Source organism: Streptomyces sp. NPDC053560 (assembly GCF_044544605.1).
Taxonomy (GTDB): Bacteria; Actinomycetota; Actinomycetes; order Streptomycetales; family Streptomycetaceae; genus Streptomyces.
On the sequence record NZ_JBITXI010000008.1, the window covers coordinates 321,493 to 377,186 of the forward strand.

At 72.3% G+C, this 55,694-nt stretch carries 53 protein-coding genes and 3 pseudogenes (2 of these 56 only partly in view); 34 read left to right on the forward strand and 22 right to left on the reverse strand.

Features of this window, described 5'->3' with window-relative positions; genetic code table 11:
* Together ACIGQF_RS21245 and ACIGQF_RS21250 are read left to right on the forward strand one after the other, a co-directional pair.
* Positions 1-1,477 carry the 3' portion of an ABC transporter permease subunit gene (locus ACIGQF_RS21245; protein ID WP_399712272.1) on the forward strand. 443 nt of this gene lie to the left of the window's left edge, so the window shows 1,477 of its 1,920 coding nt (coding positions 444-1,920); the start codon falls outside the window, past its left edge; its stop codon occupies positions 1,475-1,477.
* Between the two features lie 29 nt (positions 1,478-1,506).
* Complete coding sequence (locus tag ACIGQF_RS21250; protein ID WP_399712637.1) at positions 1,507-2,748, forward strand: MDR family MFS transporter; 1,242 nt, start codon at positions 1,507-1,509, stop codon at positions 2,746-2,748.
* A gap of 24 nt (positions 2,749-2,772) precedes the next feature.
* On the opposite strand, the gene ACIGQF_RS21255 is transcribed toward ACIGQF_RS21250, so the two are convergent.
* Complete coding sequence (locus tag ACIGQF_RS21255) at positions 2,773-3,381, reverse strand: TetR/AcrR family transcriptional regulator (RefSeq protein ID WP_399712275.1); 609 nt, start codon at positions 3,379-3,381, stop codon at positions 2,773-2,775.
* 171 nt (positions 3,382-3,552) lie between these two features.
* Here ACIGQF_RS21255 and ACIGQF_RS21260 point away from each other — a divergent pair, with 171 nt between their 5' ends.
* The 4 genes from ACIGQF_RS21260 (at position 3,553) to ACIGQF_RS21275 (ending at position 8,610) form a co-directional block, all read left to right on the forward strand.
* Positions 3,553-4,827, forward strand: coding sequence for an MFS transporter (locus ACIGQF_RS21260; protein ID WP_399712278.1), 1,275 nt, complete (start codon positions 3,553-3,555; stop codon positions 4,825-4,827).
* Positions 4,828-4,895: 68 nt separating this feature from the next.
* Entirely contained in the window at positions 4,896-7,355 is a 2,460-nt protein-coding gene (locus tag ACIGQF_RS21265) for a beta-glucosidase (RefSeq protein WP_399712281.1), read from the forward strand.
* 108 nt (positions 7,356-7,463) lie between these two features.
* Positions 7,464-8,273 (forward strand): thioesterase family protein, encoded by an 810-nt coding sequence (locus ACIGQF_RS21270; RefSeq protein ID WP_399712284.1) that lies wholly within the window; start codon positions 7,464-7,466, stop codon positions 8,271-8,273.
* A gap of 4 nt (positions 8,274-8,277) precedes the next feature.
* Complete coding sequence (locus ACIGQF_RS21275) at positions 8,278-8,610, forward strand: glyoxalase superfamily protein (RefSeq protein ID WP_399712287.1); 333 nt, start codon at positions 8,278-8,280, stop codon at positions 8,608-8,610.
* Between the two features lie 30 nt (positions 8,611-8,640).
* On the opposite strand, the gene ACIGQF_RS21280 is transcribed toward ACIGQF_RS21275, so the two are convergent.
* Entirely contained in the window at positions 8,641-9,246 is a 606-nt protein-coding gene (locus tag ACIGQF_RS21280) for a helix-turn-helix domain-containing protein (RefSeq protein ID WP_399712291.1), read from the reverse strand.
* Positions 9,247-9,285: 39 nt separating this feature from the next.
* Here ACIGQF_RS21280 and ACIGQF_RS21285 point away from each other — a divergent pair, with 39 nt between their 5' ends.
* The 5 genes and pseudogenes from ACIGQF_RS21285 (at position 9,286) to ACIGQF_RS21305 (ending at position 12,223) form a co-directional block, all read left to right on the forward strand.
* Positions 9,286-10,350, forward strand: coding sequence for an NAD(P)/FAD-dependent oxidoreductase (locus ACIGQF_RS21285; RefSeq protein WP_399712294.1), 1,065 nt, complete (start codon positions 9,286-9,288; stop codon positions 10,348-10,350).
* 23 nt (positions 10,351-10,373) lie between these two features.
* Positions 10,374-11,003 (forward strand): class I SAM-dependent methyltransferase, encoded by a 630-nt coding sequence (locus ACIGQF_RS21290; RefSeq protein WP_399712297.1) that lies wholly within the window; start codon positions 10,374-10,376, stop codon positions 11,001-11,003.
* Positions 11,004-11,038: 35 nt separating this feature from the next.
* A pseudogene (locus ACIGQF_RS21295) lies at positions 11,039-11,400 on the forward strand (iron chelate uptake ABC transporter family permease subunit); the annotation flags it as partial.
* Positions 11,397-11,875 (forward strand): annotated as a pseudogene (locus ACIGQF_RS21300) (ABC transporter ATP-binding protein); the annotation flags it as partial. The pseudogenes ACIGQF_RS21295 and ACIGQF_RS21300, both read left to right, overlap by 4 nt.
* A gap of 189 nt (positions 11,876-12,064) precedes the next feature.
* Positions 12,065-12,223, forward strand: a complete 159-nt coding sequence (locus ACIGQF_RS21305) for a hypothetical protein (protein WP_399712670.1) — start codon at positions 12,065-12,067, stop codon at positions 12,221-12,223.
* On the opposite strand, the pseudogene ACIGQF_RS21310 reads toward ACIGQF_RS21305, so the two are convergent.
* Positions 12,206-12,867: pseudogene (locus ACIGQF_RS21310) on the reverse strand (TetR/AcrR family transcriptional regulator). The gene ACIGQF_RS21305 and the pseudogene ACIGQF_RS21310 sit on opposite strands and share 18 nt — an antisense overlap.
* Positions 12,868-13,735: 868 nt before the next feature.
* On the opposite strand from ACIGQF_RS21310, the gene ACIGQF_RS21315 reads away from it, so the two are divergent.
* The 5 genes from ACIGQF_RS21315 to ACIGQF_RS21335 are packed head-to-tail and all read left to right on the forward strand — an operon-like array spanning position 13,736 to position 17,837.
* The gene (locus ACIGQF_RS21315; protein ID WP_399712300.1) at positions 13,736-14,608 is read left to right on the forward strand and encodes an STAS domain-containing protein; all 873 of its coding nucleotides are present in this window, start codon (positions 13,736-13,738) and stop codon (positions 14,606-14,608) included.
* The gene (locus ACIGQF_RS21320; RefSeq protein WP_399712303.1) at positions 14,605-15,015 is read left to right on the forward strand and encodes an STAS domain-containing protein; all 411 of its coding nucleotides are present in this window, start codon (positions 14,605-14,607) and stop codon (positions 15,013-15,015) included. The genes ACIGQF_RS21315 and ACIGQF_RS21320 overlap by 4 nt, the downstream gene beginning before the upstream one ends.
* 46 nt (positions 15,016-15,061) lie before the next feature.
* Positions 15,062-15,481, forward strand: coding sequence for an ATP-binding protein (locus tag ACIGQF_RS21325; RefSeq protein WP_399712641.1), 420 nt, complete (start codon positions 15,062-15,064; stop codon positions 15,479-15,481).
* Positions 15,478-16,494, forward strand: coding sequence for a SpoIIE family protein phosphatase (locus tag ACIGQF_RS21330; protein WP_399712307.1), 1,017 nt, complete (start codon positions 15,478-15,480; stop codon positions 16,492-16,494). Before ACIGQF_RS21325 ends, ACIGQF_RS21330 begins: the two co-directional genes overlap by 4 nt.
* Complete coding sequence (locus ACIGQF_RS21335) at positions 16,491-17,837, forward strand: PP2C family protein-serine/threonine phosphatase (protein WP_399712310.1); 1,347 nt, start codon at positions 16,491-16,493, stop codon at positions 17,835-17,837. Before ACIGQF_RS21330 ends, ACIGQF_RS21335 begins: the two co-directional genes overlap by 4 nt.
* 54 nt (positions 17,838-17,891) lie before the next feature.
* Here the strand turns inward: ACIGQF_RS21335 and ACIGQF_RS21340 are convergent, their stop codons facing one another.
* Positions 17,892-18,281: an STAS domain-containing protein gene (locus tag ACIGQF_RS21340; RefSeq protein ID WP_399712314.1), complete on the reverse strand. Its 390-nt coding sequence runs from the start codon at positions 18,279-18,281 to the stop codon at positions 17,892-17,894.
* A gap of 376 nt (positions 18,282-18,657) precedes the next feature.
* Here ACIGQF_RS21340 and ACIGQF_RS21345 point away from each other — a divergent pair, with 376 nt between their 5' ends.
* Positions 18,658-19,032, forward strand: coding sequence for an ATP-binding protein (locus ACIGQF_RS21345; protein WP_399712316.1), 375 nt, complete (start codon positions 18,658-18,660; stop codon positions 19,030-19,032).
* A gap of 149 nt (positions 19,033-19,181) precedes the next feature.
* Here the strand turns inward: ACIGQF_RS21345 and ACIGQF_RS21350 are convergent, their stop codons facing one another.
* Positions 19,182-19,820: a CGNR zinc finger domain-containing protein gene (locus ACIGQF_RS21350; RefSeq protein WP_399712319.1), complete on the reverse strand. Its 639-nt coding sequence runs from the start codon at positions 19,818-19,820 to the stop codon at positions 19,182-19,184.
* Between the two features lie 144 nt (positions 19,821-19,964).
* Between ACIGQF_RS21350 and ACIGQF_RS21355 the strand changes: the two genes are divergently transcribed.
* The gene (locus ACIGQF_RS21355) at positions 19,965-20,951 is read left to right on the forward strand and encodes an alpha/beta fold hydrolase (protein ID WP_399712322.1); all 987 of its coding nucleotides are present in this window, start codon (positions 19,965-19,967) and stop codon (positions 20,949-20,951) included.
* Positions 20,952-21,022: 71 nt separating this feature from the next.
* On the opposite strand, the gene ACIGQF_RS21360 is transcribed toward ACIGQF_RS21355, so the two are convergent.
* The 4 genes from ACIGQF_RS21360 to ACIGQF_RS21375 are packed head-to-tail and all read right to left on the reverse strand — an operon-like array spanning position 21,023 to position 26,839.
* Positions 21,023-21,790, reverse strand: coding sequence for an SDR family NAD(P)-dependent oxidoreductase (locus ACIGQF_RS21360; protein ID WP_399712325.1), 768 nt, complete (start codon positions 21,788-21,790; stop codon positions 21,023-21,025).
* Positions 21,787-23,481 carry a PQQ-binding-like beta-propeller repeat protein gene (locus ACIGQF_RS21365; RefSeq protein ID WP_399712328.1) on the reverse strand — a complete coding sequence of 565 codons (1,695 nt, stop codon included), beginning with the start codon at positions 23,479-23,481 and terminating at the stop codon, positions 21,787-21,789. The genes ACIGQF_RS21360 and ACIGQF_RS21365 overlap by 4 nt, the downstream gene beginning before the upstream one ends.
* Before the next feature lie 14 nt (positions 23,482-23,495).
* On the reverse strand, positions 23,496-25,331 hold the full coding sequence (locus ACIGQF_RS21370) for a flavin-containing monooxygenase (protein WP_399712332.1): 1,836 nt from the start codon (positions 25,329-25,331) through the stop codon (positions 23,496-23,498).
* 44 nt (positions 25,332-25,375) lie between these two features.
* The gene (locus tag ACIGQF_RS21375) at positions 25,376-26,839 is read right to left on the reverse strand and encodes an MFS transporter (protein ID WP_399712335.1); all 1,464 of its coding nucleotides are present in this window, start codon (positions 26,837-26,839) and stop codon (positions 25,376-25,378) included.
* A 188-nt stretch (positions 26,840-27,027) separates the two neighbouring features.
* Here ACIGQF_RS21375 and ACIGQF_RS21380 point away from each other — a divergent pair, with 188 nt between their 5' ends.
* From ACIGQF_RS21380 to ACIGQF_RS21395, 4 genes are all read left to right on the forward strand, one after another.
* Positions 27,028-27,483 carry a MarR family winged helix-turn-helix transcriptional regulator gene (locus tag ACIGQF_RS21380; RefSeq protein WP_399712338.1) on the forward strand — a complete coding sequence of 152 codons (456 nt, stop codon included), beginning with the start codon at positions 27,028-27,030 and terminating at the stop codon, positions 27,481-27,483.
* A 141-nt stretch (positions 27,484-27,624) separates the two neighbouring features.
* Positions 27,625-27,858 carry a hypothetical protein gene (locus ACIGQF_RS21385; RefSeq protein ID WP_399712341.1) on the forward strand — a complete coding sequence of 78 codons (234 nt, stop codon included), beginning with the start codon at positions 27,625-27,627 and terminating at the stop codon, positions 27,856-27,858.
* 88 nt (positions 27,859-27,946) lie between these two features.
* Complete coding sequence (locus ACIGQF_RS21390) at positions 27,947-28,894, forward strand: zinc-binding alcohol dehydrogenase family protein (RefSeq protein ID WP_399712344.1); 948 nt, start codon at positions 27,947-27,949, stop codon at positions 28,892-28,894.
* Positions 28,895-29,072: 178 nt separating this feature from the next.
* Positions 29,073-30,524 (forward strand): purine-cytosine permease family protein, encoded by a 1,452-nt coding sequence (locus ACIGQF_RS21395; RefSeq protein ID WP_399712347.1) that lies wholly within the window; start codon positions 29,073-29,075, stop codon positions 30,522-30,524.
* A 21-nt stretch (positions 30,525-30,545) separates the two neighbouring features.
* Here the strand turns inward: ACIGQF_RS21395 and ACIGQF_RS21400 are convergent, their stop codons facing one another.
* The 6 genes from ACIGQF_RS21400 to ACIGQF_RS21425 are packed head-to-tail and all read right to left on the reverse strand — an operon-like array spanning position 30,546 to position 36,615.
* The gene (locus tag ACIGQF_RS21400) at positions 30,546-31,481 is read right to left on the reverse strand and encodes a fumarylacetoacetate hydrolase family protein (RefSeq protein WP_399712350.1); all 936 of its coding nucleotides are present in this window, start codon (positions 31,479-31,481) and stop codon (positions 30,546-30,548) included.
* Between the two features lie 25 nt (positions 31,482-31,506).
* A complete protein-coding gene (locus ACIGQF_RS21405) occupies positions 31,507-32,439 on the reverse strand; it encodes a VOC family protein (protein WP_399712353.1) in 933 nt (310 codons plus the stop codon).
* A 3-nt stretch (positions 32,440-32,442) separates the two neighbouring features.
* The gene (locus ACIGQF_RS21410) at positions 32,443-33,474 is read right to left on the reverse strand and encodes an amidohydrolase family protein (RefSeq protein ID WP_399712357.1); all 1,032 of its coding nucleotides are present in this window, start codon (positions 33,472-33,474) and stop codon (positions 32,443-32,445) included.
* On the reverse strand, positions 33,471-34,601 hold the full coding sequence (locus tag ACIGQF_RS21415; RefSeq protein WP_399712360.1) for an FAD-dependent oxidoreductase: 1,131 nt from the start codon (positions 34,599-34,601) through the stop codon (positions 33,471-33,473). The genes ACIGQF_RS21410 and ACIGQF_RS21415 overlap by 4 nt, the downstream gene beginning before the upstream one ends.
* A 23-nt stretch (positions 34,602-34,624) precedes the next feature.
* Positions 34,625-35,587 (reverse strand): cyclase family protein, encoded by a 963-nt coding sequence (locus ACIGQF_RS21420; protein ID WP_399712363.1) that lies wholly within the window; start codon positions 35,585-35,587, stop codon positions 34,625-34,627.
* Positions 35,584-36,615: a fumarylacetoacetate hydrolase family protein gene (locus tag ACIGQF_RS21425; protein WP_399712366.1), complete on the reverse strand. Its 1,032-nt coding sequence runs from the start codon at positions 36,613-36,615 to the stop codon at positions 35,584-35,586. Before ACIGQF_RS21425 ends, ACIGQF_RS21420 begins: the two co-directional genes overlap by 4 nt.
* A gap of 158 nt (positions 36,616-36,773) precedes the next feature.
* Between ACIGQF_RS21425 and ACIGQF_RS21430 the strand changes: the two genes are divergently transcribed.
* From ACIGQF_RS21430 to ACIGQF_RS21460, 7 genes are all read left to right on the forward strand, one after another.
* Positions 36,774-37,685 (forward strand): LysR family transcriptional regulator, encoded by a 912-nt coding sequence (locus ACIGQF_RS21430; protein WP_399712369.1) that lies wholly within the window; start codon positions 36,774-36,776, stop codon positions 37,683-37,685.
* A 152-nt stretch (positions 37,686-37,837) separates the two neighbouring features.
* On the forward strand, positions 37,838-39,445 hold the full coding sequence (locus ACIGQF_RS21435) for an ABC transporter substrate-binding protein (protein ID WP_399712372.1): 1,608 nt from the start codon (positions 37,838-37,840) through the stop codon (positions 39,443-39,445).
* Between the two features lie 26 nt (positions 39,446-39,471).
* Positions 39,472-40,521, forward strand: coding sequence for an ABC transporter permease (locus ACIGQF_RS21440; RefSeq protein WP_399712375.1), 1,050 nt, complete (start codon positions 39,472-39,474; stop codon positions 40,519-40,521).
* A gap of 11 nt (positions 40,522-40,532) precedes the next feature.
* The gene (locus ACIGQF_RS21445; protein WP_399712378.1) at positions 40,533-41,378 is read left to right on the forward strand and encodes an ABC transporter permease; all 846 of its coding nucleotides are present in this window, start codon (positions 40,533-40,535) and stop codon (positions 41,376-41,378) included.
* On the forward strand, positions 41,375-42,250 hold the full coding sequence (locus ACIGQF_RS21450) for an ATP-binding cassette domain-containing protein (protein WP_399712381.1): 876 nt from the start codon (positions 41,375-41,377) through the stop codon (positions 42,248-42,250). Before ACIGQF_RS21445 ends, ACIGQF_RS21450 begins: the two co-directional genes overlap by 4 nt.
* A gap of 36 nt (positions 42,251-42,286) precedes the next feature.
* Positions 42,287-43,090 carry an ABC transporter ATP-binding protein gene (locus tag ACIGQF_RS21455; RefSeq protein WP_399712384.1) on the forward strand — a complete coding sequence of 268 codons (804 nt, stop codon included), beginning with the start codon at positions 42,287-42,289 and terminating at the stop codon, positions 43,088-43,090.
* A 22-nt stretch (positions 43,091-43,112) separates the two neighbouring features.
* A complete protein-coding gene (locus ACIGQF_RS21460; RefSeq protein ID WP_399712387.1) occupies positions 43,113-43,544 on the forward strand; it encodes a hypothetical protein in 432 nt (143 codons plus the stop codon).
* A 9-nt stretch (positions 43,545-43,553) separates the two neighbouring features.
* Here ACIGQF_RS21460 and ACIGQF_RS21465 read toward each other — a convergent pair whose 3' ends face one another.
* Entirely contained in the window at positions 43,554-45,275 is a 1,722-nt protein-coding gene (locus tag ACIGQF_RS21465) for an MFS transporter (RefSeq protein ID WP_399712390.1), read from the reverse strand.
* Between the two features lie 53 nt (positions 45,276-45,328).
* Complete coding sequence (locus tag ACIGQF_RS21470; protein WP_399712393.1) at positions 45,329-45,778, reverse strand: MarR family winged helix-turn-helix transcriptional regulator; 450 nt, start codon at positions 45,776-45,778, stop codon at positions 45,329-45,331.
* A gap of 224 nt (positions 45,779-46,002) precedes the next feature.
* On the opposite strand from ACIGQF_RS21470, the gene ACIGQF_RS21475 reads away from it, so the two are divergent.
* From ACIGQF_RS21475 to ACIGQF_RS21495, 5 genes are all read left to right on the forward strand, one after another.
* On the forward strand, positions 46,003-47,163 hold the full coding sequence (locus tag ACIGQF_RS21475; protein WP_399712396.1) for a PASTA domain-containing protein: 1,161 nt from the start codon (positions 46,003-46,005) through the stop codon (positions 47,161-47,163).
* A 369-nt stretch (positions 47,164-47,532) separates the two neighbouring features.
* Positions 47,533-48,294 carry a DeoR/GlpR family DNA-binding transcription regulator gene (locus ACIGQF_RS21480; RefSeq protein WP_399712400.1) on the forward strand — a complete coding sequence of 254 codons (762 nt, stop codon included), beginning with the start codon at positions 47,533-47,535 and terminating at the stop codon, positions 48,292-48,294.
* A gap of 103 nt (positions 48,295-48,397) precedes the next feature.
* Positions 48,398-49,762: an ABC transporter substrate-binding protein gene (locus tag ACIGQF_RS21485; protein WP_399712403.1), complete on the forward strand. Its 1,365-nt coding sequence runs from the start codon at positions 48,398-48,400 to the stop codon at positions 49,760-49,762.
* Positions 49,759-50,721, forward strand: a complete 963-nt coding sequence (locus ACIGQF_RS21490) for a carbohydrate ABC transporter permease (protein ID WP_399712406.1) — start codon at positions 49,759-49,761, stop codon at positions 50,719-50,721. Before ACIGQF_RS21485 ends, ACIGQF_RS21490 begins: the two co-directional genes overlap by 4 nt.
* Positions 50,718-51,605 (forward strand): carbohydrate ABC transporter permease, encoded by an 888-nt coding sequence (locus ACIGQF_RS21495; protein WP_399712410.1) that lies wholly within the window; start codon positions 50,718-50,720, stop codon positions 51,603-51,605. Before ACIGQF_RS21490 ends, ACIGQF_RS21495 begins: the two co-directional genes overlap by 4 nt.
* Before the next feature lie 87 nt (positions 51,606-51,692).
* Here the strand turns inward: ACIGQF_RS21495 and ACIGQF_RS21500 are convergent, their stop codons facing one another.
* From ACIGQF_RS21500 to ACIGQF_RS21520, 5 genes are all read right to left on the reverse strand, one after another.
* Positions 51,693-52,208, reverse strand: coding sequence for a lytic polysaccharide monooxygenase auxiliary activity family 9 protein (locus ACIGQF_RS21500; RefSeq protein WP_399712413.1), 516 nt, complete (start codon positions 52,206-52,208; stop codon positions 51,693-51,695).
* A gap of 153 nt (positions 52,209-52,361) precedes the next feature.
* Complete coding sequence (locus tag ACIGQF_RS21505) at positions 52,362-53,243, reverse strand: Gfo/Idh/MocA family protein (protein WP_399712416.1); 882 nt, start codon at positions 53,241-53,243, stop codon at positions 52,362-52,364.
* 45 nt (positions 53,244-53,288) lie between these two features.
* Positions 53,289-54,494, reverse strand: coding sequence for an ROK family protein (locus ACIGQF_RS21510; RefSeq protein ID WP_399712420.1), 1,206 nt, complete (start codon positions 54,492-54,494; stop codon positions 53,289-53,291).
* A gap of 16 nt (positions 54,495-54,510) precedes the next feature.
* On the reverse strand, positions 54,511-55,377 hold the full coding sequence (locus ACIGQF_RS21515; protein WP_399712644.1) for a carbohydrate ABC transporter permease: 867 nt from the start codon (positions 55,375-55,377) through the stop codon (positions 54,511-54,513).
* A gap of 80 nt (positions 55,378-55,457) precedes the next feature.
* Positions 55,458-55,694: the 3' portion of a carbohydrate ABC transporter permease gene (locus ACIGQF_RS21520; RefSeq protein ID WP_399712423.1), read on the reverse strand. 756 nt of this gene lie beyond the right edge of the window; only the last 237 of its 993 coding nucleotides appear in the window; its start codon lies off the right edge, out of view; it ends in the stop codon at positions 55,458-55,460.

Here is a 55,694-nt window from a genome sequence, read left to right on the forward strand (position 1 = left end):
GGTGTGCGCCCGGACCCTCCGGCTCGGCGCGGCCCGTCGGACGGGCGGCCGGCGGTCCGGGGGCAGCGGCACGGCGATGCTGGCCGCGCTGCCGGAGTTCCTGACCGGGTCGGTGCTGGCCACGGTGGTCGGCGTACAGCTCGGCTGGCTGCCCGCGCTCGGCTGGTACGGGCCGCAGTGGATGGTGCTGCCCGCGCTCGCGCTGGGGCTGCCGGCGGGCGGCCTGCTCGGCCGGGTGCTGGACGACCTGCTGCCCGGCGCCTTCGCCGAGCCCTGGGCGCTGGCCGCCACCGCGCGCGGCCTGCCCGCCCGGCGCGTCGCCCGGCACGCCCTGCGCCGCTGCGTCCCCGGACTGCTGCCCAACCTCGGGCTGTTCGTCGTCGGGCTGACCGGCGGCGCGGTCGCCGTGGAGCAGATCTTCGACATTCCCGGGCTCGGCCGCCTCACCCTCCAGGCCGCAACCGCCCAGGACCTGCCCGTCCTCCAGGCCGGCACGCTGGCCCTCGTCCTGCTCGCGGCGGTCGCCGGGGCCGTGACCCGCGGCGCCGCCCGGCTGCTGCTCGGTCCCGCGCTGCGCGACGGCGCGCTGCCGACGCTCCACCGGCCCGTCCCGCCCACCCGCCGGACCCTGCCGGTCCTCTACGGCGTGGCGCTGCTGGGCGTGATCGCGGCCGGACTGCCCCGCGACCCGCTGGCCCTGGACACCACCGCCAAGCTCCGGGCGCCCTCCCCGGCACATCCCTTCGGCACCGACTCCCTCGGCCGGGACATGCTGGCGCGCGTCGCCCATGGCGCGCTCGACACCCTGACGCTCGCCCTCGCGCTGAGCGCCGCGGCGCTCGTGGCGGGCGTCCTGCTTGGCCTGCTGCCGCGGCTCTCCGGACCCCTGGTCGACACCGTCAACGCCGTACCGCCCGTCCTCGCCGGCCTGCTCGTCGCGGGCGTCGCCGGCAGCGGCCCGTCGACGCCCGCGCTCGCCGTGGCCGCCGTCGCGTGGGCACCGCTGGCCGCGCACACCTCGGCCCTGCTCCAGCAGGAACGGGCCACCACCCACCTCTCCTCGACCCGTGCGCTGGGCGCGGGCCGCATGTACGTGCTCCGGCACGAGCTGCTGCCGGCCGTCCTGCCGCCCGTCACCCGCCACGCGCTGGTCCGGCTGCCCGGAATCGCCCTGGCCCTGGCCGCGCTCGGCTTCCTGGGGCTGGGCGCGCAGCCGCCGTCGCCGGAGTGGGGGCTGCTGCTCGCCGAGAACCAGCCGTACGTGGAACGCGCCCCCTGGACGGTGCTCGCACCGGCCGCCGTCCTCGCCCTGCTCGGCGCCCTCGCGGTGACGGCGGCGGGCGCCTTCCGGGGCCGCCGCCGCAGGGGTGCCCCCGCCCCCGGCGGCCCTGGCGACGGCACCGGCCCGGGCGAACTCCTCCCGGACGCGAGTCCGGCCGACGCTCAACAGGCTGACAACGTACGGGAGTTGGTGTGACCGACGTCCGCTCCCGAGGGCGGGGGAGGATCGCGTCGCGGCTCCGGGCGCCCGGCTCGCTCGCGCACACCTGGCGGGCCCTCTCGCCACTCCTCCGCCTGCTGATCCTCACCCAGCTCGCCTTCAACATCGGCTTCTTCGCCGTCCTGCCGTTCCTCGCCGAACACCTCGGCACCGGGGTCGGCATGGCCGGCTGGCTGGTCGGACTGGTGCTGGGCCTGCGGACCTTCAGCCAGCAGGGGCTGTTCGTCGTGGGCGGCGCGCTGGCCGACCGGTACGGCGTGCGGCCTGTCGTCCTGACCGGCTGCGTGCTGCGGATCGCGGGCTTCGCGTGGCTGGGGTACGCGGCACGGCCCTGGGCCGTGATCGGCGCGGTGCTGCTCATCGGCTTCGCCGCCGCGCTGTTCTCGCCCGCCGTGGAGTCCGAGGTCGCCCGGCAGGCCGTGGCCTGGGAGGACGCGGGCAACGGCCCCCGTACCCGGGTGCTGGCACTGCTCACCGTGGCCGGCCAGGCCGGCGCGTTCCTCGGCCCGCTCCTCGGCTCCCTCCTGCTGGCCGTGGACTTCCGCACGGCCTGCCTCGCCGGAGCCGCCGTCTTCGTGCTGGTCCTGGCCGGCCATGCCCGGCTGCTGCCCCAGCACATCCCCGGCCGGGCCAGGACACGCGGCAGGGGCGGCATCCGCACGGCTCTGCGCAACGGGCGCTTCCTCGCCCTGTGCGTGGCCTACGGCGCCTACCTGCTCGCCTACAACCAGCTCTACCTGGCCCTCCCCGAGGAGGTGGCCCGCGCCGCCGGGTCGCAGGCCCCGCTCGCCTGGCTGTTCGCGCTGTCCTCGCTGCTGGTCGTGACGGCCCAGCTGCCGGTCACCCGCTGGGCGGCCGACCGATTGGACCTGCGCCGCTCCATGGCGGCCGGGCTGCTGCTCATCGCTGCCGGGTTCGGGGTGGTGGCCCTCGCCCGCCCGGCGGGCTGGACGGGCGTACCGGGTCTGCTCCCCGCCGCCGCGTTCGTCGTCCTGCTGACCCTCGGTCAGATGCTGGTCGCGCCCGCTGCCCGCGCCTGGGTCCCCGACCTCGCCGAGGACGGCCGCCTCGGCCTCTACACCGGCGCGATGTCCTCCGTCTCCGGCCTCCTCGTGCTGCTCGGCAGCTCCGCCACCGGCTCCCTCCTCACCACGGGACTCCCGCCGGCCGTCCCCTGGCTCACCCTCGCCGCGGTACCGGCCCTGGCCGTCCTCCTGCTGCCCCGCCGGCCCCGGGAAACGGTCTAGTCAGCGCGCCCGAGGAGAAACGGCCTAGTCCGCGCGCCCGAGGAGCCGGAGCAGCGCGCGGAACGCGGCCGGCATGTCGACGGCTTCGGGGTCCAGGAGCCACTGGTACTGAAGGCCGTCCATCACCGCGATGAGGAGGGGCGCCGCTTCTTCCGGGGTGAGGCCGCCGGGGAGCCGGTCGCCGAACTCGCCGCGCAGTGAGCCGGCGGCGGACTGCCGCACCAGTTCGTACCGGTGGGCGAAGAACTCCCGCGCCGGGTGGTCACCGGTGACACTCTCGCCGAGCAGGGCAGAGAACGTCTGGACGATGCCGGGCCGCATCGCGTTGTACTCGACCAGTGAGGCGTACAGGTCCAGTGGCCAGGGCTCGCCGCCGGGCCGCGGCCCGCCGCTGATGTCCCACTCGTCCCGCGCCTCCAGCAGGGCGACGAGCAGTGCTTCCTTGCTCGGGAAGTAGTGCAGCAGCCCCTGTTGGGTGATGCCGACGCGCTCGGCGACCGCGCTCAGCGAGGCGCCGCGGTAGCCGCGCTCCGCGATGACCTCCAATGCCGCTCGGAGGAGCTCGGCGCGGCGGTCCTCGCCGCGCACGGCGCGCCCCTTGCCGTGCCGTGCCCCGCGTCCGTTCGCTTTCACGAATCCGAGCCTAGCCGAGCGGAAACGCCCCGGATCCTTGAAGGTAACGAAAAGAAAACGACGCCTACCGTTCAACAGGTGGCAGGTACAGGATGCTGCGAACAACAGGGAGCCGCCCCCGCCTCCTCCCTGTCCGAGCCGTTTTCATTGCCTCAATGAGGAGGTACGGCAGTGGATCAGGCAGCCGTTCCCGCCCCCGCCACCAGACCCGCCGGGTCCATGGGGCCCGCCACGGACACCGCGCAGCGCGGCTTCGTCCTCCGCCTCGGACTCGCCAACTTCGGCCTGTACAGCGCCCTGATGACGCCGGTCATCGTCACCATGGCGCTGCGCGTCGCGGACGTCGCCCCGCACCGCAAGGAAGCCGTACTGGGCCTCGTCCTCGGCGTGGGCGCCGTCGTGGCGGTGATCGCCAACCCGCTCTTCGGCAGACTCTCGGACCGCACCCGCTCCCGCTTCGGCCGGCGCCGCCCCTGGCTCGTCGGGGGAGTGCTCGGCGGTCTGCTGGGCCTGACGGTGATCGCCTTCGTGCCCTCCGTACCCGCCCTCGTCGCCGGCTGGGCCCTCGTCCAGGCCGCCTTCAACGCCGTCTACGCGGCGCTCATGGCCACCATCCCCGACCAGGTCCCCGAAGCGGCCCGCGGCAGCGCCTCCGGCGCCATCGGCACCGGCCTCACCGCGGCCGTGCTGGCCGGATCGGGCATCGCCGCGGTCAGCTCCGACCCCCGGGTGATGTTCCTGCTGCCGGCCGTCCTGACCGTCGTGTTCGTCGGCTGGTTCGTCCTCCGGCTGGCCGACCGCCCGCCCGCCGAACCGCCCGAGCCGTTCTCGCTGCGGGAGTTCCTCGGCAGCTTCGTCTTCGACCCGCGCCGCAGCCCGGACTTCGGCTGGGCCTGGCTCACCAAGTTCCTGGTCATGTTCGGCTCGGTCGCGCCGATGACCTACCTGGCCTACTACCTCCCCTACCGGATGGGCCTGAGCGCCGCGGCCACGGCCGGCGCCGTGGCACTGCTCGTCGCCGCCGGCTACGCCGTCCAGTCCGTCATGGCCGCGGCCGGCGGCTGGGTCTCCGACCGGTCCGGCCGCCGGAAGCCGTTCGTGGTCGCGGCCGGACTCGTGGTCGCGGCAGGGCTCGCCCTGCTGGCCCTCGCACCCGACCTGGCCTGGATCGTCGTCGCCCAGCTCGTCATGAGCGTCGGCGGCGGGCTGTTCTACGCCGTCGACATGGCGATGATCACCCAGGTGCTGCCCGACCGGGCCAACCCCGCCAAGGACCTCGGCATCGTCAACATCGCCAACGCGCTCCCGCAGTCGCTGATGCCGATGATCGCACCGTTCGTCCTGGCGACCGGCGGGGGAGAGAACTATCCCCTGCTGTTCGGCATCGCCGCCGCCGCGGCGCTCGCCGGATCCGTCCTCGTCACCCGCATCAAGGGCACCCGATGAGCCCGGCCGGCACAGGCCGGGCCGCCTCGCCCGACGCACCATCCCCGCGCACCAAGGAGGAGCCGCCGATGACCCCGTACGACGCGACCGTCGAGGACGCGCTCGGCAAGCTGGACCTCGACGCCAAGACCCGGCTGCTGGCCGGCCGGAACATGTGGGCGCTGCCCGCACTGCCCGAGATCGGCCTGCGGTCGCTGGTGATGTCCGACGGCCCGATCGGGGTGCGCGGCGTCCGCTGGACCGCCGACGACCCCTCCGTCGCGCTGCCCAGCCCCACCGCGCTGGCCGCGACCTGGGACCCGGAACTGGCCCGCCGCGCCGGTCATCTGCTCGCGCAGGAGGCCCGCCGCAAGGGTGTGCACGTCCTCCTCGCGCCGACCGTCAACCTGCACCGCTCCCCGCTCGGCGGCCGCCACTTCGAGTGCTGTTCGGAGGACCCGCACCTCACCGGTGAGATCGGCGCCGGATACGTCACCGGAGTGCAGGAAGGCGGCGTCGGTACCACCGTCAAGCACTTCGTCGCCAACGACGCCGAGACCGAGCGCTTCACCGTCGACAACCTCGTCGCCCCGCGACCGCTGCGCGAGCTGTACCTCGCGCCGTTCGAGACGATCGTCAAGAAGGCCCGTCCCTGGGGCGTCATGGCCGCCTACAACTCGGTCAACGGAACCACCATGACCGAGCATCATCACCTCCAGAACGAGGTGTTGCGCGGCGAGTGGGGATTCGACGGCTTCCTCGTCTCCGACTGGATGGCCGCCCGCTCCACCAAGGGCGCGATCGAGGGCGGCCTGGACGTCGCCATGCCCGGACCGCGCACCGTCTACGGCCAGGCGCTGGCCGCCGCCGTCCGCGCGGGCGAGGTCGACGAGGCCTTGGTCGACGCCGCCGTACGCCGCGTACTGCGGCTCGCCGCCCGCGTCGGCGCCCTCGACGGCGCGCCGCCCGCCGTCGCCCCCGCAGCCCTGCCGGCCCCGGTCGACGGCCCGGCACTGGCCCGCGAGATCGCCCGCCGCGCCTTCGTCCTCGTACGGAACGACAACGGCACCCTGCCCCTCGGAACCGACCGGCCCGGCACCGTCGCCCTCATCGGAGCCGCGGCCCGCGACGCCCGCGTACTCGGCGGCGGTTCGGCGCAGGTCTTCCCCGACCACATCGTCTCCCCGCTCGACGGGCTGCGCGCCGCGCTCCCCGAGGGCGACCTCACCTACTGCGTGGGCGCCGACCCCAGCGACGAACTGGCCGCAGCTGGACGGGACTTCATGCTGCGCGCCGTCTGCCGGGACCGGGCCGGGCGGGTGCTGGGAGAGACCACACTGCCCAATGGCGCGGTCCAGTGGCACGGCGACGACCTGCCGGCCGGCGTCACCCACGAAACACTGCACACCGTCGAGATCACCGGCACCTTCACCCCGCGCGAGAGCGGCACGCACCTCTTCGGCACCAAGGGCGTGGGCGGCCTCCGGCTCACCGTCGACGGCCGCGTGCTCCACGACGGCACCGAGAGCCCCGACCACGCCGACCCGTTCGAGGCGTTCTTCGGCGCTCCCGTGGCACGCGGGAAGGCGGAACTCACCGCGGGCGAGCCGGTCGAGGTCGCCCTGATGCACACCGTTCCCCAGCTGCCGGACGCGCCGATCCAGGCCGTCGGGTTCGCCCTCGCCCACCGCGAGCCCCGGCGCGACGCGGAGGAACTCATCGAGGAGGCGGTGGCGGCGGCCCGCGCCGCCGACACCGCCGTCGCCGTGGTCGCCACCACCGAGCGGGTGGAGAGCGAGGGCTTCGACCGTACCGGCCTCCGGCTGCCCGGCCGCCAGGACGAGCTGGTCGAGCGGGTGGTCGCCGCCAACCCCCGTACCGTCGTGGTCGTCAACTCCGGCTCGCCCGTGGAGATGCCCTGGCGGAACGGTGCGGCCGCCGTGCTGCTCAGCTGGTTCCCCGGCCAGGAGGCCGGTGCGGCGCTCGCGGACGTCCTCCTCGGCGCCGAGGAGCCCGGTGGGCGGCTGCCCACCACCTGGCCGGCCCGCCTCACCGACGCGCCGGTCACCCGCGTGACCCCCGAGAACGGTGAACTCCCTTACGAAGAGGGCGTCTTCATCGGCTACCGGGCGTGGCAGAAGGCGGGCGCCGAGCCCGCGTACTGCTTCGGACACGGCCTGGGATACACCGACTGGGAGTACGAGACGGCCACGTACACGCCCGCAGCGGGCGGCGACGCGCTGGGCACGGTCACCGTACGGGTGCGCAACACCGGCGACCGGGCGGGCCGCGAGGTGGTGCAGGTCTACCTAGCCGTCCCGGACGGCGACTCCGTCGAGCGGCCGGCCCGCCGTCTCGCGGGCTTCGCCACGGTCTCGGCGGCGCCCGGGGAGACCGCCGAGGCGACCGTCGCCGTGCCCCGCCGCGCGGCCGAGATCTGGGACGAGGGGGCGCACGGCTGGCGGCTGGTCCCCGGCACGTACACCGCCGAGACCGGCCGCTCCCTCGACGACATCCGTCTGCGGAGCCGTGTGACGGCCGAAAGCTGAGCCACCGCCCGCCGCCCGTCGAGGGCGGCGGGCCACGCTCCCCGCTGCGCCGTTTACATTGGCCTCGGCACCGCATTCGATCTTCGCAAGCCCGCCGAGGAGTACCCGTTGAACCCCAGCGCACCGGCCCCGGACAGCTACTTCGAGCGCATCGACGAGCACCGCTACAAGCCCACTCCGCACGTCGGCGGCGCGTGGGATCCGGACGAGCAGCACTTCAGCCCGCTCGGCGGACTGGTCGTGCACGCCATCGACCGTTACCTGGCCGGACGCCCCGACACGGGCATGGTGCTCGGCCGGATCAGCTTCGACATCCTCGGGCGGCTCGCCACCGACGAGTGCGAGGTCCGGGTGGAGACCGTCCGGCCCGGCCGCACCATCGAGCTGGTCGAGGCCACCGTGCTGATAGCCGGCCGCCCGGTGGTCCGTGCCCGCGCCTGGCTGCTGACCTCCCTGGACACCGGTGCCGTCGCGGGCGGCGGCGCCGACCGGCTCACCCCGCCCGAGGAGCTGGAGCCCTGGCACATGGCCGGCGTGTGGCCCGGCGGCTACATCGGCACCCTGGACGTGCGGCCGGTCGCCCCGCCGCAGCCCGGCCGTACGACCGCCTGGATCGCCACCGGTGTGGACCTCGTCGCCGGGGAACCGGCGAGCCCGCTGGCGTCCTTCGTCACGCTGGTCGACACGGCCAACGGCATCGCCGTCCGGCAGTCGCCCGCCGAGTGGATGTTCCCCAATGTCGACCTGACCATCCATCTGCACCGGCAGCCCGAGGGGAGCTGGACCGGCCTGGACACCACCGTCGTCTTCGGGCCCACCGGCCAGGGCATCACCAGCACCGTCCTGCACGACACGGCCGGCCCCGTCGGACACGCGCAGCAGATCCTCACCGTCCGGCCGCAGCCCACGGGAGACTGACCGGATGGACGAGGAAGTCATCCCGATTCTGCACGTCACGGACGCAGCCGCCGCGGTCGCGTGGTACGCGCGCCTGGGCTTCACCCAGGAGTGGGAGCACCGCTTCGAACCGGGGCTGCCCGCGTTCGTCGAGGTCGCCCGCGGCGGGGTGCGGCTGTTCCTGTCGGAGCACGCGGGCGATGCCCGCCCCGACACACTGGTGTACCTCCGCGTCCGTGACGTCGACGCGGTCGCGGAGGCGTTCGGGGTCCCGCCGACGGACGCTCCGTGGGCCCGCGAGATCGAGCTGCGCGATCCCGACGGCAACCGGCTGCGGGTGGGCACGCCGACGGACTGAACCCACCACCGCCCGCAGTCCCGCCCGTCGTCAGCCGTCCTGCCCGGGGGACTCCTTCGCCTTCGGGCGGGCGCGGAGGTGGGCGCGCTCACCCTGCTTCCCGAACAGGCTGAGGATCTCCACGGGTTGATCATCGGCGGCGCCGAACCAGTGCGGTACACGGGTGTCGAACTCGGCCGCCTCGCCGGGCGTGAGCACCAGATCGTGTTCGCCGAGCACCACCCGCAGCCGGCCGTTGAGGATGTAGAGCCACTCGTAGCCCTCGTGGGTCTGCGGGTCGGGCTCCCGGCGCGGGCTGTCGGCCGGGATGATCAGCTTGTATGCCTGAATGCCGCCGGCGCGGCGGGTCAGCGGCAGCATGGTCATGCCGTGCCGGGTGACCGGGCGCAGGTGGACGCGCGGATCCCCGGTGGGCGGCGCATCCACGAGTTCGTCGAGCGTGACGCCGTGGGCCTTGGCCAGGGGGAGCAGGAGTTCCAGGTTGGGGCGGCGGGCGCCGGACTCCAGCCGGGAGAGGGTGCTCACCGAGATGCCGGTCGTCGCCGACAGCTCGGACAGCGTGATCTCGCGCTGAGTGCGCAGCGCGCGGAGCCGGGGGCCGACTGCCTCCAGTGCGTGGTCGAGGTCGTTGTCCATATCCGCAAGCTTGCCATACCGGCAAAGAATTTTGCGGGTATGGCTGAGGTGCCCGCATGGTCGTCCGTGAAGGAGGTGGTCACGGTGACCGAGCGATGGGACAACGAGTACGACGTAGTGGTGATCGGTGGCGGCGCTGCGGGGCTGAACGGGGCGCTGATGCTGGCCAGGGCGCGGCGGTCGGTGGTGGTGATCGACGCGGGCGCGCCGCGCAACGCCCCGGCGGACGGCGTGCACGGCCTGCTGGGCAGGGAGGGGATGCCGCCCGCCGAGCTGCTGGAGCGGGGCCGGGCGGAGGTCCGCGCATACGGCGGACAGGTGGTGACCGGCGAGGTCGCGACGGCGGCCCGGGACGCGGCAGGACTGACCGTGACGCTGACCGACGGCCGTACGGTCCACGCGCGCCGGCTGCTGGTGACCACCGGACTGGTCGACGAACTGCCGGACGTGCCGGGGCTGCGGGAGCGGTGGGGCCGGGAGGTGGTGCACTGCCCGTACTGCCACGGCTGGGAGATCCTCGACCGCGCCATCGGCGTGCTGGCCGCCGGGCCGCTCTCCGTGCACCAGGCGCTGATGTTCCGGCAGTGGAGCGACGACGTCACCTTCTTCACCCACACCGCGGCACCGCCGGCCGGCGAGCAGGCCGAACAGCTGGCGGCGCGCGGGATCCGGGTGGTGGAAGGACCGGTGGCGGGCCTGGAGATCACCGGCGACCGGCTGACCGGGGTGCGGCTGGGCGACGGCACGGTGGTCGCCCGGGAAGCGCTGGCGGTCGCGCCGCGGGTGGCGGCTCGGGCCGGCTTCCTCGCGGGGCTCGGGCTGCGGCCCGCGGAACACCCGTCCGGAGCGGGGGAGTACCTCCCCTCCGACGCGACAGGGCGTACCGAGGTGGCCGACGTGTGGGCCGCCGGGAACGTCACCGATCCGACGTCCCAGGTCGGCGCCGCCGCCGCTGCGGGCGCCCAGGCCGGCGCGCGGATCAATGGCGACCTGATCGCCGAGGAGACGCGGCGGGCGGTCGCCGCGTACCGGGACCCGTTCTCTGCCGAGTCCGAGGCGCGCGTCTGCGAACTGGTCGCGGGCGACCGGCGCCACGGCCTGTGAACCACGGAAAGGAACCGAACATCGTGACCGAGGAATTCGACAAGGACTTCTGGGAGCAGCGCTACCGCGGCCACACCGCGACCCGCGTACGGCAGCCCAACGCCCAGCTGGTGGCGGAGGCCGCGGCACTCGCGCCCGGCACGGCGCTGGACGCGGGCTGCGGCGAGGGGGCCGACGCCCGCTGGCTCGCCGAGCGCGGCTGGCGGGTGACGGCGGTGGACATCGCCGCCGGCGCGCTGGAACACGCCCGGCGGCAGGCGGAGATGTCCGGTGCGGAGGCGGTGGAGCGCATCGACTGGGTGGAGGCAGATCTGACCGCCTGGGTGCCGCCCGCCGACCACTTCGATCTGGTCTCCACGCACTATGTGCATGCGGCGGCGTCGCGTGAGGCGCTGTTCGGCCGGCTGGCCGCGGCGGTCGCGCCGGGCGGCACGCTGCTCGTCGTGGGGCACCACCCGTCGGGGCACGGGACGGCCGCGGTGCACGGTGCGCCGCGAGAGGTGCACTTCACCGCGGAGGAGATCGCTGCGGACCTGGATCCGGCCCGGTGGGAGATCGTCGTCGCCGAGGCCAGGAGCCGGTCGGTCACCGGTCACGGCGGTCAGGAACTCACCCTGGAGGACGCCGTCCTGCGCGCCCGCAAGCGGCCCTGACCGGCCGGCCTCGCCGCCCTCCCCGTGCCTGCCTCCGGCTGCAACTCCTGGGCTTCGACGACGACATGGCAGTCCCCCTGGGCGTCTACCTGCGGCGCGTACGGGCGACCACGCTCGCCGTCGTCGTCGCCCTGGCGGGCCTCGTCGTGGGCGTCGGCGGCCCCATCGCCTTCGTCGCCCCCGCGGCCCCCGTCCTCGCGCAGCGACTGGCCGGCCCCACGCGCGTACCGATCACCGGCTCCGCCCTCACCGGAGCCGCGCTCATCGCCGCCGCCGACGCGCTGGGACGCGTCATCGCCCCTGTCGAGCTTCCCGTCGGCTCGTCACCAGCGTCCTCGGCGGACCGTTCCTTCCCTGGGTCCTCTTCCGTACGGAACGGGCCACCGGAAAGGCGTGAACACCCCCAGGGCCGACCCCCTGACCGCCGCGGCGCCGGGCCTCGAAGTCCGGTCCCTGCACTCCGGTTACCCCGGCCGCCCCGTCGCCCGGGGCGTCGGCCTCACCCTCCCCGCAGGCCAGGTCGCCGCCGTCGTCGGCCCCAACGGCTGCGGAAAATCCACCCTGCTGCGCACCGTCGCCCGGCTGCACCGGCCCGAGTCCGGCACCATGCTGGCCGGGGGCGAGGACATCTGGAAACTCGGCCAACGGCAGGCCGCCCACCGGGTCGCCCTGCTGCCCCAGTCGCCGCACGCCCCCGAAGCCGTCACCCGGGCCGGGCTGGTCCGCCACGGCCGCCACCCGCACCAGGGACTGCTGCGGCAGTGGTCGCGGGCCGACGAGGACGCCGTACGCGAGGCGCTGGCGGTCACAGGCGCCACCGAACTGGCCGCCGAACGCCTCGCCGGCTCACCGGCGGGCAGCGCCAGCGCTGCTGGCTGGCGATGGTCCTCGCCCAGCACACCCCCGTCATCCTGCTCGACGAGCCCACCAGCGCCCTCGACCCGGGCCGCGCCGTCGACGTACTGGAACTCGTCCGCGAGGCCGCCGCGGCGGGACGCACCGTCGTCATGGTCCAGCACGACCTTGCTGCCGCCGCCCGCTACGCAGACACACTCGTCGCCATGAAGGACGGGCGCGTCGTCGCGCAGGGCGCACCCCGCGACATCGTCGACGAGGCACTGATCAAGGAGGTCTACGGCCTGGAGGCGGGCCTCCTGCCGGCCCCCGGCGCCGGCTCGCCGGTCGTCGTCCCGCGCGCCCGCTCAGGAGCGGACGTGTGACGTGCCCGGTGTGACGGGCGCCAGCCAGATGCCGGTGATCGCGTCGATGAGCCCGCTCGCGTACTCGGGCCAAGTGGAGGCGGTGGCCTGGGTGTTGCCGGCGAGGGCGCGCTCCCGCTCGGCCAGCATGTGCATCAGCAGGTGCCGGGCCATCCCGCCGCGCTCGATCCGTACGGGCAGCGGCAGGTCCGGCAGGCAGCGGTTGAGTCCGTCGAGCGTCTGCTGGACCGCCGGCCCGAACGTCTCGTCGATCATGATCTCGCGCAGCACCGGGTCGGTCATCACCTGGATGGCGAACCGCGCGAACCACGTGGGGCTCTCCAGCTCGGCCAGATGATCGGTGCCGGGGCGGACGAGGCACGCCACCCAGTCCCGTACGTCCTCGGAGTCACCGGTCTCGGCCAGCATGGCTTGCCGCAGCTCGTCGATCCGCCGGGCGTGCTGCGGACGATCGCCCGCAGCAGGTCGTTCTTGGTGCCGAAGTGGTAGCCGACGGCGGCGTTGTTGCCCTGCCCCGCGGCCTCGCTGACCTGGCGGTTGGAGACGGCGAGCAGACCGTGCTCGGCGAACATCCGCTCCGCGACGGTGAGGATCGTCTCCCTGGTGCCCTCGGCCCGCCCGGACCGGGTCGTCCTGCCGGCCATCACGCTTCCCCTCGGTTCCCGACGTCTGGGCTCAGTGAACGTGGCCGGCCGAGCTGAGTCAAACGACTGAAGGGAACCGTCGGCGGCCTCGGCGTCGAGGGGCCGGGCGGGGCACCCCGTGCGGTCGCCCGCCGGGCGCCAGGTGGAAAAGGGGCGGCGCACGCTTTCCGGACGTGGACGTACCCGGGGAGTGGTCCAGGCCACTGGAACCCCTCGTGATCCGCGGATGGAGTCCCTCGTGATCCGCGGACAGGTGACGGGTGTGAAGCAACCAGAGCACGCGGGCGACCTGCGACGACGGATCCGGGCCGGAGACCGTCAGCCGTTCGCCGACCCGTACGAGGAGCACGCGCGGGCGGTCCACAACCATGCCCTGCGGCTGACCGGTGACCGCCCCCGCATCCCGGGTGTCGGCGCGGCTCCGAAGCGCACGACGCCATCGGCAGGCACGCTGCTCGCCGGCAACGCCATTCCGGAGCGGGTGGTAGGGGCAAGGCCGGGCGGCGGCCCAAGGCCGAACAGGAAGTGGGTGGCGCGTCGGACAAGTCGGCCGCGCGGGAGGGCTGTGGTCGCGCTGAAGGGCCACCGGTCCAGGTGATCGGGGGCATACGGCCCGGTCCGGGGGCCCGCTCAACGCCGCGGAAAAATGTGCCCGAAATCAGAGGTGCGAAAGATGCGTTTCGGGGTACTGGGGTGCGGCTGCCCGGACTTGACCGACGGCGGGGCAGCGCGGGTGGATCTTTGCGTGCTTGACTGCGCTCGGTAAGATTTGCCGGGCCGAAGAAGCTCGGGAAAGGTGGCTTCCGGTCGCAGCAGACCATTGCCGGGGGCCGCCCGGAATCGCCGTTGACCTGGAAGGACCGTGGTTTTGAGTTCCACCGAGACCGGCGCGCGGGAGCTTGTCGCCGGTGCGTTGGAGGCAGAGGCCGACGACATCGCCGACCGCTGGGTGCAGTTGCAGCTGACGCGGGCCGAGCAGGGCACCGACCTGAGCGAAAGCCTGCTGCGGGAGGAGGCCGACGGACTCGTCGGTGTGCTCGGCGCCGGTCTGCGCAGTGACGCGCCCGTGGAGCGGGTGGTCGCCACCCACCAGGACCTGCGCCGCGCGGTGTCCGAGTTCTCCATGCGCAGGGCCCGCAAGGGCGCGTCGCCGACCGCGACGGCCATGGCGGTGCTCAGCCTCAAGGAGGCGCTGCTGGAGTGCGTGCAGCGGCGGACGCACGACGGCGACGAGCTGTTCGCCGCCGCCCTGTTGATCAACCAGCTGCTGGACAGTGCCGGGGCGCTCAGCTTCGACACGTTCGTCGAGGGCCGCGAGGAGATCATCCGGCGGCAGAGCCGGCAGCTGCTGGAGGTCTCCACGCCGGTGGTGCGCCTGTGGCGTCAGGTGCTCGCCGTCCCGTTGATCGGCACCCTGGACACCGCCCGCACCCAAGTCGTCATGGAGAACCTCCTCCAGGCGATCCAGGAGCACGAGGCGCGGGTCGCGATCATCGATATCACCGGCGTCCCCACGGTGGACACCGCGGTCGCGCAGCACCTCATGCACACGGTCAACGCCGTACGGCTGATGGGCGCCGACTGCGTGATCAGCGGCATTCGGCCGCCCATCGCGCAGACCATCGCCCAGCTGGGCATCGACCTGTCCACCATCCTCACCCGTGCCACGCTCGCCGACGCGCTGTCCGCGGCCATCGAGCTCAGGGACTCGCCCGCTTCGGCCACCCTGACGGAGCGATGACCGTGTCCGCATCGACCGGAGTGCCGATCCTCCGCCTCGGCGACGTCCTGGTGACAGGGCTGCTCAACGAGCTCGACGACAAGACGGCTGTCGCCTTCGCCGACGAGCTGACCGAGCGGATCTCGTCCGACCGCGCGCGCGGCGTACTGATCGACATCTCCCGGCTGGAGATCATCGACTCCTACGTGGCACGGATGCTGATGGAACTGACCACGATGTCCCGCCTGCTCGGCGCGCGGGTCATAGTGGCCGGCATGCAGCCCCCCGTCGCCATCACCCTGGTCGAACTCGGACTCCAGCTGACCGGTGTGGAGACCGCGCTCAACGCCGAACAGGGCCTGACCGCCCTGGGCTGGCACCGAAGTCCCCAGGCACCCGAGGGAGTCTTGCGTGACGCCCATAGGTGAACTGCACGCGGACGTCGCCGACTTGACCGGCGCCGGACCGGAAGAGGTGGTCACCGGCGGCAGAGAGGCGCCGTCGATGTACCCCGTCGAGAGCGAGGAGGACCTGCTGGCCGTACGGCACGCCGTGCGGGCGGCCACCATCCGCGCCGGTTTCGGCATCGTGGACCAGACGCGGGTGGTCACGGCCGCCAGCGAACTGGCCCGCAACGCCTACATCCACGGCGGGGGCGGCACCCTCACCATCGAGCACCCGGCCGTGGCCGACAAGACGGGGCTGCGCCTGGTCGTGCGGGACAAGGGACCCGGCATCGCCGACCTGGAGACCGCCCTCACCGACGGCTACACCACGGGTGCCGGGCTGGGGCACGGCCTGGGCGGCGCACGCCGGCTGATGGACGAGTTCGAGGTGGACAGCACGGAAGGCCGTGGCACGACCGTCGTGGCCACACGGTGGGCGAGCCGTTGACCGACCCTTCCGTCCCGCCCACCCTCGCCGTCCGCATCGATCATTACAGCGCGGTTCACGTCGCCGCCCGGACCGCCCGGCAGCTCGCCGAGCGGTCGGGGCTGCCCGGCGCGCTGCCCGACCAGGCCGCGGTCATCGCGTCCGAACTGGGCAGCAACCTCGCCAAACACGCCACGGACGGCGTCCTCTACCTCCAGCAACTGCCCACGGGCGGCGGCCTGGAGGTGCTCGCAGCCGACCGCGGCCCCGGCATGCCCGAGCTGGAACGCTGCCTCAGGGACGGCTTCAGCACCACCGGCACGCTCGGCGCCGGCCTGGGTGCGGTACGCCGGATAGCGTCCCACTTCAGCATCCGCAGCGGCTCCGCCGAGGGGACGCTGGCCTGCGCCCGGCTCTGCGCACCGGATGAGCTTCCGGCATGCGACGGCGGGGTGGGCGCGGTGTGCCTGCCCGCCGACGGCGAGCAGGAGAGCGGCGACGCCTGCACGGTCATCGACACCGGCGAGTTCCGCACCGCGATGGTCGTCGACGGCCTGGGCCACGGGGCGCTCGCGGCCGAGGCCGCGCAGACGGCGCTGCGGGCCTTCCGCCGGGTACCGGACGCGCCGCTGCCGGACATTCTCACCACCGTCCACCGGGCCCTGCGGCGCACCCGCGGGGCCGCGGTGGGCCTGCTGCGCCTGCACGAGGAGCGCGGCGAGTACTGCGGCGTCGGCAATATCCGTGTCCTGGCGCTCGGCCCGGAAGGCGTCCACCACCGGCTCACCGGCCGCCCCGGCATCGTCGGCCTGCGACTGCCCACCGCCGGCCGGGTCAGTGACATCCCGCTGGGCCCGGCCACGATCGCCGTACTGTACACGGACGGCATCAACCACCGCTGGAGCCAGACGCCCCCGCTCTTCTCCCTCAGGCTGCCGCCGCCGCTGCTGGCCGCCTCCCTCGCACACGGACACCGGATCACCCGCGACGACGCGACCGTACTGGCCGCCACTCCCCGACAGAGAATGCCGTGACCCCGCAGACCTTTCACACGCTGCCGGCGCTCCGCGGTGCGGTACGCCGCCTCGGCGACGCCCACCGGCTGCCCATCGAGACCCGGGCACGGCTGGTTCTCGCCATATCTGCGGTCGCGCAGCAGGAGTTCCAGGCGGGCGGCTACACCGTCCTGGAGACGCTGCCCGCACGGCAGAGCGGCGAGCCGAGTCCGCTGACCGTCATTCTGCGCGCCCCGCTCAAGCGCTGCCTGCTGCCCACCTCTGGTCTGCCGCTGCCCGCGCAGGCCACCACCGACGGCGCCGCGGTCTGGCGCGTCACGCCCGGCGCGCCTCCCGGCTCCGGCGGGCTCGGCGACGTGCCCGCCGAGGGGATCGGCCTGGACGGTGGCGCGCTCTCGGCGGTCGTCGACGGGCGGCAGGCCGTGCAGGCGGGCGGGGACCGGGCCGCGCGGCAGGACGGGGCGGGGCAGCCGCCGGGTCCCTCGGCCGAGGTCGCCGCGCTGGAGGAGGAGCTGCGCACCGCCCTCGCGCACGTGGACGCCGTCAACGCGGAGCACCAGCGCCTCAAGCACGAACTCGCCGAGACCAACAGCGGCGTGCTCGCGCTCTACGTCCAGCTCGAAGAGCGCGATGAGCAGCTGCGCAACGCGCACGGCGAGATGCTGCGCGAGCTGGAGGACGCCCTGCGGCCGTCCCCCATCGCCGTCGAGGGCCTGGAGCTGGCGGTGCACTACGCGCCGGCCGAGGCGGCAGCGCCGACCGGCGGCGACTTCTACGACTGGTTCGTGCTGCCCGACGGAACCGTCCACATCACCGTCGTGGACGCCCTCGGGCACGGCGTACGCAGTACCAAGAGCGCGCTCAACGTCACTCACGCCGTCCGCACGCTGGCCCTCGAAGGCCACCCGCTGCACTTCATCGTCGAACGGGTCAACGAAGTCCTCGCGCCCTACGACCCCGACCTGATGGCGACGGTGCTGCTGGCCAGGATCGAGCCGGCGACCGGCCGCCTCCAGCTGGCCAACGGGAGCCACCCGCCCGCCCTCGTGCTGCGCGCGGACGGCACGGGGGAGTACCAGGAGGCGCGGGGGCGGGGCATCGGCTTCCCCGTACCCGGCAGCGACAAGGTGCTCGACACCCGTCTCGCGGCCGGTGACCTGCTCATGCTCTACACCGACGGCCTGACCGAGAGCCGCCGCGACCCGCTGGAGGGCGAACGCCGGCTCATCGACAGCGCCCGGAACCACCGGCACCTGCCGATCGAGGAGATCCCCGGCGCCATCGCCCAGGACATGCACCGCGTCATACTGCACTCCGACGACACCCTCGCCCTGGCCGTACGGGTCGTCCACCCGGGCTGAGCGGCGCGGCGCAGAACGGTGAAGCCCCCGGGCCCCGGGGGCTTCACCGTCCCGCTACGCCCGCGGAGCGGCCGGGGCGGTGTCGATGGCGGCCAGGGCGTCCGCCACGGTCGCGTAGACGGGGCTGGTGGCGCTCAGGCCCGTCAGGTCCAGGAGCCGGCTCACGGCGGGCGTCACGGCCGCGACGTAGAGGTTGCCGGACACCTGCCGCGCCTCCCGGGTCGCGCGCAGCAGGACGTTCAGGCCCATGGAGTCCATGAAGTCCAGGGCGGCCAGGTCCAGTACAAGGTGCTTGCGGCCGTGGTGGAGCTGGTTGACCAGATGGTGGTGGAGCAAGGTCGCCGAGTCGAGGTCCAGCTCGCCGCCGACGGTGACGACGGCGGTGTCGGCGCTCCGGACCTCGACCTCGACCTCGACGTTCAGTGCTTCGTTGTCGGTGGACACGAGCGCGGTACCTCCTGTGGGGGTGGCCGGCCCGAGTGCCGGCCGGTCGGGTCGGCCGGGTACGCGGGCACGGGTGTGCTGACGGTTCCCACTCACGTACTGCCCCGAATGGGGGACTTAAACATGTGTCACCCCAAGAAGAATTCCGCGCCCCACCCGGCGCACGACCTGCGGAAGGGGCCGTGCCGCAGGGACGTGCCTCGGCCCTCTTCCGGGCGGGCCGGTGTGAGAGCTGCCACGGCGGGCACCAGCACCTCCGAACATGGCGACGCGGAACAGCACAGTGCGGGACGGAACCCGTACCATGCGACAAGTGTGCGCATGCTTCCGCCGCGCCCACAGCGGGATACCGGTGCGTACCGGAGGAACGAGCGGGATGATCACGAGTTCGCAGGAGGCCGACGTCTCCCAGGCCAGGCGCGCCACAGCCGCCTTCCTGACGGAGCAATGCCCATGGGTGGACCGGGATGCGGTGGTACTCGTGGTGTCCGAGCTGATCGCCAATGCCGAACGGCACGCCTCGGGCTGGTGGCGGCTGAACGTCTCGGTGCAGGAGGGCTTCCTGGTGGTGGAGCTCCACGACGCGAGCGCTGCGGCACCCGTAGCGCGCCAGGGCGACCTGGGCGGCGCGGGCGGCCATGGCTGGCACATCGTCCAGCGGCTGGCGACCGATGTGGAGGTCGTGAACCTGCCGGACGGCAAGTCGGTGCGGGCCCGCTGGCAGCAGTCCGACAACGCCCTGTGCGCCTGACGGCCGGGAGCGTGGCTGTGCCGTCCGTCGGCCGGCACGTCCGGCCACACACCTCGGAGCGGCGCCGACGGCACACGGCGCGCCGGGCCCACTGACCGAGGTGTCCCACCTCGACCGATCCGCGGCCGCGGTGATCCGGCCGTGACTTCTCAGCCGCCCGGCCCGTCCGCGTGTTCCGAGACGCGATCCTGTCCGCATTCCCGTTCCCGCTCGCGGCGGCGCTGCCGGGAGGCGCGCAGATTGGCGGCGTTGCCGCAGCCGCGCGTGGAGTGCCAGACCCCGCTGTTGTTGCGCGAGCGGTCGTAGAACGCGCCGCCGCACTTCTCGTTGCGGCAGATCTTCAGCCGCTGCCAGACCCCGGTGGCCTGCGCCAGCAGTGCCTCGCCCAGTACCGCGGAGGTCAGCCAGCGCCAGCCCTCGCCCTCGGGCTCGGCGGTCAGCGCCGCGTCCCCGTGCAGGCTGACCCGGAGCGTGCACGAGGTGAAGCGCACGGCATCGGCGTCCGCCGCGCCCTGCCGGGCGGTCAGCGCCCGCCGCAGCTGTTCGCGCAGCCGTCGCAGCTCCGGCAGATCCTCCTCGGTGAGCGTCAGCCGCACCCGGCCGCGCCCGGTGCCCTCGGCCCAGGAGCGCAGCGCCGTCGCGGCCCACTCCTGCGCGGACGCCACCTCCGCCAGCAGGTCGGGCTGACGTGGCCGTCCGCCGGACGCGGTATTCAGCAGATCCTGGACCAGGCCGAGGCCGCCGGGCACGGCGGTGGGGTAGTAGCGCTCGGTGGCCGGCCAGTTCATGCGCCCATGGTACGCGTCCGAATATCGATAGCCGGTCTTCGACGGGAGGGGATGACAGGGGGCTATGACATGAGCGTAAGCTTTTGCTCATGTCGTCCGGGGCAGTCCCGGACCGCACTGTCCACACCCACGTCAGGAGGACATGTGACTGCCGGGATCGAGCACCGCTTCGTCGAGGTCAACGGGGTCAAGCTGCACATCGCGGAGCAGGGCGAGGGACCTCTGGTCGTCCTGCTGCACGGCTTTCCGGAGAGCTGGTACTCCTGGCGCCACCAGTTCGGGCCGCTGGCCGAGGCCGGGTACCGGGTCGTCGCGCCCGACCAGCGGGGGTACGCCCGCAGTACGCAGCCCGCCGACGCCGATGCGTACAGCCTGCTGCACCTCACCGGCGATGTGATCGCCCTGATCCACGCGCTGGGCGAGGAGCGGGCCGTGGTCGTCGGGCACGACTGGGGCGCGCCGGTCGCCTGGACGACGGCCATGCTCCGCCCGGACGTCGTACGGGCCGTCGCCGGGCTCAGCGTGCCGCCGGTGCTGCCCGCCGGGATGGCGCCGCCGTCCGTCAGCCGGCAGCAGTACGGCGACCGCTACTACCAGGTCTACTTCCAGCAGCCGGGCGTCGCGGACGCCGAGCTGGCCCGGGACCTGCCCTCGACCTTCCGCCGGATGCTGTTCAACGGTTCGGGCGACAACCCCGCCAACGAAAAGCCGCGCCCCTGGGTCGTCCCCGAGGGCACCCCGCTGCTCGGTACCGGCCCGGACCCCGAGCTGCCGTCCTGGCTCACCCCGGAGGACATCGACACCTTCGCCCGCGACTACGCGAACCATGGTGACCGGGCCTTCACCGGGCCTCTGAACTGGTACCGCAACATCGAGCGGAACAACGAACTCCTCGCGGTCTTCCGAGGCCGCGGCATCGACGTACCGGCGCTGTACGTCACCGGCGACCGCGACATGGTCACCTCGCTGCACGGCATCGACCGGATCGTCGACGCCCTCGACAAGGTCGCGCCGAAGCTGCACCGCAAGGTGACGCTCCCCGGCTGCGGCCACTGGACCCAGCAGGAGCGCCCCGCCGAGGTCAACGAGGCGCTGCTGGACTTCCTCGGCCATCTGCCGAAGGAGGACTGACCCGCACGCCCGCGTCAACGGGCCGTGCCGCGCGACTGTTCACGCGGCACGGCCCTCGCGTGCCTCCTGCGTCAGACGGCCGACCAGGCGTCGTCGACCGGGAGGACGGCACCGTTGATGAACGCCGCCGCGTCGGACGCCAGGAAGACGAGGGCGTCCGCCTGCTCCTCGGCGCTGCCCAGCCGGCCGATGTTCGCGCCGATCAACTGGCCGATGAGGGCGGGCCCGTGCGCCTCGGGCACCGCGTCGACACTGATGCTGGTGGCGGTGGGGCCGGGGGCTATGGCGTTGGCCCGTATGCCCTGCTTCCGGTACATCACGGCGAGGCTCTTCACCAGGCCGACCACACCGTGCTTCGAAGCGGTGTAGGCCGCGCCCGCCGCGCCGCCCCGCAGGCCGGCCTCGGAGGCGGTGAAGACGATCGACCCGCGCCCCGCGTCGAGCATGTGCGGCAGCACGGCGCGCGTCAGCAGGAAGGGCGCGGTCAGGTTGATCCGTAGGACGCGCTCCCACTCCGTGTCGTCGGTCTCGCCCAGCGCCGACATCCGGTCCATGATCCCGGCGTTGTTCACCAGGACGTCCACACCGCCGAATTCCGCGACCGCCCGCTCGACGACCGCGTCCACCACCTGCTGGTCGCTGAGATCACCGGCGACGGCGAGCGCCGTGCCCCCGGCCTTCCCGATCTCGCGGACGACGTCCTCGGCGCCGTCCCCGTTCAGGTCCGCGGCCAGTACCCGGGCGCCCTCCACCGCGAACTTCAGGGCCGCGGCCCGGCCGATGCCGGAGGCGGCTCCGGTGACCACGACACCACGTCCCGACAGGCCTCTCTTCGTCATGGGGTTTCCTCTCCGCCGGGGGCTCCGGCACGCTGAACGGTGGCTCCCTCGCGGGGAGAGAGGCGCAGTACGGTTCCCTCGCCGTTGGCCGAGAGCAGCAGCGAGCCGTCCGGCGCCGCGGCGAGGCCGGCGAACTGCCGCGGCACGCCGGGCATGCCGTGGGTGAACAGCGCCGGATCGGCACGGGGCCCGGTGCCCGGCGGCAGCCCGACCGGCAGGTCCTCGGCCTCGATCCGGTGCGCCCCGGTGCTGAGCGACACGGCCCGCAGCTTCCGCGAGCCGGTCTCCACGACGAAGACCTCGTCGCCCAGCACGGCCAGCCCCTGCGGGGCAGCGAGCCCGGCCACGACGGTCTCGGCACGCCCGGCCTCGATACGAAGCACGGCGCCGCGCCGCTCGTCGCTCACGTAACAGAGCCCCGCGGCGTCGAACGCCACATCCACGGGACGGTCGAGCCCTTCGGCGAGCACGGTCACGGTGTCGTGCCCCGCCAAGCCCCCCTCGCCGCCCTCGTCCAGGGCCAGGACCCGGCCGCCGTCCGTCTCCGCGACGGCCAGCCCGCCGTCCGGCCGCACCGTGATGCCCGTCGGCCGCCGCAGCCCGGCCGCCCGGACACGGGTGGTGCCGCGCTCGGGGTCGTAGGTGGTGACCTCGCCGTACTGCGAGGTGAGATGCAGCAGCCCGTTGTCGGCGGCGATGCCGTGCGCGAAGGGCCGCAGGACGTGCGTGGTGACCTCGTCCGTGCCGTCCGCCGGCTGACTCTCCGGCCCGGCGACGCGGTAGTGGTCGGCCGCGTACACCGTGCCGCCCAGGTCCACGGTCACCCCGAAGGGGCCGTCGAGGCCGCGGGGCACGATCTCCCGCGTCCGGCCGTCGGGGTGGAGCTCGGTGATGCCGCCGGTGGCGAAGCTGGAGACGAACATCCGGTTCTCGGTGTCGAACGCCGCGTTGTCGAGGCCCACGAGTCCGCTGGTGACGAGAGACCGGGAACCCGTGCCGTGCAGGTCGATACGGGTCACGATGCCGGACCGGCCCCGGGACAGGACCATCAGGACACCGCCCCGGTCGAAGCGGACCGCGACCGGTTCGTGCACGTCCTCGGCGACCACTTCCGGGGCGCCGCCGTCCGGAGGGATCCGCCAGACCTGGCCCGTCACCATGTGCGGGTAGTACAGATGGCCGTCGGGGCCGAGCTGCATCGCGTTGCCCAGGGCCAGCCCCTCGGTGAGCACCTTCGGTGCGGCACCGCTGTCCGGGAACAGCTCCAGCAGCCGGCCGTTCATCCTCATCTCGTTCACGAAGAGCCGGTCGCCGATGCAGGTGATGCCGTTGGGCACCTGCACCTCGTCGGAGACGAGGCGGTACTCGCCCTGCGGGCTGCGGCGCCACACCCGCCCCGGGACCAGGTCGGTGATGTACATCGAGCCGTCGGCGCCGAAGGCGAGGTCGTCCGGCGACTGCACCGGACCGTCCATCGGCACGATCGTCTCGACGTCCCCGGTGGCCGGGTCCACGGCGCTGATCTGCCCGGCCAGGAACTGCGCGGCGTACAGCCGCCCGTCGGGCCCGAACGCGACACCGTTCGAACCCCACAGCGGACTGGGCGGGTTGAGCCGCCGCACGTCCCACCGCGTACTGCCCGAGGCCGGTGCGGACACGGTGGAGCCGTACCGGCTGGAATGCTCCGTCATCGTCGCGCTCCTCCTCAGGTCTCGTCCGGCCCGGCCTCGACGAGCACCTCGTCCAGGCCGCCGTTGGCGCGCCACTCCCGGAGCAGCGCGTGGAAGGCGACCGGCCCGTCCCCGTACGACTCGCTGCGCTTCCGCGGCATGCCCTCGTTGTTGTAGTAGCCGGGGGTGCACTCGGCCTGGAACGCGTACAGGTCGGGCGCCTTCTCGCGGATCGTCGCGACCCAGGCGGCCTCGGCCTCGGCGGTGGGTTCCACGTACCGGGCCCGCCGTGCGCGTGCCCCGGCGACGACCTCGGCGACGTGGGTCGCCTGCTCGTCGAGGATGTGCACGTAATTCACCGAGCTGGCGTTCTGCAGCGGGCCGAGCTGGAAGAGGTTGGGGAAGCCGTGGCTGTAGAAGCCGTGCAGCGTCCGGGGGCCCTCCCGCCACGCCTCGGGCAGGGTGATGCCTCCTCTGCCGCGCACCGGCAGCCGTCCGGAGGTGATGCCCGAGACGCCGACCTGGAAGCCGGTGCCGAAAATGATGCAGTCGACCTCGTACGAGACGCCGCCGACCACGACGGCGTTCTCGGTGATGCGCTCCACGCCGTGGCTGTCGGCGGTGTCCACCAGGGTGACGTTGGGCCGGTTGAAGGTCTGCAGGTAACTGTCGCTGAACGTGGGCCGCTTGCACATGTAGCGGTACCACGGCTTGAGCAGTTCGGCCGTCCTCGGGTCCGTGACGACCTCGTCGACCCGCGCCCGGATCTCGTCCATCTTCTGGTAGTCGGCGAGTTCGTAGGCGCGCTCCCGCTCCTCGGGCGGCACGTCCCGGTAGCTGTCGCTCGGGATGAGCTTCTGCTGGAGCCGGGCGCTGCTGGTCCAGCCGTCGTCGATCAGGTCCTCCTCGACCCGGCCGCCGGTGACGAGGGTGAGGAAGTTGTCCCTGCGCTTCCGCGTCCAGCCGGGGGAGAGGGCGGCGGCCCACTCGGGGTCCGTGGGGCGGTTGCCGCGCACGTCGACCGAGGAGGGCGTCCGCTGGAACACGTAAAGCCGCTCCGCGTCCGCGCCGAGGTGGGGCACGCACTGGATGGCCGTGGCGCCCGTGCCGATCAGGGCGACCCGCTTGTCGGCCAGCTTGTGCAGGCCGCCGTCGGCGTCGCCGCCGGTGTAGGTGTAGTCCCAGCGGCTGGTGTGGAACGTGTGGCCCCGGAACGTCTCGATGCCGGGGATGCCCGGGAGCTTGGCCTCGCTCAGCGTGCCGCTGGCCGTGATCACGTACCGGGCCCTGATCAGGTCGTCCCGGTCGGTGCTGACCAGCCACTCGTCCGTCTCATCGGCCCAGCGCAGCCCGGTCACCTGCGTCTGGAACACGGCGTCGCGGTAGAGGCCGAAGGTACGCGCGATGGCCTGCGCGTGCTGCCGTATCTCCTCGCCCGGCGCGTACTTCCACTTCGGGACGTAGCCGACCTCCTCCAGCAGCGGCATGTAGATGTACGACTCGATGTCGCAGTGGATGCCGGGGTACCGGTTCCAGTACCAGGTGCCGCCGAAGTCGCCGCCCTTCTCGATCACCCGGATCGACTCCACGCCCGCCTGGCGGAGGCGGGCGCCCGCGAGGAGACCGCCGAACCCGCCGCCGAGGACGACCACTTCGACCGCGTCGCGCAGCGGCTCACGGGCGGGCGCTGCCTCGGTGTACGGGTCCTCGTCGTAGTACCCGAACCGGCCGGTGACGGGCTGGTACTGGCGGCCGCCCTCGGGCCGGATCCGGCGCTCCCGCTCGGCCCGGTAGCGGGCCTTGAGGGCGTCGAGGTCGAGTGCGGGTTCCCCGGCGGGGGAGGAGCCGGACGGGCTGTGGGGGTAGGACATCGGCGGTCCTGTTCCTCTCTGTGGCGGTGCTGCGGTACGGGCTGTCAGCCGTGCCGCGGTGCGGAGGCGAGGTGTCCGGGTTCGGTCCCGGTGGCCGGGGCGGCGTCGGCGGCGGCGCGCGGCCCGCCCGGTACGGCGGCCGCGATCGCGACGGCGATCAGCGCGATGCCGCAGCCGACGAGCAGGGCGGTGCGGAAGCCGCTCTCGGAGGTGAAGGTGTGGCCGCCCGCCGTGGTGGTGAGCTGGGCGAGGATCACGCCGATCACGGCGGCGCCGACCGAGGTGCCCAGCGAGCGCATCAGGGTGTTGAAGCCGTTGGCCGCGGCGGTCTCCGACTGCGGGACCGCACTCATGATGAGCGCGGGCATGGAGCCGTACGCGAGGCCCACCCCGCTGTTGATCACGATGGCGAAGAGCATCATGCCCCAGGCGGTGCCCATCAGCGCCATGGACAGCCCGTAGCCGGCGGCGATGACCAGGGCGCCGCAGATCAGCGTGAACTTCGGGCCGCGGGCGTCGGTGAGCTTCCCGCCGAGCGGGGAGACCAGCATCATCATGATGCCGCCGGGCGCCATCCACAGGCCCGCAGCGAGCATCGACTGTCCCAGGCCGTGACCGGTGGCCTCGGGGAACTGGAGCAGCTGCGGCATCACGAGCATGCCGGCGTACATGCCGAAGCCGACGAAGACCGAGGCGGCGTTGGTGAGCAGCACGCGGGGGCGGGCGGTGGTGCGCAGGTCTATCAGCGGGTCCCGCGTACGCAGCTCCCACCAGCCCCAGAGGGCCAGGACCACGACGGCGGCGGCGAGGAGGCCGAGCGTGGTGGCCGAACTCCAGCCCCAGTCGGCCCCCTTGGAGACCGCGAGCAGCAGGCAGACCAGGCCGGCGCCGAGCCCGATGGCGCCGGGACCGTCGAAGCGCTGGCCCCTGGCGCCGGCCGGTACGTCCGGGATGAAGAACCACAGCAGGGCTGCGACCACCACGGCCAGCCCGGCGCAGCCCCAGAAGAGCGCGCGCCAGCTGGCGTACTGGGCGACGGCGGCGGCGATGGGCAGGCCGAGCCCGCCGCCGATGCCCATGGACGCACTGACCAGTGCGATGGAGGAGCTGAGCTTCTCCTTCGGGACCACATCGCGCAGGAGGGCGATGCCGAGCGGCACCATGCCCATCCCCATGCCCTGAAGGCACCGTCCGGCGATCATCGGGAGTACGGAGGAGGCGAGCGCGCACACCACCGAGCCGGCCACCAGCGGCACGGCGCACACGAGCAGCATCCGGCGCTTGCCGACCAGGTCCCCGAGCCGGCCGAAGACGGGGACACAGACGGCGCCCACCACCAGCGTGGCGGTGATCACCCAGGCGGCGTTGGAGGCGCTGGTGTGCAGGATCGCCGGCAGCTCGGCGAGGAGCGGGGTGACCAGCGTCTGGGTGGTCGCCGCCGTGATGCCGGCGACCGCCAGCGTGGCGACCACGCCACCTGGGCGGGATGTCGAGCGAGGGGCGTCCATGGCGGACTCCTTGACTGTGTTCACGGCACCACGACTGTGCTCGCAGCGATGTGCATCGTACACGTCACATGTATGGGCCACATTGTGTGCGTGATGCATCTTCGTGAGAGGATGACGGCAAGGAACCACCCAGAGGCGCGATGCGTCAGCGGCGCGGCAGGAGCGGGAAGCAGGAGGCGGCGGGACGCATGGTCAGGCCGACGCACGAGGTCGAGTACGAGCAGATGCTGCTCAGTCGCCACACGTTCTTGAACAAGCGGGGCGGCCGGCACAAGGACGGTGCGCTGGAGCGCAGCGCCTACGTCCTGCTCAGCCGCATCCGCATGCAGGGGCCGATGTCGATCGGCGAGCTGAGTGACGCCTTCGGCCTCGACGCCTCCACTCTCAACCGGCAGACGGCCGCGGCGATGCGTGCCGGTCTCGTCGAGCGCATCCCCGATCCCGCCGGGGGCATGGCCCGCAAGTTCCGGATCACGGACAAGGGCACGCAGATGCTCGACGAGGAACGCGAGGACCTGATCCACATACTGGACGACATCCTCGTGGACTGGTCCGACGAGGACATCGCGGCCTTCGCCGGCTACCTGCGGCGCTTCAACACCGGCATCGAGCGCATCGGCGGCCGCCCCTGGCCGCGTCCCTGACGCCACGACGGCCGGCCGTGCCGGCGGTACGTCTCTTCGCAGGTGTTCCGTGAGCCGTTGTCAGCTGCAACGATGCTCATTTTTGGCACCTTCCCGCTCGGGCCACGGCCGGAGCGGGGACGCGAGGAGACGAGGGCGACCGTGGCGCAGGCCGGACCGGGGAACGAGTCCCTGCTGCGGAAGGCGCGGCGAGATCTCCGCCGACATGCGTACGGCCCTGCACCGGGCCACCGGGACGGCCGGGGCATGCCGCTGGGGCTGCAACTCGTCGGACACCCCGACCGGCTCGACGGGCTCTTCTCGCTCGGCCACGCCGTCGAGCAGTCCGCCCGCGGCGCCGCACCGGTCCGTTCCGCCGGGGACCCCGCCCCATAGGATCGCCGGAGGCCGCACGCACCGCACACGACCCGGCGTCCCCTCCCGGCACGCCTGGTCGGCCACCGAGAAGCGCAAGAGGTTCGACATGCTGGTATCCCGCCTGCACACCTGGGGCACGACCGTCGAGATCGAGGAGACGGCGCGGCCCGAGACGGCACCGGACGGCGAGGCTCTGGTCGCCATGGAAGCCGCAGCGGTCACCCACCTGGACCTCACCGTGATGTCCGGCACCTTCGCCTACCGCCCCGAGCTGCCCTTCACCCCCGGCACGGCCGGCACCGGCACCGTGCTCGCGGGCGACCCGTCGCTCGTGGGCAAGCGGGTACTGATCCGCGGCGGTGGCGTCGGCCTGCAGCGGCCCGGCACCTGGGCCGAACAGGCCGTCCTCCCGTCATCGGCGCTGCGCCCGATCCCGGCCGGCGCCGACGCGGCGCTGGCCGCCACCTGTTACTCGCCCCTGACCACGGCGTGGGCGGCCGCCGAACCGGTCGGCCGGGTACGCGCCGGCGAACGGGTCCTGGTCACCGGCCCGGCCGGCGGTGTGGGTTCGCTGACCGTACAGCTGGCCGCGCGGGCCGGCGGGCATGTCATCGCCCTCGTACGCACCGAGGAGGAGGCGGCGAGCGTGCCCGCCGCCGCGGCCGAGGTCGTGGTGGGCCGGGACGCCGGGACGGTGCGGCGCCTCGCGGGGGACGGCGGGATCGATGCGGTGCTGGACACCGTGGGCGGCGACACCGTCCCGGTCCTCCTGCCCGCCATGAAGCCCGGTGGCCGGGTCGTGATGATCGGCTACGTCGCCGGCAAGACCCTCACCGTCGACCTGCCCAACCTGCTGGCCGCCGACGTGAGCCTGCTGCCGATGAACATGGTCCGCCGCCATGTCCCCGACGAGGTGTTCGCCACCCTGCTGACCGAGCTCGGCGACGGCACGCTGCGGCTGAACGCCACCACGTACCCCTTCGCCGAACTGAACCGTGCTCTGGCGGCCCGTACCGCCGGCGGTGTCCCGGGTACGGTCGCGGTCCTCATGTGAGGCACCGGACGGGTCTCTCCACGGCATTTCGCGCATTACCACGACGTCGCTCCGCTGGTCTACAGTGGCGGACGGGTTCTTCGACATCTCGCAGCCGGCATCTTTGCCCTGGTGAAACCTTCGGACCCGTTTCCCTCCCTCTGAAGAACCCCTCTTCTCCGTTTTCAGGAGCATCGTCATGACCCACGACGCCTCGGCGCCGTTGTACGGCAGCGCGGTCGCGAAGGTCGAACCCTTCGGGGTCGACCACATTCCCGAGAGTGAACGGCACGGCAAATCCAGTTCACAGTTCTTCGTGTGGTTCGCCGCCGGACTGAACTTCCCGATCATCCTGCTGGGATTCAGTGCGGCCGGCCTCGGGCTGAGCTTCGGTGCCGCGGTCGCCGCGATCGTGGCCGGTGCCGCGGTGGGCTCCGTACTGATGGCCGTGATGTCCCGGATGGGCGTACGGCTGGGTGTGCCGCAGCAGATCCAGGCGCGCGGCCCGCTCGGTTTCTTCGGCAACTTCCTGCCGGTCGCCTACATCAACGTCTTCGCCGGCGTCGGCTGGGCGGCCGTCACCGTCATCCTCGGCGGCAAGGCGTTCGCCGAGCTGACCCATCTGCCGTTCTGGGCCTGCGCGTTGGTGCTGACCGCGGTCGAAGTGGTGGTGGCCGTCTACGGCTACAACATGATCAATTTCCTGCAGCGGATGCTGACCTACGTCCTCACCCCGCTGTTCCTGCTGATCACCGTCGTGGCGCTGGTGCGCGGCGCCGGCACCTTCGAGGCCAACCCGCACGCCTCCGGCTACCTGGGCGCCACCGGCGGCTGGATCACCTTCGGTGCCGGCTTCCTCTCCTTCCTCGTCGCCTGGGCGCCCTTCGCCTCGGACTACTCGCGCTACCTGCCCGACAACCCGAAGGTCGTGCGGCGTACGACCCTGTACACCGGGCTCGGCAACTTCGTCACCATCTGCTGGCTCGGTGTCCTGGGCGTCCTGGTGGGCGGCCACGCCACCAGCGCGGACTCCATCACCGCGCTGCACCAGCTGGCCGGGCCGTTCGCCGTGCCCGCACTGATCGCGATCACTCTCTCCGCGCTCGCGCAGAACTTCCTCAACGTCTACGGCGGCGCGATCTCCGTCCAGACCCTCAAGATCCCGGTCAGCCGCACCCAGGCCGTCGTCGTCATCTGCGCGCTGGCCTACGTGATCAGCCTGTGGGGCGAGGCCGGTACCGAGGACAAGTTCGCGGTCTTCCTCAACCTCACCGCGTACTTCATCGCGCCCTTCGCCACCGTGCTGCTGCTCGACTACTACCTGGGCGGACGCAACGACCCGGCCCGCATCGCCGAACTGTACGACCGCAAGCGGGTGTTGAACTGGGGGCTCGTCGCCTGGGCGGGCGGCGTGCTGGCCTCGGTGCCGTTCTGGCGGTCCGCCCTCTTCACCGGCCCGTTCGCGGCCGAGTTCCCGCACATGGGCGACCTGAGCATGTTCGTCGCGGCCGGCGCCGCCGCGCTCCTGTACCTCCTGACGTACCGGCTGAAGCCGTTGTGGGTGCGGGACGGCGGCACGCCCGCACCGGCGCAGCCGGCAGCGGAGACGGTGGCGGAGGAGCCGGTGGCGGTCACCGAACCGGCGCGGTAGAGGCCGGTTCCGGTACCGCCCTCACGGCCGCTCACGGGCGCGGCGGCGACCGGCCGGAAGAGGTACCGGCTCGGGGCCCGGCACCACGGTGTTGGAGACGGTGCCGAGCCCTTCGACAGTGAGGGTGACGGTGTCACCGGGCCGCAGCGGGGGCGGCGACTGCTCGCCCCGCAGGCCCCACAGCTCGGCCAGGCAGCCGCCGTTGCCGCAGGTGCCGGACGCGAGGACGTCTCCGGGGCGCACCACGGTGCCCCGCGAGGCGTAGGCGACCATCTCCTCGAAGGTCCAGCTCATGTTGGACAGCAGGTCGGTGCCGACGACCTCGCCGTTCACCGAGGCGGTGAGCGCGAGCCGGAGGAACCCGTCGGCGTCCCGGTACGGCTCCAGCTCGTCGGCGGTGACCAGGTACGGCCCGAGGGTGGCGGCCGTGTCCTTGCCCTTGCAGGGGCCGAGGCCGACCTGCATCTCGCGGGACTGCAGATCACGCGCCGACCAGTCGTTGAACACCGTGTACCCGACGATGTGGTCGCGGGCCTGTTCCGGGGTGAGGTCGCGGCCCTCGCGCCCGATGACGGCGGCGACCTCCAACTCGAAGTCGAGGGCCTGGCAGCCGGGCGGGACGGGGACGTCGTCGCCCGGGCCGATGACCGAGTACGGGTTGGTGAAGTAGAAGGTCGGGGCGTCGTACCAGGCCCGCGGCACCCCACCGACACCGTCGATCGAGCGGCGTACGCCCTCGACGTGCTCCTCGAAGGTGACGAAGTCCCGCACGGTGGTGGGCTCCACGGGCGGCAGCAGACGGACATCGGCGAGCGGCAGGGGCACCGCGGGCCCGGACGCCGGTGCCCCGAGCGCGGCCTCGACGGCGGAGACGCCCTCGGGCAGCGGGCGGACGACGCCGTCCTCGACGACACCGCGGTGCCGGCGGCCTTCGTGCAGGTAAGTGGCTATGCGCATGGCGGAACTCCTGGCGGACGGCGGATCAGACCGGCGGGGCGACGAAACACCCGCGGTCGGGGTCGTTGAACGACTCCTTGGCGACCAGCTCGTTCATGGCATTGGCCGTGCCCCACTGGTCGGTGACCTCGGGCTGCGAGAAATCGTAGACGTGCGGGTGCCAGGTGTCCTCGTCGAGGGTCTCCAGCTCGGTGGTGTACTCGACGGTGTTGCCGTGCGGGTCGAGGAAGTACGTGAAGGTGTTGTCGCCCGCCAGGTGCCGGCCGGGCCCCCAGATCTTGCGGAAGCCGGCCCGCGTCACCCGCCCGGACCCGCGCATGTACTCGTCCAGGCCGCGCATCTCGAACGAGATGTGGTGCAGTGCGGTGTGCGGCCCCTGCGCGAGCGCCATCGAATGGTGCTGATTGCTGATCCGCATGAAGTGCATGACCTCGCCCATGCGCGGTGAGCTGAGCGTGTCGCTGAGCCGGAAGCCGAGGTGGCGCTCGTACCACTCCCGAGTCCGGTTCAGATCGGGTGAGTTGAGGACGACGTGCGACAGCTTGACCGGGATGGCCTCCCGCTCCTCGATCCTCCGGTGCTGCCGCACCTCGACATCGGCGGAGACCTCGATGGTGCGCCCGTCACCGTCGAAGAAGCGGAAGCCGTACCCACCGCCAGGGGTGTCCACCTTCCCCGGCTGCGACACCAACTCAACTCCCGAGGAGAGCAGTTGCTCGGCCAGGGTGTCCACGTCCGCGGCGCTCGCGACGCCGTACGAGACGAGGTCCAGGCGCTTCTCGCCGGCCTTGCGCAGCCGGACGACGTACTGCTCGGGGGAGCCCTCGGCGGCGAGGAAGGAGATGCCGGAGTCCTCGGCGACCTTGGTCAGGCCCCAGACGCCGGCGTAGAAGTCGAGCTGCCTGTCGTAGTCGGGTACGGCGAGGTCGACGTGGCGCAGGTGGGTGAGCAGACGCATGTGTCAGTCCTTCCGGAGGAGGGCGGTGGCGTTGCCGCCCCGTACGGCGTGGAAGTCGGGGTCCGGGAGTCCTGCCGCGCGCAGCGCGCCGACCGGGTCCTCGGTGCCCATGTCGAAGGGGAAGTCGGAGCCGAGAAGTACCCGGTCGGCGCCGGCGGCCCGGACCAGCGACCGCAGTACCTGCGGGTCGTGGACGAGGGAGTCGAAGTACAGGCGCGCCAGATAACTGCTGGGCGGCCGGGCGCAGCCGGCGGCATCGGTGCGGGCGGCCCAGGCGTGGTCGCTGCGGCCGATGTGGGTGGGGAGGTAGCCACCGCCGTGCGCGGCGATGATGCGGAGGCCGGGGTGCCGGTCCAGCACACCGGAGAAGATCAGATGGGAGAGCGCGACGGCGTTCTCGGTGGGCTGGCCGACGGTGTTGGACAAGTACCACCGGTCCAGCCGTGCGTCGAGCGTGCACCCGAAGGGATGCAGGAACAGCAGCGAACCGGTCTCCGCGGCCCTCGCCCACAGCGGCTCGTACGCCGGATCCGACAGCTCCCGGCCCGGCGCGTGGCTGGAGATCTCGACGCCCAGCAGCCCCTGCGCCCGCGCGTGGTCCAGCGCCTCGACGGCCAGGTCCGGGTGCTGGAGCGGTACGAGCCCCAGTCCCCGCAGCCGGTCGGGCGCCCGGGCGCAGTGCGCGGCCGTCGCCTCATTGGCCAGCCGGTACAGCTTCCCGGCCGTCTCCTCGTCCGCCCAGTAGTGGTAGTGCGACGGGGACGGGCTCACCAGCTGCACGTCCACACCCTGCGTGTCCATCGCGGTCAGCCGTACGGCGACGTCCGTCAGCTTCGGGAGGCGTGCGCGCACCATGGCACCGCTCACGGCGAGGGCCGCCGGTCCGTTGCGGCGCGCGTCGAGCGCTCTCGCCGCGTCGACGCCGGGTACCCCGGCGACCAGCGCCTCCACCTCGGGCAGCAGGACGTGCGCATGCACGTCCACGGTGCGCGCCGAGGCCCCTCCTTGCGCGGCGGGCAGCGCGTCGGCCGTCACGGCGACTCCCTGAGCATCGTCATGATCCGGGCCATCAGCCCGGGCACATCGGCGTCCCGTACCCCGTCGAGCTGCCACTGCCCGATCTGCACGGACGCGTCCACGACCGCCCGCACCCGTGGGACGCGGCGCTCGTAGTAGTCGCGGAACAGCGCGTCGTCCCAGGCCCGGCCGCTGGTGAGCAGCTCGGCGAGGACGAGGGCGTCCTCCAGCGACATCGCCGCGCCCTGCGCGAGGGTCGGTGGGCAGCAGTGCGCGGCGTCCCCGGCGAGCACGACCCGTCCCCGGTGCCAGGCGCCCTCGACCAGCAGCCGGTCGAACCACGCGTAGTTGACCCGCGCCGGGTCGGTGATCCGCGCGGTGATCTCCGGCCAGTGGCCGCCGTAGTGCCGCGCGAGCGCCCGCATCTCGTCGGCGTACGACTCCCGCGGGATGGTGGCGCGGTCGCGGCGGTCCTCGACGACGTAGGCGTACAGGGTGGTGTCGCCGGTGGGGCAGTACCCGGCGATGTGTGCCGGGCCGCCGTACGCGAGGTCGGTGCGGGTCACACCGGCCGGGCGCGGCGCTGCGACGCGCCAGATGGCCATGCCGGTCGGTTCGGGCCCGTCCGTGATGCCGAGCGCCGCGCGGGTGGCTGAGCCCATCCCGTCGGCGGCGACGGCCAGGTCGTAACGGCCCGCCGAGCCATCGGTGAACCGTACGGACACACCGTCGGCGTCCTGGTCGAGCGAGGCGGCCTTCGTCCCGAGGCGTACCGAAGCGCCGCTCGCGCGGACGGCGTCGATGAGGATCCGCTGGAGGTGCGGGCGTTGCATGCCGACGGTGGCGGGCAGCTCGTCACCGCCGGTGCGCAGGTCGCGCTGGACGTGCAGGACGGTGCCGTCCGGGGCGGTGATGCCGACGGAATCGAAACCGAAGCCGGACTCCGCCACTCGCTCCCACACGCCGAGCGTGTGCAGGACGCGCAGTGCGTTGCCCTGGAGGGTGATGCCGGAGCCCGCGGTGGCGTTCCAGTCGTCCTTGGCCTCGATGAGGTCCACCGCGATGCCGGCCCGGCGCAGCAGGACGGTGAGGGCGTTGCCGGCCGCGCCGCCGCCGATGACGAGGACGGTGGGGGAAGGGGGCATGGTGGTTTTCCTGGTTCTGCCGGTCACTTGACGGCGATCGGGTTGACGGGGGAACCGACGGCTCCGGTGATGGGCAGTGGGGCGGCGGTGAGCCAGAAGTCGTACACACCGTCGGCCGCGCAGTCCGCCGCGAGCGTGTCGAGGTCCCACATCTCGCCGATCAGCAGCCCGATGTGGGGGATGGCGACCTGGTGCAGCGGCTGGAAGGCGTGCGCGAACTCGTTGGGCCGTACCTCGAAGCCCCAGGTGTCGGTGGCGACGGCGGCGATCTCCGTACCGTGCAGCCAGCCCGCCGTGGTGAACGACAGGCCGGGCGCCGGCCCGCCCGCGTACTCGCCCCACCCCGTACGCCGGGTGCGCGCGAGCTGTCCGGTACGGACGAGCACGAGGTCGCCGCGCCCCACCGTCACCCCCTCGGCCTCGGCGGTCGCCGTCAGGTGCTCCTCGGTGACGGCGAAGCCGTCGGGCAGCTCCCCGTCGGTGCCGGCCACCCGGCCCACGTCCAGCAGCACCCCGCGCCCCGCGACGTACGGCGCCATGTGCTCGATGCCGGTGACCAGGTCGCCGTCGGAGGTGACGACCTCCGCGGCGGGGCGGCCGTTCCACGCCCTGCCGTGGTCGAAGATGTGCCCGAGCCCGTCCCACTGGGTGGAGCACTGGAGCGGCATGGCGATCACATCGTCGGCGCCGCCGAGGCCGTGCGGGAAGCCCTGGTGGCCCGCGGCGGCATCGGTGCCGGTGTCGAGCATGGTGTGCACCGGATTGGTACGCCGTCGCCAGCCCTTCTGCGGGCCGTTCATGTCGAACCGCTGGGACAGGGAGAAGCTGACGCCCCGCCGGACGAGGGCCGCGGCCTCCCGGCGATTGGCCGCGTCGAGGAAGTTGAGCGTGCCCAGTACATCGTCGTCGCCCCAGCGCCCCCAGTTGGAATACGCCTCGGCGGCCCGCGCGATCGAGCCCTCCGGATCGGTGCGGTCCACGGTCACGCCCCCTCGGCGACACAACGGGTGCGCTGCGCCCCGAGCCCGGTGATGGTGGCGTCCATGACGTCCCCCGCGCGCAGCAGCCGTCCCCAGTGCATGCCGTTGCCGGCCGGGCTGCCCGTCAGTACGAGGTCGCCGGGCAGCAGCCGGGCGGTCTGCGAGGCGTACGACACCACACGCGCCACATCGAAGATCATGTCCTTGGTGGACTCGTCCTGCTTGACCTCGCCGTTGAGCTTCAGCGTCACCCGCAGGTCGTGCGGGGCGCCGACCGAAGCCGCTGGCACGATCCACGGTCCGAGCGGGGTGAAGCCGGGCGCGTTCTTCGACCGCAGCCAGTCGGTGCCGATCTGCGGCATGTCGCGCCGGAAGACGGTGGCGCGGTCGGTCAGGTCGTTGGCGATGGTGTACCCGGCGACGTACTCCAGCGCTTCCGTCACCGGCACCCGGTGTGCGGCCCGGCCGATGACGGCCGCCAACTCCAGTTCCCAGTCGGGCTTTTCGGCCCATGCGGGCAGGGTGACGTCGTCGTACGGTCCGGTGACCGCGCTCGGCAGGCCGAGGAACACGTACGGCAGGTCCTCGGCCGCGCGCCGGTCCATCAGTGCGGCGGCCTCCGCGCGCGCCTCCTCGGTGGACCGGCCGTCGTCCGGATCGCGGTGTGCCACATGCAGGTCGATGACGTGCTGACGGTAGTTGGCCCCGGACTGGAACACCTGCCGCGGCTCGACCGGCGCATGCACCCGGAAGCCGGTCAGAGGTTGCCACGGCAGCCCGCCGTCTCCGGCGAGCCGGTGCAGTTCGGGCAACACCCCGGCCCACTCCGCCAGCACCCCACGCATCGTCAGATGAGGTGTGTGCAGGGCCGTCCGGAGATCGAGCACCCGCTCGTCCGGGGTGACCAGCGCGGGGAAGGCGGATTCCGCCGAGGACGAGCGCGCGGAGAGCGTGCCGAGCGCAAAGGGCCCGGCGAAGGGCGCGGATACCGGTGCGTGTGCGTGCGGGGACGCGGAGGGGGATTCCACAGACATGACCTTCCGTTGCGGTGCGACCAGTCTGGTCCCGCATCGGACAATCATGGAAATAGATTCCTTGGATCCCCACTATCCACCCCGTTTATGCTCGACGCCTGCGCCGCCCCATCGGCAGCACTGCCCTCCGTGTCCCTCGCACGCCACCTGGAGACCTCTTGAACCTGGCGAGTCTCGACCTCAACCTCGTCGTCGCGCTGCGCGCCCTGCTGGAGGAGCGCAACGTCACGCACGCCGGACACCGGGTCGGTCTCAGCCAGCCCGCCATGAGCGCGGCCCTCGCCCGGCTGCGCCGTCACTTCGACGACGGCCTGCTGGCCAGGGTCGGCGGCCGGTACGAACTCACCGCCCTCGGCCAGGTCCTGCTGGACCGCACCGCCACCGCCTGCGACCTGCTGGAGCGGGTGTTCACCAGCCAGGCGGACTTCGATCCGGCCACGGAGAGCCGCGAGTTCACCCTCCTGGCCTCCGACTACGCCGTCGCCGTCTTCGGCGCCGCACTCACCCGGGTCGTGCACGCCGAGGCCCCCGGCATCCGCCTCCGCTTCACCCACACGCCGAACACCGTGGTGGAGGACGCCGCCACCCTGCTGAGCACGGCCGACGGGCTGCTCATGCCGCACGGTATCCTCAGCGATCTGCCGGCCACCGACCTCTACCAGGACCAGTGGGTCTTCCTCGTCGCCGAGGACAACCCCGAGGTGGGCGAGCGGCTCACCCGCCAGGACCTGGCCCGCCTGCCCTGGGTCACCTACCAACGCACGTACGACGCGCCCGCCGTCCGCCAGCTGGGCATGCTCGGCATCGAACCGCGCGTCGAGGTCTCCGTCGACAGCTTCCAGCTGCTGCCCTTCATGGTCGCCGGCACCCGCCGTGTCGCACTGGTCCAGCAACGCCTCGCCCACCTCCTCGGCGGCGTCGCCCCGGTCCGCGTCCTGCCCCCGCCCTACGAAGCCGTCCCCCTCCAGGAGGCCCTGTGGTGGCACCCCGTCCACCTGCACGACGCGGCTCACACCTGGCTGCGCGACACAGCGGTACGCGTGGGCAACGGGCTGGCGGAGACGGCTTGAACGGTCTCCCCGCGGCCGGCTGAGAGACCGGGCGGGAACAGCGCAATCGTGCCTGCCCGTCCGGACGGCGCCGTGCCATGCTGACAACCGTCGTGCGCCGCGCGCGGTGCACGACAGACGTCCCTGACCGGTGTGTTCCGGGAGGCACGGTCATGTCGTTGCAACTGCTCCTGGGCTCTCGGCCCGCGCACCGCCGCCCCCGGCCCCGCGCGGCCGGAGTGGTCGCCGTCCTCATCCTTTTGCTGCTGGCGGCCGGCTGCTCCGGAGGGGGCGAGAGAGGGAGCGACGACGACACCTTCGTGTACCTGTCCAGCAGGGGGCTGGTGACCGAGTGGGACCCGGCGCGCTCGTACTCCGACGAAGTGGTGGCGCTGGCGAACATGTACGAGACCCTCACCCGGTACAACGCCCGGACCGGGAAGACCGAAGGGGTGCTCGCGACCCGGTGGACCACGTCCGAGGACCGCCGGACCTGGACCTTCACCCTGCGGGACAAGGTGCGTTTCCACTCCGGACGCCCGCTGACCCCCGAGGCGGTACAGGCGTCGATCGAGCGCACCATGAGGCTGAAGGCCAGCGCCTCCTACGTGTGGTACCCGGTGGAGAAAATCACCCCGGTCGGGAAGCGGCAGGTCCGCTTCGAGCTGTCCCGCCCGGCGCCACTGGACATCATCGCCTCCGCCACCTACGCGGCCTGGATCTACGAGGTCTCCGACGACGCCGGGGACTACCGGGCCACCGCCCGCGGCACCGGGCCGTACACCGTCGCCTCGTGGAACCCGGGCAGTGAGAACGAAGTGGAGCTGACGGCCTTCAAGGACTACTGGGGCGGGTGGCGCGGCAACCGCTACACGAAGGTGGTCTTCCGGTCGGTGCCGCAGTCCTCCACGACGGCGCAGCTCATGAGCTCGGGTGAGGGGAACTACGCCGGCGGGCTGCCGCCGCAGCTCCTGGACACGGTGCGCGGCCGGCCGAACCTCACCGTGTACGAACGGCCCTCGTGGCAGACCCTGATCGGCCTGCTGAACACCCAGAAGAAACCGCTGGACGACGTCCGGGTGCGCCAGGCGGTCGCGAACGCGCTCGACTACGGGGAACTCATCAAGGCGAGCAGGGGCGCCCTCGTGGCCTCCGACGGCGTCATCCCCGAGGGCATGTTCGGGCACACCACCACGCTGGACCTGCCGGGTGACCAGGACCGCGCCCGGAAGCTGCTGAAGGAGGCCGGATACGGCCCGGGCAGCGGCCGGACCATCGAGCTGGAGATGACCTATCCCGCGGGCGAGGACACCATCCGCACCCTCGGCGACCTGATGAAGGCGCAGCTCCGCCCGTTCGGCATCGACCTGAAGGTCGAGGGGCTGGCCTGGGCGTCGGCGCAGTGGCCGCGCGCCAAGGACAAGGACCCGGACAAGCGCCAGGACATCTTCGTCATGTGGTGGTGGCCGGACGACCCCGAGCCGCTGTCGTACTTCCGCAACGTGTTCCGCAGCGAGAAGGAGATCTCCTACAACCTCGCCTACTACTCCAACCCCGAGCTCGACCGGCTCATCGACCGGGTCAGTGCGCTCCAGGCGACGGATCCGGACGAATCCGTGCGGACCTACCGCACGATGCAGGAGATCGTCATCAGGGACGCGGTGCAGCTCTTCCTCGGCACCAATGTCTATCAGCGGGTGCTGGACAGGGACGTCAAGGGCTACGTCGACAACCCGGCGTACGCGAACGTCGTGTTCGTCCACGACCTCACCCACCAGTAGCCGCCTGCACCAGCCCGGGGGTGGACATGAAGCGTGCCCGGAACGGCCGCGGTCTGCCGGTGATCCGTTACGCGGCCCGCCGTGCGGCGCTCTCGGTCCTGGTCGCCACCGGAGTGGTGGTGCTGACGTACTTGATCGCCCGGGTGGTGCCCAGCGACCCGGCCGGGGTCTGGGCGGGGCCGCGGGCCTCGGCCGTGGAACGGGCACGGATCCGGGCCGAACTGGGGCTGGACCGCCCGGCAGCCGAGCAGATCGCCTCGTACGTGGCCGGGGTGCTGCGCGGCGACTGGGGTCTGTCGGTCCTCACCCACCGCCCCGTCCTCACCGATCTGCTCACACTGCTGCCCAACACCCTGCAAGTGGTGCTCGCCGGACTGGTCATCGGGCTGGCGGTGGGCCTCCCCGCGGGACTGGCCGCCGTACGCTGGCACGGCAGGACCCCCGACACGGTGGTGCGGTCCGGTGCGCTGCTGAGCGCCTCGATACCGACGTTCTTTCTGGCACTCCTGCTGCAGACGATCCTCGCGAGCCGGCTCGGCCTGCTGCCGATCGCCGGCAGCCACGACCGCGCGGTGCTCGCCGCCCACCCGGTGACCACCGTCACCGGTCTGCCCCTGCTCGACGCCGTCCTCACCGGCAACGGGACGGCGGCCGCCGACCTCTTCGGCCACCTGCTCCTCCCGGCCCTCGTCGTGGCGTCCTACCCGGCGGCCGTCGTCGCCCGCATGGTGCGGGCGAGCCTCCTGGACGCGGCCGGTGAGCCGCACATCCAGATGGTGCGCTCCCTCGGCTTCCCCGAGCGGGCCGTCCTCGGCCGCTTCGCGCTGCGGCTCGCCTGGAACCCGGTCCTGCAGCTCCTCGCGCTGATCTTCGGGTACTCGCTGGTCAACACCTTCCTCGTGGAAGCGGTGTTCGACTATCCGGGGCTCGGCCGGTACGCGGCCGACGCGGTGCAGTCCCTCGACGCACCGGCCGTCGTCGGCGTGACGCTCCTGGTCGCTCTGCTGTACCTCGCCGCGAACCTGGCCGTTGACCTGGCCCAGGCGGCCCTCGACCCGCGCATCACCCTGCGGTGAGGTGGTGGGCGATGACACGGGCCACCCGGGGCGGCCGAACGGCACTGGTTCTCGTCACCGGTGGTGTGGCGCTCGTCGTCCTCGTCGCACTGCTCGCACCCGTACTGGCCCCGTATCCGGCGGACGCGACCGGTGCCACCGAGACCGCTCGCATCCTGCGCCCGCCCTCCGCGGCCCACTGGTGCGGCACCGACGAACTCGGCCGCGACGTGCTCTCCCGGGTGCTGTACGGCGCGCGCGTCGGCCCGGTCGTCGCGGTGACCGTGGTGACGGTCTCGCTGCTCGTGGGCACCGCGACGGGGCTGGTGGCCGGCTACTTCGGCGGATGGATCGACGAGGTCCTGATGCGCCTCACCGACGTCTTCCTGGCAGTCCCCGCCCTGCTGCTGGCCCTGGCCCTGGCCACGGTGCTGACGCCCGGTCCGGTGGGGCTGACCGTCGCGCTCACCGTGACCTGGTGGCCGTGGTACGCCCGGCTGGTGCGCGGTGAGACCGCGTCGGTCGCCGGCCGGCCGTACACCGAGGCGTGCCGGGCCCTCGGCCTCGGTCACCGGCGCATCCTGCTCCGCCACGTCCTGCCCAACGCCTCGACCCCCCTGCTGGTCCAGGCATCGACCGATGTCGGCGGAGTGCTGCTCGTCACCTCCGCACTGTCCTTCCTCGGCCTGGGCCCGCAGCCGCCCACCCCGGACTGGGGCCTGATGGTGGAGCAGTCGCAGAACTACTTCACCACGCAATGGTGGATCGGCACCTTCCCAGGCCTGGCCATCATGCTGGTCGCGGCCCTCTTCTTCCTGCTCGGCGACGTGCTCCGCGACCGCCTCGACCCGCGGCACACCCCACGGATCCGGCCGTGACCGCCGTGCCCCTCCTGGAACTGCGCGACGTCCGGGTCTCGTTCGGCCCCGAGCCGGCCGAACCGGTACTGCATATCCGCGAACTGGTGCTGTGCCGGGGCGAGTTCCTGGGCGTCGCGGGGGAGAGCGGCGCGGGCAAGACGACGGCCGGGCTGACGGTGCTGGGACTGACCCACCACGCGGGCGCCCGGGTGACCGGCAGCATCCGGTTGGCCGGGGAGGAGCTGGTCGGGCTGCCGGAACGGCGGCTGCGCCGGCTGCGCGGCTCCGCCATGGCGCTGATCCCGCAGAACCCGGCCGCCGCCTTCAGCCCGGTCCTGCCGGTCGGTACGACCGTGCTGCGCGCGCTGCGGCTGCACGGCTGTACGCGAGCGGAGGCGCGCCACCGGGCCGCCGCCGGGGTGGAGCGGGTCGGCCTGCCCGCCGGTCACCTCGCCCGCTACCCGCACCAGCTCTCCGGCGGCCAGCTCCAGCGGGTGGCGATCGCCCTGGTCTCGGCCCTCAGAGCGCGGCTGCTCATCGCCGACGAACCGACCAGCGCGCTGGACGTGACGGCCCAGGCGCAGATCTGCACACTGCTGACGGAACTGCGCGCGGCGCACGGCACGGCCGTGCTGTTCATCAGCCACGACCTCGCGCTGCTGGCCGGGCTCTGCGACCGGATCGCGGTGCTGCACCAGGGACGGGTGATCGAGGACCGTCCCGCCGCCGACCTGGTTTCCGCGCCCCGCGCCGACCGCACCAGAGAACTGCTGGCCGCGGCCCCGCGGCTGGGCGGCCCGACGGCATCCGGCTCCGGGGACGGGCCGGCGGGGACGGAGCCGGGAACGGGGAGTGGTGAGGGAACGGGGAGGGGTGAAGACACGGCGTAGGACGTATCGACGGGTGAGGTGAAGGGGCGGGGGCCGGTGGTGCTTGAGGCGCGCGAACTGACCGTGGTGTACGGCGGCACGGCCGTGGTGGACGGCGTGAGCCTCACGCTGCCCGAGGGCCCGTACGGTCTGGGGCTGATCGGGGAGAGCGGCTCGGGCAAGTCGACGGTGGCCCGGTGCCTGCTGGGCCTGGTGGCGCCGACCAGTGGGACGGTGCGTTTCGGCGGCGTCGACGTCAGCGGGCTGCGGCGGTCGCGCCCGTACCGGCGTGCCGTACAGATCGTCGTGCAGGACACCGAGGGCGCCCTCGATCCGCGCATGCGCGTGGGCACGGCGATCTCGGAAGTGCTGCGCGCACACCGGATGGTGCCGCGCGGTGCCGAGGCCGGACGCGTCACCGAGCTGCTGGCCGACGTGGGCCTGACAGCCGCGCACGCGGCACGCTTCCCGCACCAGCTCTCCGGCGGCCAGCGCCAGCGGGCGGCGATCGCCCGCGCGCTGGCAGTGCGGCCACGCTTCCTGGTCCTCGACGAACCCACCAGCGCGCTGGACACGACCGTCCAGGCCCGCATCCTCGACCTCCTTCGGAGGCTGCGTACCGAGCACCGGCTGTCCTGCCTGCTGATCTCCCACGATCTCGCGGTGGTGGAACAGCTCTGCCCCCACGTGATCGTGCTGCACGGCGGACGGGTGGTCGAGGAAGGCGCCCTCGCCGACGTGCTCCACCACCCGCGGCACCCCGCCACCCGCACCCTGCGCGACGCCGTACCACGCCTCGTCCCCGGCACCGACCACCCCACGCCGCAACCGTTCCGTCCGCAGCGATTCCCGCAGGCGTAGTCGCACGACCTACAGTGATCCGATGCCTCTCATCGAAGTCACCCACGCGCCGCACGTCCCCGAAGAGACCCTCCGCGAACTGGCAGCGGTGCTGCCGCACCTGGTCTCCGAGGCGGTGGAGTGCCCCGAGGAGCCGTACGACGGGGACCTGCAACCGGGCGATGTGGAGATCCGGTTCCGGCGGCTGGGACCGTTGGACCGCAGCGGGCTGGACGTGGTGGTGGAGGTGCGGTCGAAGTGGTTCGAGAGCAGGGCCGCCAACCGTCAGGAACGCACGGACCGGCTGCACCGCGCCATCGAAACCGCTACCGGGCTCCGCGAGTTCGGCGTCTACCTCTCCCTCCCGGTGGCCGCGTGGTCACAGGGGGAGTGTCGCACTGCCCACGACGCCCTACCGCACCGCACAACGGGCTGCGGCGCGAAGCACGCACCGCAGGCCGCCCCGGTGTCGTAGTGCCGACCCTCAAGCGGGGCTGTTGCGCAGCTCCGTGAGGGACTGTTCGGTCAGCGGCCGCGGGGCGCTGTCCGGGGCGACGAGTACGACGGTGCAGGTGGCACTGTGCGTGAGGGCGGTGGTCAAGCTGCCGTCGGCGAACTGGGTGAGGGGGCCGCGCGGGGAGCGCCCGATGGCGACGGTGCGGGCGTGCACGTCCGCGGCGTGCTGGGCGAGGACGCGGCCGGCGGCGGCGTGATCGCCGACGCTGGTGAGGATCTGGCCGGTGGCGGGCACACCGAGGCCGGCGAGCCGGTCGAGGTGTGCGGTGACGGCGGCGCGGGCCTGGTCGTCGGTCTCGGTGTCGACGGCCTGTTCCTCGACCACGGCGGTCTGCTGGACGTGCACGACCTCCAGTGGGCTGCCGGTGTCGCGGGCGAGGCGGGCGGCCGCGTCGACGATGGCCGCGGCCTTGTCGTGGCCGCCGACGGCGACGATGACGCGAGGTGCGTCGGTCGGGGCGGGGGTGCCGATCGGGGTGAGGGCCGGGGCCACCGGCTCACTGTCACCGGTGCCGGCCTCGGCCCGGCGGAGCAGCCGGTGGCCGCTGGCCAGGACAGGGATGGCCAGCAAGAAGGTGACGGCGCCGAGGTAGAACGGGACGCTCAGATCGGTGGCCTCGGCGAGCTTGCCGGCGACGTACGGGGCGAGGCCGCCGCCGATGAACCGCAGGAACCCGTACGCGGAGGAGGCCACGGGCCGCTCGACGGGGGAGACGAGCATGACGGCCTGGGTGGTGAGGGTGTTGTTGATGCCGATGAACGCGCCGCTGACGATGACGGCGACGACGACCACGGTGGGGGTGGTGACACCGGCGGCGATGATCGCCATGACGATGCCGAGGCCGCACAGGTTGGCGTACAGAACGGGGGCGGTCCCGTACCGGGCCTGCAGACGCGGGGCGAAGAAGACGCTGAAGGCCGCCACCAGCAGGCCCCAGCCGGTGAAGACGAGCCCGAGCTGATGGGCGCCGAGCTTCATCGGGTACGGGGCGTAGCCGAGCATGGTGAAGAAGCCCCAGTTGTACAGCAGGGCCATGAGGCCCATGGTCAGCAGCCCGCGGTGGCGCAGTGCCTTCAGCGGCGCGATCGGTGAGGTGGGCCGCTTCGGCTTGGGCAGGTTGGGCACGAAGGCGAGGGTCGCGACCAGGGCGATGGCCATCAGGACGGCGACGCCGAAGAACGGGCCGCGCCAGCTGATGCTGCCCAACTCGCCGCCGAGCAGGGGCCCTACGGCGATCCCGAGGCCGAGGGCGGTCTCGTACAGGATGATCGCGCCGCCGAAGCCGCCGCTGGCGGAGGCGACGATGACGGCCAGCGACGTCGCGATGAACAGGGCATTGCCCAGGCCCCAGCCGGCGCGGAAACCGACGATGCCGTTGATGGAACCGGTGGCGCCGGCCAGGGCGCTGAAGACCACGATGATCGTCAGGCCTATGACCAGGGTGCGCTTGGCGCCGATCCGGCTGGAGACCCAGCCGACGATCAGCATGGCGACCGCGGTGACGATCAGGTAGCTGCTGAACAGCAGGGACACCTGGCTGGGCGTGGCATGCAGACTGTCGGCCAGGGCGGGCAGGATCGGGTCGACCAGGCCGATGCCCATGAACGAGATGACGCAGGCGAACGCCACGGCCCAGACGGCCTTGGGCTGCCGGAACGGGCTGGCGGCCTTTCCTTGCGATGCACTCATTGCGCTTCACTCCCGTGAGAACAGGTGGGGGAGGGGGACAGTGCTCAGGCGGGTCAGGAACGGGTCTGGCGGTCCTGGATGGCGCGGGCCAGCGCGGGCAGTGCGACCTTCACCGCCTGCTGCTCCGGCTCGCTCAGCTCCTCGACGAGCAGCTGGAGGGCGTGCGTACGCTCCGCTCGCCGCTGCCGGAAGATCTCCAGCCCGGTGTCGGTGGCCTCCACCAGCACCCCCCGGCCGTCACTGCTGTCGGCAACGCGCCGTACGAGACCGGCGCGCTCCATGCGCGTGACGACCTGGGTCATGTTCGGCTGGGAGACACCCTCGGCCCGCGCCAGCTCGGTGAGCCGGTACGGCCCCTCACGCCCCAGCCGCCCCAGCGCCGACGAAGCCGCCGTACTCAGCCCACCGGCATTGGCACTGTGCCGCACATGCCGAACCAGCCGCTCCACGGCCCCCATCAGCTCCTCGGCCGATATGTCGTCGTCCATGACCCGCTTATGCATAACGTCATTATGCATATACGTGTAACATGAAACAAGGCTGCTGCGGACTGGAGTGCCGGGCGACTCCCCGTGACCAACTCCGGGGCTGAGTTGTGATGTTGCAGCTATCTGTCGATTCCGGATGAGTCGGTAATATCAAGTGTCTTCTGCTCATACGCCGGACAAGTGCGAACTCTCGGGCGACGAGCGTGGGCTCCGTTTCGGCAAGATCAGGAAGAACGGTCATGAACCCGTACAGTCCCTCGACTCGGCAGTTACCCCCGGCGCGGAGATGGTGGCGGAGCACCCCCGCCGCTCTGGGGTTGTTGGTGCTGGTGGCGCTCATCGGCGCGGTCAGCTTTCCCCTTGGATTTCTCGCGCTGATCGTCGTCATCGTGCTGCTGTGGATCCTGCCGCCGTGGCGCTGGTTCGCCCGGGCCGGAGCGAGCGTCGGGGCGTTCTTCGTGCTGACGATCGGCGCGGGCCTCGGCGGTCAGCTGGATGATGCGGAAAAGGATGCTTCGCAGCAGGTGGCGGCGGCGCCGGCGACGACTCCGCGGGCCTCGGCCAGTGCGACGCACGCCGTAAAGGTGCCGGCACTCACCGGCGAACGTCTCGACGAGGCGGAGCGCCGGGCGCGCGCAGCCGGCCTCACCGTGAGCCACCACGACGCCTCGCCGGAGGGCCGGGCGATCATTGCGCGGTCCGGCTGGCTCGTGTGCTTCCAGCAGGGCGGCGAGGACGGCGGCAGGACCCTGGACCTCGCGGCGGTCAAGCGGGGCGAGCCGTGCCCCGAACGGGACGGTGAGGAGCTCGCCTGGCCCACGATGCCGGATCTGCTCGGCAGGACGTGGCAGACCGCCGTGACGACGCTGACCGACCTCGGAGTCGACGAGGACGAGATCGAAGCAGCGGCTCACTACCTCAACGACGCGCTGCCGGACGACGCGTACGACGACTGGCGAGTGTGCGACCAGGACCCCGCGGAGGGCGAGGACATCACCGCGGAGGTGACCCTGGAACTGGCGCATCCGGATGCCGGCTGCACCGCCGAGGGGTCCCGGCTGGGCGACAAGGATCACGACGGCCGGCCCGACTACCGGGACTCGACCGACGACCGTCGCACCGCCGGCGGGAGCAGTTCATCGGGAGGTTCGGCCACCGACGACGGCGGGTCGAGCGGCACTGGCGGCTCCGCCGGCAGCGGCGGGTCGGGCAGTGGGGGCTCCGCCACCAGCGGCGGGGGCGGTTCGTCGTCCACCGGCGGCAGCACGGGAGGCGGCGTCGGCACGGTCCACCCGGGTGCCTTCTGCGCCCCGGCCGGCGCGACCGGCGTCACCACCGCGGGGACACCCATGGTGTGCGGACCGGCGTCCGACGGCCGCAATCGCTGGCACAGCTCCTGACGTACGTACGCACGTACGGCAGCCGGTCGTCGGCTGATGCCACGCCGCGACCGGCTGCCGCCGCCGCACCCGATACGCGCGGAGCGTCGTGCCTATGCCCTTTTCCCGCCCGTTCGGGCAGAGATGCGGTGACCGCTTCGATGGGCCCACAGCCCGCCTGAACGGGCGGGAAACGGGCACGTGACGGGGGGATTCGGGCGGGCTCCGGGGGTGGGGAGAGGACTGACGTGCTGGGTTGCGGGGCGTCGTGTGGCAGAAACGGGCACGGGATGCGTTGTGGGGAGGCTGGTCAGGACACGGAGTGCTTGTTTGAATCACACCCACTTGCCCGAACGGGCAGCGTGTCGACCTGGACGCAGGAGGAGTGTGATGGACGCCGCGGGACGCCGCAGGGGCATGCTGGAGCTGGTCCGGCGTACGGGCTCCGTCGACGTCGTCCGACTGGCCGGGGAGTTCGGGGTCTCCAAGGAGACGGTGCGCCGGGACCTGAACATTCTGGAGGACCAGGGGCTCGTGCGGCGCACGCACGGCGGTGTGTACCCCGTGGAGAGCGCGGGTTTTGAGACCACGCTGGCCTTCCGTGCGACACAGCAGGTACCGGAGAAGTCGCGCATCGCCGCTGCCGCGGCGGAACTCCTCGGGGACGCCGAGACGGTGTTCGTGGACGAGGGGTTCACTCCGCAGCTCATCGTCGAGGCACTGCCGTACGACCGGCAGCTGACCGTGGTGACGGCTTCTCTGGCGGTGGTGAGCGCCCTCGCGAACAGGCCCAAGACCGCCGTCCTGCTGCTGGGCGGCCGGGTACGCAACGGCACGATGGCCACCGTCGACCACTGGGCCGTCCGCATGCTCTCCGACTTCGTCATCGACCTCGCGTACATCGGTGCCAACGGCATCTCCCGCGCCCACGGCCTCACCACGCCCGATCCCGTCGTCGGCGCGGTCAAGGAGCAGGCGATGCGGTCGTCCCGGCGGCACGTCTTCGCCGGCGTGCACACCAAGTTCGGCACCGCGAGCTTCTGCCGGTTCGCCGATGTCGCGGCGCTGGAAGCGATCGTCACCGGGAGCGGTCTGCCGGCGGCGGAGGCCCACCGCTACCAGCTCCTGGGGCCCAAGGTCATCCGTGTGTGAAACCCCTGCCCGCCACCGGCCCGGCCGGCGCACTGCCCCCGCTGTACCGCATGCCCGGCGTCCCCCGCCCTTCGTCCACCGTCCCCGAGTTCCTGGAGCCACCATGCGCAGTCAGACCCGCCGGAGGATCTGCGCGACCATAGCGGCCGCCACCGCGAGCGCGCTGCTCGCCGGCTGCGCGGGAGCCGGCGGCGCCGGCACCGACAGCGACGCCGTGAACGTCCTCATGGTGAACAACCCGCAGATGATGGATCTGCAGAAGCTCACCGCCAAGTACTTCACCCAGCAGACCGGCATCAAGGTCAACTTCACCGTGCTGCCCGAGAACGACGTCCGCGACAAGCTGAGCCAGGACTTCGCCAACCAGGCGGGCCAGTACGACGTCGCCACCCTCAGCAACTACGAGACCCCGATCTACGCCCGCAACGGCTGGCTGCGGAACCTCGATGCCTACGCCGAGCGCGACAAGGACTTCGACCGCGCCGACCTCCTCCCTTCGGTGCGCGAGGCGCTCAGCGACGCCGACGGCAAGATGCACGCCGAGCCCTTCTACGGCGAGTCGTCCTTCCTGATGTACCGCAAGGACGTGTTCAAGAAGAAAGGGCTGACGATGCCTGCCCACCCCACCTGGCGGCAGGTGGTGGACCTCGCCGCGAAGGTGGACGGTGCGGAGAAGGGCATGCGCGGCATCTGCCTGCGCGGGCTGCCCGGCTGGGGCGAGATGATCGCGCCCCTCACGTCGGTGGTGAACACCTTCGGCGGTACGTGGTTCGACGACAAGTGGCGGGCCAGGCTGACCGACCCCGGCTTCCGCAACGCGACGAAGACGTACGTCGACCTCGTACGGAAACACGGCACGGCGGGTGCCGCGCAGTCCGGCTACGCCGAGTGCCTGAACAACATGACGCAGGGCAAGAGCGCCATGTGGTACGACGCCACGGCCGGGGCCGGTTCGCTGGAGGCCAAGGGGTCACCGGTCAAGGGCAAGGTGGGCTATGTGGCCGCGCCGGTGGAGAAGACGAAGTCCTCCGGCTGGCTCTACTCCTGGGCCTGGGGCCTGCAGAAGGCTTCCAAGAAGCCGGACAAGGCCTGGAAGTTCATTTCCTGGGCGTCCAGCAAGGAGTACGAGCAGCTGGTGGGCAAGGAGTTCGGCTGGGCCAACGTACCGGCCGGCAAGCGCGCCTCCACCTACCGCAACCCCGCGTACAAGAAGGAGGCCGGGGCCTTCAGCGAGGTCGCCCGCAAGGCGATCGTCGAGGCCGACCCGCGCGATCCGGGAGTGCAGCCGCGCCCGGCGCCCGGCATCCAGTTCGTCGGCATCCCGGAATTCCCCGACCTGGGCACCAAGGTCTCCCAGGAAATCAGCGCGGCCATCGCCGGGCGCCAGTCGACCGACGAGGCACTGCGCCGTGCGCAGGAGCTGGCCGCCGTCGTCGCCAAGGACTACGAGGGGCGGGACACCCAGTGAGCACCGTTGCGAGCACCTCCACCCCGCCGCGGGGACGCGGCGCCGCCAAGCCGGCCGGCCGCTCCGGCGGCCCGTCCGACCGGCTGCGCGCCTGGGCCGCACGCGGCCCGCTGCTGCCCGCGCTGGTCTTCCTGATCCTGGTCACCCAGCTGCCGTTCGTGGCCACCCTGGTGATCTCCCTCTTCAAGTGGAACGCCTACTACCCCGACGAACGGAGCTTCACCGGGTTCGCCAACTACCAAGAGGTGCTGAGCGAACCGGCGCTGCGCGACTCGGTGCTCACCACCGTCCTGCTGACCGTGACCGTGGTGCTGGTCAGCCTCGTGCTCGGCCTCGGCCTCGCACTGCTGCTGGACCGTTCGTTCGCCGGACGCGGCATCGTCCGTACGATGCTCATCGCGCCCTTCCTGGTGGTGCCCATCGCCGCTGCGCTGCTGTGGAAGCACGTCCTCTACAACCCCGAGTACGGCCTGTTCAACGGCCTGCTCCACTGGGTCTTCGGCGACGGCGCCGCGCAGCCCGACTGGATCGCGGAGATGCCGCTCGGCGCGGTCGAGGCGGCGCTGGTGTGGCAGTGGACCCCGTTCATGATGCTGATCCTGCTGGCCGGGTTGCAGAGCCGGCCGGCCGACGCCATCGAGGCGGCCCGTATCGACGGTGCGAGTGCCTGGCAGATCTTCCGCTACCTCACCCTGCCGCACCTGCGCCGCTACCTGGAGCTGGGCGCACTGCTGGGCTCGGTGTACGTCGTGCAGAACTTCGACGCCGTCTACACCATCACCTCGGGCGGCCTGGGCACCGCCAACCTGCCGTACACCATCTACCAGACCTTCTACCAGGGGCACGAGTACGGCCGGGCCTCAGCGGCGGGCGTACTGGTGGTCATCGGCTCCCTGATCATCGCCACCTTCGCCCTCCGGGTGGTTTCGTCCCTGTTCCGTGAGGAGTCCGCCGCATGAGCGCCAGCGCCCCGACCACCGGTGCCCGCCGGACGAGTGCCCCGGCCACCTCCGCCCGCAAGCCTCGTACCGCCAACACCCTCCTCGGCCTGCTCGCCTGGCTCTGCGCGATCGCGTTCTTCCTGCCGGTCGCCTGGATGGCGCTGACCTCGTTCCACTCCGAGGCGGACGCCGCCACCAACCCGCCTTCGCTGGGCGCCCCGCTCACCCTGGACGGCTACCGCGAGTTCTTCGGCGTGGGCGGGGGCGCGAGCCCCTGGCCACCGCTGGCCAACTCCGTGACGGCGAGCGTGGTGTCCACCCTCCTGGTGCTGCTTCTCGCGCTCCCGGCGGCGTACGCGCTGTCCATCCGGCCGGTGCGCAAGTGGACGGACGTGTTGTTCTTCTTCCTGTCGACGAAGATGCTGCCGGTCGTCGCCGGCCTGCTGCCGATCTACCTCTTCGCCGAGCAGACGGGCCTGCTGGACAACGTGTGGCTGCTGGTCATCCTGTACGCCTCGATGAACCTGCCGATCGCGGTCTGGATGATGCAGTCCTTCCTGCGGGAGGTACCGGTCGCCCTCATCGAGGCGGCCAAGGTCGACGGCGCCCGCCTCCCCACGGTGCTGGCCCGCGTCGTCGCACCTGTCGCCGCGCCCGGTATCGCGGCCACGGCGCTGATCTGCTTCATCTTCAGCTGGAACGAGCTGCTGTTCGCCCGGGTGCTGACCGGTGTGGTCGCCGAGACCGCCCCCGTCTTCCTGACCGGCTTCATCACCAGCCAGGGCCTCTTCCTGGCCAAGGTGTGCGCCGCTTCGCTGGTCATCTCCCTGCCGGTGCTCGCCGCCGGCTTCGCCGCCCAGGACAAGCTCGTCCAGGGACTCTCGCTCGGTGCGGTGAAGTAGCGGCCGCGACGCCTACGGCGAAGGCCGCCCGGCAGTGTGCGCCGGGCGGCCTCCAGAAGCGGGTCCAGCGGATGCCGGGACCCGGCGCTAGCGGATGTTCACGTCGATGCAGGCGTAGAAGGCGTTCGAGGTGTCGGCGATGTTCCACACCGCGAGGACCTTGTGCCGTCCGGTGGCGCTGCCGAGGTTGACCTGGTGGGAGACCGTCTCGGGCGGCTGCTGGCCGTTGCCGTTGATGGTGGCGACCTTGGTGCCGTCGACGAAGTACTCGTAGGTCGAGGTGCGGTGCCGGGCCGTGAACTTCCAGTTGAAGGTCGTGGTGCGGCTGACGTCGCTGACCTTCCAGCCCTTGCTGTCGTCGTCCAGCTCGGCGAATCTGGAGTTGCCGCCGCTGCAGCTCTTCAGGCCCTTGGGGCCCTCGACGCTCTGCGGCTCGTACTTGATGGCGCCGCACGAAACGGTGCCCTTGGCGCACTGCTCCTGGCGGCTGGCCGGGGCGTTGACCCAGCCGTGTGCGGATGCCGAGCCGGTCGGCAGGGTCAGGGCGAGGACCGGGGCCAGTGCCGCACCGATGGTGGCGGCCAACTTCCGCTTGCTGTCCATGCGTTCTCCTTCATGGGGGTGGTGCATGGGATGGGGGCTTGCGTGAAGTTCTCCGGCGGTGAGGGGGTGCGAGAGCCGGATTAGTCTAGACCATAGCGCTTGACGGGGGTCCGTCAAGCGCGCCCGTCCGGCGATCTGGCGACTGCGGCACGGCTACGGCAGGGCCTGCTCCAATAGTTCCTGGAGGCGGAGCCCGCGGTGGGCATCCGTGTCGGTGCTGCGCCCGGCGCGTACCGCCGTGGCGAACTCGCGGCGGAGGACCGGCCAGCACTCCTCGTGGTCCAGCTCGGCGGTGTCGTAGCTCAACTCGCCGTCGGGGCCGAAGAGTTCGATACGGGTGCGAGCGCGCGGCAGCCGTACGGTACCGGACAGCGAAGCCTGGCTCACGGCACCGTTCTCGTGCTCGCAGGTCAACTCGATCCAGTGCCGTGGGTCTCCGGTGCCACGTACGGACGCCACCGGGCCGACCGCGAGGTCCAGCAGGTCGAGCAGGTGCGGGCCGAGGTCGAGCAGTGCGCCGTGTTCCAGCCGCCAGGAGGTGGCGAAGTCGCCGCCGAGGAAGGCGCCGTGCAGGTAGCAGGAGCGCGCGCCGGTGGCCGCGAACTCCCGCGCCTCGGCCAGGAAGGCGCGGGTGGCCGGGTGGTACCGCTTGGTCAGCACCAGTTGCGTGACCACGCCGCTCTCCTCGACCGCCTCGGTGACGGCACGCGCCGAGGCCAGGTCGGGGCCGAGCGGCTTCTCCAGCAGCAGGGCCTTGCCGGCCCTGGCGGCGCGTACGGCCGCTTCGGCCTGCACGGCGGGCGGTACGGCGAAGGCCACGGCCTCGCACCGGTCGAGGAGTGCGTCGAACGAGGCGGCGACGGGCGCCCCGTAGGCGTCGGCGACCTCCGCCGCCGCCTCGGGCCTGCGGGCCCAGACGCCCGCGAGCTCGGTCTCGGGCCCGGCGGCGAGCATCCGGGCATGCATGGCGCGGGCCCAGGGCCCGGCTCCGACGAGGCCGACCCGCACGGGGCGGTCGGTCCAGGACTCGGTCACGTACAACTCCGTAACAGGGCTGAGGCGTAGGGCAGGGGTGGGTGATCAGGCCGGCAGTGCCGCGAGGCGGGCGTCCGCGCGGTCCGGGGCATAGAGGTCCTCCACCACCATGGCCGCGGCGCCGAGCAATCCGGCCCGGTCGCCCAGCCGGGAGGTGACGACCTGGAGGTGGGCGGTCGTACGGGGCATCGCGCGCTGGTACAGCAGCTCGCGCACGCCGGTGAGGAACGGGGTGCCCGCGAGGTCCCCGGCGATCACCAGCACCCCGGGGTTGAGCAGTGTCACGACGGTGACCAGCACCTCGCCGACCCGGCGGCCCGCCTCCCGCGACAGCCGCACGGCATCCGGCTGGCCCGCCGCCAGGTGCTCGCGTACGTCGGAGCCGGAGGCCGTCGGGACGCCCGCCTCGGCGAGCTGCTGGGCCAGTGCCCGGCCGCTGGCGACCGCCGCGAGACAGCCGTACGAGCCGCACATGCACAGCGCGTCCGGGCAGTCGTGCAGCCGGATGTGGCCGATGTCGCCGGCGCCGCCGTCGATGCCCCGGTACATCCGGCCGCCGACCACGACCCCGGCACCGATGCCGGTGGACACCTTGACCAGCAGGAACGCCGAGCAGTCGGGATGACCGTCGCGCTGCTCGGCGTAGGCCATCAGGTTGGCGTCGTTGTCGATAAGTACGGGCACGGAGTCGCCGTCGGCGCTGACGTGCTCCGCGTACGCCCGGCGCAACCGGTCCCGGATGGGGTAGCCGTCCCAGCCGGGCATGATCGGCGGCTGGATCACCAGGCCGGAGTCCCAGTCGACCGGGCCCGGCACCGACAGGCCGATGCCGCAGACCCGCGCGGGGGCGGTCTCCGCCTGCTCCAGCAGCGTGGCGAACCACTGGCCGAGTTGGTCCAGCACCGACTCCGGGCCGTCGCCGATCACCAGCTCGCCCGAGCGCTCGGCGAGTACGGTGCCCGCCAGATCCAGCACGGCCGCCCGGGCGTGGCGGGTGCCGAGGTCGGCCGCGAGCACGACGGCGTGCTGCGCGTCGAACTCCAGCCGGGCCGAGGGCCGGCCGCCCGTGGACCCCTCGACCGGCTCGGACGCGCCCTCGCGCAGCCAGCCGGCGGCGAACAGCTGGTCCAGCCGGTGGCCCACCGTCGATCGGGACAGTCCGGTGGCGCGCTGCAGTGCGCCACGGGTGGTGGCGGTCCCCTCGCGAATGAGGCGCAGCAGGTGGCCCGCGCTGGCCTGGTTGGCGTTCATCTCCTCGTTCCCCGTTTCAGCTCTTGTCGGCGCCGCTGGTCAGCCCCTCCGTCAGCAGGCGCTCCGCCGCGAAGAAGAGCAGTACGACGGGGACCGTCAGCACCACCGATCCTGCCATGAGCACCGTTTTGGATACTTCCACCCCGTTGGACAGCAGCTGGAGGCCGAGGGAGACGGTCCACTTGTCGGGTGAGGCGGCGAGGAAGAGCAGGGCGAAGAGGAACTCGTTCCAGGCGATCATGAAGATGTAGAGCCCGGTCGCCATCAGTGAGGGCAGGGCCAGCGGCAGCACCACCTTGCGTACGGTCTGCAGGCGGGAGCAGCCGTCCAGCGCGGCGGCCTCCTCGATGCTGTACGGGATGGTGGCGAAGTAGTTCTTCATCATGTAGATCGACACGGGCACGGTCTGCGCGATGTACACGAGGGCGAGGCCGGCCAGGCTGCCCTGGAGGCCCATCCGCGCGAACATCACGAAGAGCGGCACGGCCAGCAGGGTCGCCGGGAAGAGGTACACCGCGAGGAAGAGTGCGCTGACCTGGCGTCCGCCGAAGAACTTCAGCCTGCTGATGGCGTACGCGCCCGGGATCGCCGCGAGCATGGTGAGTGCGACGGTGCCGAGCGAGACCAGCGCGGTGTTGCCGAGCATGCCGAGGAAGCCCTGGCCGCCCTCGGAGGTGGGGCGCAGCACTTCCTCGTACGTGGCGAGCGTGAAGTCCTTCGCCGAGACCCACAGCTGTCCGGGGTCGAGCAGCAGGGCGTCGATCGGCTTGACCGACAGCAGGAGCATGTAGCCGAAGGGGACGAGGGTGATCAGCGCGAGGAACGCGATCACCACCCGGCGGGCCACTGCGAAGAACCGGTCCTCGAAGCGGGCCCGGCTCATCCGCGGGCGGGCCGCGGCGCGGGGAGCCGCGGTCTCGCGGGGTGGCGTCGGGGCAGGACGTGTCGTCGTCGCGCTGTTCATCACGCCTCCTCCTGCGTCTTCTTGGCGAAGAACGCGAAGTACACGCCCAGCAGCGCCATGAGGATCACGGCGAGGACCAGGGCCTGGGCCGCGGCTGCTCCCACGTCGAAGCGGGCGGTCAGGAAGTCGTACACCCGCACCGCCACCACGTCGGTGCCCGAGCCGCCGCCGGTGAGCAGATAGATGTCGTCGAACTTGTTGAACGTCATGATGAACCGCAGCACGCAGAGCAGCGC

Bases quoted from the DNA above. Each gene is read 5' to 3' on its own strand.
- ACIGQF_RS21265 (WP_399712281.1), top strand. From the start codon at position 4,896: ATGACCCCGTACGACGCGACCGTCGAGGACGCGCTCGGCAAGCTGGAC.
- ACIGQF_RS21275 (WP_399712287.1), top strand. From the start codon at position 8,278: ATGGACGAGGAAGTCATCCCGATTCTGCACGTCACGGACGCAGCCGCC.
- ACIGQF_RS21280 (WP_399712291.1), bottom strand. From the start codon at position 9,246: ATGGACAACGACCTCGACCACGCACTGGAGGCAGTCGGCCCCCGGCTC.
- ACIGQF_RS21285 (WP_399712294.1), top strand. From the start codon at position 9,286: ATGGCTGAGGTGCCCGCATGGTCGTCCGTGAAGGAGGTGGTCACGGTG.
- ACIGQF_RS21305 (WP_399712670.1), top strand. From the start codon at position 12,065: ATGAAGGACGGGCGCGTCGTCGCGCAGGGCGCACCCCGCGACATCGTC.
- ACIGQF_RS21320 (WP_399712303.1), top strand. From the start codon at position 14,605: ATGACCGTGTCCGCATCGACCGGAGTGCCGATCCTCCGCCTCGGCGAC.
- ACIGQF_RS21345 (WP_399712316.1), top strand. From the start codon at position 18,658: ATGATCACGAGTTCGCAGGAGGCCGACGTCTCCCAGGCCAGGCGCGCC.
- ACIGQF_RS21350 (WP_399712319.1), bottom strand. From the start codon at position 19,820: ATGAACTGGCCGGCCACCGAGCGCTACTACCCCACCGCCGTGCCCGGC.
- ACIGQF_RS21360 (WP_399712325.1), bottom strand. From the start codon at position 21,790: ATGACGAAGAGAGGCCTGTCGGGACGTGGTGTCGTGGTCACCGGAGCC.
- ACIGQF_RS21365 (WP_399712328.1), bottom strand. From the start codon at position 23,481: ATGACGGAGCATTCCAGCCGGTACGGCTCCACCGTGTCCGCACCGGCC.
- ACIGQF_RS21370 (WP_399712332.1), bottom strand. From the start codon at position 25,331: ATGTCCTACCCCCACAGCCCGTCCGGCTCCTCCCCCGCCGGGGAACCC.
- ACIGQF_RS21375 (WP_399712335.1), bottom strand. From the start codon at position 26,839: ATGGACGCCCCTCGCTCGACATCCCGCCCAGGTGGCGTGGTCGCCACG.
- ACIGQF_RS21380 (WP_399712338.1), top strand. From the start codon at position 27,028: ATGGTCAGGCCGACGCACGAGGTCGAGTACGAGCAGATGCTGCTCAGT.
- ACIGQF_RS21390 (WP_399712344.1), top strand. From the start codon at position 27,947: ATGCTGGTATCCCGCCTGCACACCTGGGGCACGACCGTCGAGATCGAG.
- ACIGQF_RS21395 (WP_399712347.1), top strand. From the start codon at position 29,073: ATGACCCACGACGCCTCGGCGCCGTTGTACGGCAGCGCGGTCGCGAAG.
- ACIGQF_RS21400 (WP_399712350.1), bottom strand. From the start codon at position 31,481: ATGCGCATAGCCACTTACCTGCACGAAGGCCGCCGGCACCGCGGTGTC.
- ACIGQF_RS21405 (WP_399712353.1), bottom strand. From the start codon at position 32,439: ATGCGTCTGCTCACCCACCTGCGCCACGTCGACCTCGCCGTACCCGAC.
- ACIGQF_RS21415 (WP_399712360.1), bottom strand. From the start codon at position 34,601: ATGCCCCCTTCCCCCACCGTCCTCGTCATCGGCGGCGGCGCGGCCGGC.
- ACIGQF_RS21425 (WP_399712366.1), bottom strand. From the start codon at position 36,615: ATGTCTGTGGAATCCCCCTCCGCGTCCCCGCACGCACACGCACCGGTA.
- ACIGQF_RS21435 (WP_399712372.1), top strand. From the start codon at position 37,838: ATGTCGTTGCAACTGCTCCTGGGCTCTCGGCCCGCGCACCGCCGCCCC.
- ACIGQF_RS21440 (WP_399712375.1), top strand. From the start codon at position 39,472: ATGAAGCGTGCCCGGAACGGCCGCGGTCTGCCGGTGATCCGTTACGCG.
- ACIGQF_RS21445 (WP_399712378.1), top strand. From the start codon at position 40,533: ATGACACGGGCCACCCGGGGCGGCCGAACGGCACTGGTTCTCGTCACC.
- ACIGQF_RS21460 (WP_399712387.1), top strand. From the start codon at position 43,113: ATGCCTCTCATCGAAGTCACCCACGCGCCGCACGTCCCCGAAGAGACC.
- ACIGQF_RS21465 (WP_399712390.1), bottom strand. From the start codon at position 45,275: ATGAGTGCATCGCAAGGAAAGGCCGCCAGCCCGTTCCGGCAGCCCAAG.
- ACIGQF_RS21470 (WP_399712393.1), bottom strand. From the start codon at position 45,778: ATGCATAAGCGGGTCATGGACGACGACATATCGGCCGAGGAGCTGATG.
- ACIGQF_RS21475 (WP_399712396.1), top strand. From the start codon at position 46,003: ATGAACCCGTACAGTCCCTCGACTCGGCAGTTACCCCCGGCGCGGAGA.
- ACIGQF_RS21480 (WP_399712400.1), top strand. From the start codon at position 47,533: ATGGACGCCGCGGGACGCCGCAGGGGCATGCTGGAGCTGGTCCGGCGT.
- ACIGQF_RS21485 (WP_399712403.1), top strand. From the start codon at position 48,398: ATGCGCAGTCAGACCCGCCGGAGGATCTGCGCGACCATAGCGGCCGCC.
- ACIGQF_RS21495 (WP_399712410.1), top strand. From the start codon at position 50,718: ATGAGCGCCAGCGCCCCGACCACCGGTGCCCGCCGGACGAGTGCCCCG.
- ACIGQF_RS21500 (WP_399712413.1), bottom strand. From the start codon at position 52,208: ATGGACAGCAAGCGGAAGTTGGCCGCCACCATCGGTGCGGCACTGGCC.
- ACIGQF_RS21510 (WP_399712420.1), bottom strand. From the start codon at position 54,494: ATGAACGCCAACCAGGCCAGCGCGGGCCACCTGCTGCGCCTCATTCGC.
- ACIGQF_RS21515 (WP_399712644.1), bottom strand. From the start codon at position 55,377: ATGAGCCGGGCCCGCTTCGAGGACCGGTTCTTCGCAGTGGCCCGCCGG.